The organism is Staphylococcus borealis (assembly GCF_001224225.1).
GTDB lineage: Bacteria > Bacillota > Bacilli > Staphylococcales > Staphylococcaceae > Staphylococcus > Staphylococcus borealis.
On sequence record NZ_CUEE01000013.1, the window covers coordinates 1 to 45,393 of the forward strand.

The 45,393-nt window shown below is 30.6% G+C and carries 38 protein-coding genes and 9 pseudogenes; 16 read left to right on the plus strand and 31 right to left on the minus strand.

The annotated features are described in order from the left end of the window. Positions 1-1,037: 1,037 nt before the first annotated feature. On the minus strand, positions 1,038-2,963 hold the full coding sequence (locus tag AK212_RS11705; protein WP_017175150.1) for a heavy metal translocating P-type ATPase: 1,926 nt from the start codon (positions 2,961-2,963) through the stop codon (positions 1,038-1,040). Positions 2,964-3,292: 329 nt separating this feature from the next. After that, positions 3,293-3,619: an ArsR/SmtB family transcription factor gene (locus tag AK212_RS11710; RefSeq protein WP_000391495.1), complete on the minus strand. Its 327-nt coding sequence runs from the start codon at positions 3,617-3,619 to the stop codon at positions 3,293-3,295. A gap of 206 nt (positions 3,620-3,825) precedes the next feature. Between AK212_RS11710 and AK212_RS11715 the strand changes: the two genes are divergently transcribed. Then, on the plus strand, positions 3,826-4,185 hold the full coding sequence (locus AK212_RS11715) for a ZIP family metal transporter (protein ID WP_001631039.1): 360 nt from the start codon (positions 3,826-3,828) through the stop codon (positions 4,183-4,185). A 111-nt stretch (positions 4,186-4,296) separates the two neighbouring features. Here AK212_RS11715 and AK212_RS11720 read toward each other — a convergent pair. Then, positions 4,297-4,635: pseudogene (locus tag AK212_RS11720) on the minus strand (cassette chromosome recombinase CcrA); the annotation flags it as partial. 8 nt (positions 4,636-4,643) lie between these two features. On the opposite strand from AK212_RS11720, the pseudogene AK212_RS11725 reads away from it, so the two are divergent. The 11 genes and pseudogenes from AK212_RS11725 to AK212_RS11775 form a co-directional block, all read left to right on the plus strand. Continuing rightward, positions 4,644-5,273 (plus strand): annotated as a pseudogene (locus AK212_RS11725) (cassette chromosome replicative helicase); the annotation flags it as partial. A 186-nt stretch (positions 5,274-5,459) separates the two neighbouring features. Continuing rightward, complete coding sequence (gene ccrA / locus AK212_RS11730; RefSeq protein WP_053031235.1) at positions 5,460-6,821, plus strand: cassette chromosome recombinase CcrA; 1,362 nt, start codon at positions 5,460-5,462, stop codon at positions 6,819-6,821. After that, complete coding sequence (ccrB, locus tag AK212_RS11735) at positions 6,818-8,449, plus strand: cassette chromosome recombinase CcrB (RefSeq protein ID WP_053031237.1); 1,632 nt, start codon at positions 6,818-6,820, stop codon at positions 8,447-8,449. The genes ccrA and ccrB overlap by 4 nt, the downstream gene beginning before the upstream one ends. Before the next feature lie 126 nt (positions 8,450-8,575). Further along, complete coding sequence (locus AK212_RS11740) at positions 8,576-9,088, plus strand: hypothetical protein (protein WP_053031239.1); 513 nt, start codon at positions 8,576-8,578, stop codon at positions 9,086-9,088. 34 nt (positions 9,089-9,122) lie between these two features. Beyond that, entirely contained in the window at positions 9,123-9,632 is a 510-nt protein-coding gene (locus AK212_RS11745; protein WP_053031241.1) for a hypothetical protein, read from the plus strand. Positions 9,633-9,679: 47 nt separating this feature from the next. Continuing rightward, entirely contained in the window at positions 9,680-10,330 is a 651-nt protein-coding gene (locus AK212_RS11750; protein WP_053031243.1) for a hypothetical protein, read from the plus strand. 529 nt (positions 10,331-10,859) lie between these two features. Beyond that, a complete protein-coding gene (locus AK212_RS11755; protein ID WP_053031246.1) occupies positions 10,860-11,210 on the plus strand; it encodes an SAUGI family uracil-DNA glycosylase inhibitor in 351 nt (116 codons plus the stop codon). Positions 11,211-11,296: 86 nt separating this feature from the next. Next, positions 11,297-11,608, plus strand: coding sequence for a DUF960 family protein (locus AK212_RS11760; RefSeq protein WP_053031248.1), 312 nt, complete (start codon positions 11,297-11,299; stop codon positions 11,606-11,608). Between the two features lie 17 nt (positions 11,609-11,625). Next, positions 11,626-12,129, plus strand: a complete 504-nt coding sequence (locus AK212_RS11765) for a DUF1643 domain-containing protein (protein WP_053031250.1) — start codon at positions 11,626-11,628, stop codon at positions 12,127-12,129. 14 nt (positions 12,130-12,143) lie between these two features. Next, a complete protein-coding gene (locus AK212_RS11770; protein ID WP_053031251.1) occupies positions 12,144-12,359 on the plus strand; it encodes a hypothetical protein in 216 nt (71 codons plus the stop codon). Positions 12,360-12,574: 215 nt separating this feature from the next. Then, on the plus strand, positions 12,575-15,109 hold the full coding sequence (locus AK212_RS11775; RefSeq protein WP_053031253.1) for a glycosyltransferase: 2,535 nt from the start codon (positions 12,575-12,577) through the stop codon (positions 15,107-15,109). A gap of 61 nt (positions 15,110-15,170) precedes the next feature. Here AK212_RS11775 and AK212_RS13880 read toward each other — a convergent pair. The 3 genes and pseudogenes from AK212_RS13880 to AK212_RS11785 all read right to left on the minus strand — a co-directional run. Next, positions 15,171-15,423 (minus strand): annotated as a pseudogene (locus AK212_RS13880) (hypothetical protein); the annotation flags it as partial. A 24-nt stretch (positions 15,424-15,447) separates the two neighbouring features. After that, a complete protein-coding gene (locus AK212_RS11780) occupies positions 15,448-16,668 on the minus strand; it encodes a hypothetical protein (protein ID WP_053031255.1) in 1,221 nt (406 codons plus the stop codon). Further along, positions 16,668-17,480 (minus strand): abortive infection system antitoxin AbiGi family protein, encoded by an 813-nt coding sequence (locus AK212_RS11785; RefSeq protein ID WP_053031257.1) that lies wholly within the window; start codon positions 17,478-17,480, stop codon positions 16,668-16,670. The genes AK212_RS11780 and AK212_RS11785 overlap by 1 nt, the downstream gene beginning before the upstream one ends. A gap of 193 nt (positions 17,481-17,673) precedes the next feature. Between AK212_RS11785 and AK212_RS11790 the strand changes: the two genes are divergently transcribed. From AK212_RS11790 to AK212_RS11800, 3 genes are read left to right on the plus strand one after another with little or no spacing between them, the layout of a single operon-like run. After that, complete coding sequence (locus tag AK212_RS11790) at positions 17,674-19,188, plus strand: class I SAM-dependent DNA methyltransferase (RefSeq protein WP_053031259.1); 1,515 nt, start codon at positions 17,674-17,676, stop codon at positions 19,186-19,188. After that, positions 19,178-20,449: a restriction endonuclease subunit S gene (locus AK212_RS11795; RefSeq protein ID WP_053031261.1), complete on the plus strand. Its 1,272-nt coding sequence runs from the start codon at positions 19,178-19,180 to the stop codon at positions 20,447-20,449. Before AK212_RS11790 ends, AK212_RS11795 begins: the two co-directional genes overlap by 11 nt. Beyond that, positions 20,433-23,552: a type I restriction endonuclease subunit R gene (locus AK212_RS11800; RefSeq protein WP_053031263.1), complete on the plus strand. Its 3,120-nt coding sequence runs from the start codon at positions 20,433-20,435 to the stop codon at positions 23,550-23,552. Before AK212_RS11795 ends, AK212_RS11800 begins: the two co-directional genes overlap by 17 nt. Positions 23,553-23,613: 61 nt before the next feature. Here the strand turns inward: AK212_RS11800 and AK212_RS11805 are convergent, their stop codons facing one another. The 25 genes and pseudogenes from AK212_RS11805 to AK212_RS11900 all read right to left on the minus strand — a co-directional run bounded on the left by AK212_RS11805 (position 23,614) and on the right by AK212_RS11900 (position 44,735). Further along, positions 23,614-24,945, minus strand: a complete 1,332-nt coding sequence (locus AK212_RS11805) for a 5-methylcytosine restriction system specificity protein McrC (RefSeq protein ID WP_053031265.1) — start codon at positions 24,943-24,945, stop codon at positions 23,614-23,616. Continuing rightward, the gene (locus AK212_RS13885; protein WP_231119758.1) at positions 24,932-25,084 is read right to left on the minus strand and encodes a hypothetical protein; all 153 of its coding nucleotides are present in this window, start codon (positions 25,082-25,084) and stop codon (positions 24,932-24,934) included. The genes AK212_RS11805 and AK212_RS13885 overlap by 14 nt, the downstream gene beginning before the upstream one ends. A 54-nt stretch (positions 25,085-25,138) precedes the next feature. Next, positions 25,139-25,990 carry an McrB family protein gene (locus AK212_RS13890; protein ID WP_231119759.1) on the minus strand — a complete coding sequence of 284 codons (852 nt, stop codon included), beginning with the start codon at positions 25,988-25,990 and terminating at the stop codon, positions 25,139-25,141. 212 nt (positions 25,991-26,202) lie between these two features. Beyond that, a complete protein-coding gene (locus AK212_RS13895; RefSeq protein WP_154392031.1) occupies positions 26,203-26,907 on the minus strand; it encodes an MrcB family domain-containing protein in 705 nt (234 codons plus the stop codon). 267 nt (positions 26,908-27,174) lie between these two features. Beyond that, positions 27,175-27,396 (minus strand): hypothetical protein, encoded by a 222-nt coding sequence (locus AK212_RS11815; protein ID WP_053031267.1) that lies wholly within the window; start codon positions 27,394-27,396, stop codon positions 27,175-27,177. A 13-nt stretch (positions 27,397-27,409) separates the two neighbouring features. After that, positions 27,410-27,913 (minus strand): DUF1643 domain-containing protein, encoded by a 504-nt coding sequence (locus tag AK212_RS11820; protein ID WP_053031269.1) that lies wholly within the window; start codon positions 27,911-27,913, stop codon positions 27,410-27,412. Between the two features lie 14 nt (positions 27,914-27,927). Continuing rightward, on the minus strand, positions 27,928-28,239 hold the full coding sequence (locus AK212_RS11825) for a DUF960 family protein (protein WP_053031271.1): 312 nt from the start codon (positions 28,237-28,239) through the stop codon (positions 27,928-27,930). Between the two features lie 93 nt (positions 28,240-28,332). After that, positions 28,333-28,671: an SAUGI family uracil-DNA glycosylase inhibitor gene (locus tag AK212_RS11830; RefSeq protein WP_053031273.1), complete on the minus strand. Its 339-nt coding sequence runs from the start codon at positions 28,669-28,671 to the stop codon at positions 28,333-28,335. A gap of 289 nt (positions 28,672-28,960) precedes the next feature. Further along, positions 28,961-30,277 (minus strand): ISL3 family transposase, encoded by a 1,317-nt coding sequence (locus tag AK212_RS11835; protein ID WP_053031275.1) that lies wholly within the window; start codon positions 30,275-30,277, stop codon positions 28,961-28,963. Between the two features lie 134 nt (positions 30,278-30,411). Further along, positions 30,412-30,603 (minus strand): annotated as a pseudogene (locus tag AK212_RS13900) (cassette chromosome recombinase CcrC); the annotation flags it as partial. 97 nt (positions 30,604-30,700) lie between these two features. Beyond that, positions 30,701-31,246 carry a hypothetical protein gene (locus tag AK212_RS11840; RefSeq protein WP_053031277.1) on the minus strand — a complete coding sequence of 182 codons (546 nt, stop codon included), beginning with the start codon at positions 31,244-31,246 and terminating at the stop codon, positions 30,701-30,703. A 438-nt stretch (positions 31,247-31,684) separates the two neighbouring features. Next, positions 31,685-31,816, minus strand: a pseudogene (locus AK212_RS13480) (SAUGI family uracil-DNA glycosylase inhibitor); the annotation flags it as partial. Positions 31,817-31,923: 107 nt separating this feature from the next. Continuing rightward, positions 31,924-33,600 (minus strand): cassette chromosome recombinase CcrC, encoded by a 1,677-nt coding sequence (gene ccrC / locus AK212_RS11845; RefSeq protein WP_053031279.1) that lies wholly within the window; start codon positions 33,598-33,600, stop codon positions 31,924-31,926. A gap of 226 nt (positions 33,601-33,826) precedes the next feature. Beyond that, positions 33,827-35,470: pseudogene (locus AK212_RS11850) on the minus strand (DUF5906 domain-containing protein). Further along, positions 35,470-35,838: a hypothetical protein gene (locus AK212_RS11855; RefSeq protein WP_031869694.1), complete on the minus strand. Its 369-nt coding sequence runs from the start codon at positions 35,836-35,838 to the stop codon at positions 35,470-35,472. Before AK212_RS11855 ends, AK212_RS11850 begins: the two are co-directional and overlap by 1 nt. Then, positions 35,831-36,931, minus strand: a complete 1,101-nt coding sequence (locus tag AK212_RS11860) for a DNA polymerase (RefSeq protein ID WP_053031281.1) — start codon at positions 36,929-36,931, stop codon at positions 35,831-35,833. Before AK212_RS11860 ends, AK212_RS11855 begins: the two co-directional genes overlap by 8 nt. A 226-nt stretch (positions 36,932-37,157) precedes the next feature. Further along, the gene (locus AK212_RS11865; RefSeq protein WP_031797406.1) at positions 37,158-38,633 is read right to left on the minus strand and encodes a DUF6038 family protein; all 1,476 of its coding nucleotides are present in this window, start codon (positions 38,631-38,633) and stop codon (positions 37,158-37,160) included. Positions 38,634-38,740: 107 nt separating this feature from the next. Next, positions 38,741-39,176, minus strand: a pseudogene (locus AK212_RS14025) (LEM-3-like GIY-YIG domain-containing protein); the annotation flags it as partial. Continuing rightward, a pseudogene (locus AK212_RS14030) lies at positions 39,174-39,488 on the minus strand (helix-turn-helix domain-containing protein); the annotation flags it as partial. The pseudogenes AK212_RS14030 and AK212_RS14025, both read right to left, overlap by 3 nt. Before the next feature lie 134 nt (positions 39,489-39,622). Continuing rightward, the gene (locus AK212_RS11875; protein ID WP_031797404.1) at positions 39,623-39,973 is read right to left on the minus strand and encodes a PTS glucitol/sorbitol transporter subunit IIA; all 351 of its coding nucleotides are present in this window, start codon (positions 39,971-39,973) and stop codon (positions 39,623-39,625) included. A 17-nt stretch (positions 39,974-39,990) separates the two neighbouring features. Then, positions 39,991-41,004 (minus strand): PTS glucitol/sorbitol transporter subunit IIB, encoded by a 1,014-nt coding sequence (srlE, locus tag AK212_RS11880; RefSeq protein ID WP_031797403.1) that lies wholly within the window; start codon positions 41,002-41,004, stop codon positions 39,991-39,993. 10 nt (positions 41,005-41,014) lie between these two features. Next, on the minus strand, positions 41,015-41,566 hold the full coding sequence (srlA, locus tag AK212_RS11885; protein ID WP_031797402.1) for a PTS glucitol/sorbitol transporter subunit IIC: 552 nt from the start codon (positions 41,564-41,566) through the stop codon (positions 41,015-41,017). Then, the gene (locus AK212_RS11890; protein WP_031797401.1) at positions 41,554-42,024 is read right to left on the minus strand and encodes a transcriptional regulator GutM; all 471 of its coding nucleotides are present in this window, start codon (positions 42,022-42,024) and stop codon (positions 41,554-41,556) included. The genes srlA and AK212_RS11890 overlap by 13 nt, the downstream gene beginning before the upstream one ends. A gap of 2 nt (positions 42,025-42,026) precedes the next feature. Then, complete coding sequence (locus AK212_RS11895) at positions 42,027-43,910, minus strand: BglG family transcription antiterminator (protein ID WP_031797400.1); 1,884 nt, start codon at positions 43,908-43,910, stop codon at positions 42,027-42,029. A 27-nt stretch (positions 43,911-43,937) separates the two neighbouring features. Beyond that, complete coding sequence (locus AK212_RS11900) at positions 43,938-44,735, minus strand: SDR family oxidoreductase (RefSeq protein ID WP_031797399.1); 798 nt, start codon at positions 44,733-44,735, stop codon at positions 43,938-43,940. 428 nt (positions 44,736-45,163) lie between these two features. On the opposite strand from AK212_RS11900, the pseudogene AK212_RS13235 reads away from it, so the two are divergent. After that, positions 45,164-45,393: pseudogene (locus tag AK212_RS13235) on the plus strand (IS6 family transposase); the annotation flags it as partial.

Genomic DNA, 45,393 nt, shown 5'->3' on the forward strand with positions numbered 1-45,393 from the left:
TTTTAAATTATACACAACCTAATTTTTAGTTTTATTTATGATAAGCTTCTGCGTATCGTTTTATACTGGGGTTTTTATAATAATAATGGTCCTTACATTTTCAAAGACTAAATTCACGTGTAGACATATTGAATGCGTCTTATTAGGATCTAATCTAATCAAACAAAAATTTAAGAGAGAAATCATATCTACAGGTTTTTTAACCAGAAGATTATTTTGATCTATTTCAAAAATTTTCAAACCGTTCTTAAAAGTGTATTTTTATAAAAGTATGATAAAAGAGAAATTTTAGTCGCTTACTTCGTTTCAAGATATTACTGATACAATAAGGTTAAAAAATCGGTACGTTTAACAGAACAAGTGTAGGTATTATAATAAACGTTTTTGATTTTGATGAAAAATAAGCTGTTCAATTTTTGATTGAACAGCTTTACCTAGTTATCCTTACTTTTATTCTTTTACCCTCAAAAGGCGGAGAGCATTCAGTATTACAATAATAGCAGCTCCTGTATCACTTAATACGGCCATTCATAGTGTAAGTATTCCCAAGAATATCAGAACAAATGCCGCCAACTTTATTGTGATGGAAAACCAGGTGCGGTTGGGAAAATCCCCTTCCTGCGATTACCGTTCACAAACGCCCAAAAAGAGCAACTGGCTCTTTTAGCTCTGGGACTGTCTTGGCATAGAGAAGGTAAAACCTTTCCCACTTAAAAGAACGGAAAAAGACGCTCTGTCCTGGCATTATCTTTGGCTCGACGCTTGCCCCCATACGGATATTAATCGTTTCGAAACTTTTAATACAGTCAATTTAACTTTTGAATGTAAACTGGCTGCCTTAAGTCACTGTTTATGATTTTATGCTTCCCATGCTCTTTAATTGCTTATTTGACCGCCCGTATGATAAAAACGGTATGCAAGGCATTGTTTTTACTCATAACATCTTTATTAGATTGCTCTGTTTTTTAGTGTCCAATGTTATGGGAACATTGTAGAATCCACACTTCAAAGTTCATTCATGTCAATCGATTCGTTCATTATTTAGATCTTAATAATCGAAGTCCATTTAGTATAACAACTAAAGTACTTCCTTCATGAACAATTACACTGATTGTAATATCAGTTAATCCTAACAAACTAACGACAACTAAAAAGGCAACAACTGCCATTGAAAAAATAATATTTTGCCTAATAACACGACCCATATTTGAGGAAATTTTATGAGACTGTACTAATTTAGATAAATTGTTCTGCATTAAAACCAAATCAGATACTTCTACTGCCACATCAGTACCGCCCCCCATAGCTATACCAACATCAGCATTAACAAGGGCCGGTGCATCGTTCACACCATCTCCAACCATGGCAGTAACTCCAAATTTTTCTTTTTGTTCTTCTATAATTCTGGATTTATCTTCAGGCATTACATTAGCGATAACTTCGTCTATTCCCAATTGTTCGCCTACAGCTTTTCCCGTCATTTCCGAATCACCAGTAATTAAAGTCGTGTGGATACCAAGTTTCTTAAAGTAATTAATTGTTTCTTTAGCATGCTCATTCGGAATATCCATTAGAGCTATAATCCCAATAACTTCTTCATTTTCTGCTACGTATACAACCGTCTTTCCTTCTGATGCCCAATCATGATTGAACTGGGTATACTCTTCAGAAGCACTTTCAAAAGAAGTAGGCTTACCAATACGATAATTTTTTCCATTATAATCTCCTGTCAGACCTTTTCCAATTTGATTAGTAACTTCGATGTCTATTTTATTTTTAACTTCAAATTTTTCTAAAATAGCATTAGCGAGTGGGTGATTGGATTCCTTTTCAAGGGCGACTATAATATCAATAATATTTTCTTCGTTCACAGAATGAGTGAAATAGTAATTTGTTACTTTAGGTTCTCCGTTCGTAAGGGTTCCTGTTTTATCGAAGGCAATTGCATCTATATCCGCTAATTGTGATAGGTAAGTACTTCCTTTTGAAAGCACGCCTTTTTTAGCTAGGTTAGATGTTGTAGACAATGTTACAGATACAGTAGCTGCTGCCAAAGCACACGGTGAAGCTGCGACTAAAATCACTAATCCCCTGTAAACACTTTGCGACCATGTCCAATCAAATAGAAAAGGAGCAAGTAACATTACTAATGGTATTGCGATTAAAACTATATTAACATATTTAGGCTCGAATTTTTGAATGATACTGGCAGCTTTTGTTTGATTATCTTGGTTTTGACTAACTAATTGTAAAATTTTAGAGAATACAGTATCCTTGTTTTCCTTAGTGACTTCCATAGTAAAAGTACCTGTTCCATTAATCGTACTTCCAAAAACTTCGTCACCCTTAGATTTCTCTTTCGGTATACTTTCTCCATTAATAGAAGATTCATCAATTGAGGTAGTACCGGATAAAATAATCCCATCAATTGGAACTTGATCACCGTTCAGTACTTGGAGTTGATCTCCAACTTTTAATTCACTGACATCAACAATTTTTGTGTTTCCATCAGGTAGGATTAATTTAGCTGTCGTTGGGTTCATTTCGAGTAGCTTAGTAATTTCTCTTTTACTTCTTCCTTCAGCGTAATCTTCAAGAAAATGAGCGCCGGAAAAAATAAGTATCAAAAGGGTTCCTTCCCAAAAACTCCCTATCAGAGAAGCCCCGATTGCAGCTAATCCCATTAGAATATGAGAATTAGGAGTGAATTTTCCCTTTAATTTAGTATTTTCAACTGTCTCTCCAATTCCTTCGAGAATAATTACATGGTAGCCGGCTGTGATTGTGGCAATTGAAAATAAGATGTTTTGTATTAATAAATTTGCATCACTTAAAAAAAGCCCAATTATAGCCAACACTAAGCCAATAAAATATGAAATAATTGGCATTTTTCCGTGATCATGATCATGACTATGATCGTGGCTATGACTTTCGTGTGCTTGTTGCTCTTGAATATTTTTCATTTCTATCACCTTTCTAAATAAATATGATATATCGGGTTCCAATATATTCGCAGTAAGCTTTACTAAACCAGGACGTTAATTGACCACATCCAAACTTTTTGTATCCAATAATACATCCTATGAATTTATCAACCGTATTCACTAACCCTCTCTGCTACACCCATCTCACTTTCCTTCGAGATATCATACAACGCTTTCCATTCTGTTTTTTTGTTTTCCATATCCATTGCAAAACCCCCTTTTCATATGCCTATAATATTTTTATATGATCATATAAAAATATTAATGACGTGAATTATTATTAACACTCATTACTGGTTTACGGAATACTAGTGATGACAGGCGTGATCGATCGCCTGTTTTAGCATATTCATAGTATGTTCATCATCATGGGAATAAAACAATGTTGTGCCTTCCCTTCGGAATTTTACTAACCGTAAATTTTTCAAGAACCGCAATTGATGGGAAACTGTTGATTGTCTAAGATGTAGCGTTTCAGCAATACCGTTTACCGAATACTCCTTATAAAAGAGCAAATGGAGAATCCGGATTCTCGTAGGATCACCTAACGCTTTAAATGTTTGCGATACGACAAATAATGTTTCATCATCTAAGTCCTTATTATTTACTTCCTCTAATTCCTTTTTTTCTTCCATTATCCTTCCCTCACTTTAGGTTTCAATTCAAAACCTTATATATAATAATCACTATTTATCTACATATATTAATATATGTTCATATATATGATATAACCATCTGAATAAAGAGTCAAATAATATTTAATATGAATTCATATATTTTGTTTTGATTTTTTAGAGTAAAATAAACAAAGCCTTTTTAAGAATAGTGGGATGAGTGCAGTATGGATGATCGGGCGTTAGCTTCCGCACTTGGAATTGGTGTTGGCGGTGGACTCGCTTGGATAATGGAAGGTTTTCAAAGTGGTCATGGCTTTATTTATTCATTATGTGCAGGCCTTATAATTGGCTTATTATTTTTTGAAATGATTCCGGAAAGTATTGAATTAGGCGGGTGGGTAATTTTACTCGGTGGAATAGCAATAGGCTTAGTATTATTCCAATCCATTCATCTATTAATGGATAAAATTACAATTATCACTAATAGTCATCAAAAAGATATTTTCGTTCGATCGGGGGTACTTTTAATTATCAGTATAGCAATTCATAATTTCCCTGTTGGCAATATTCCTTTATTTGTGTAATTTGACCATTAATACTAAATTTATCAATGTCTTGAGAAATTGTTGAAACTCTAACATAACATCCTACAGATTTTCTTTTCATTTCTTTCATATTTTTCATCCTTTCATTAATTAAGCAATCGATGATTGCGTAGCTTGGTTTACAATGTTTAGCGGTTCATTTTTGAAATAGATTCCCACAAGGCTTTTGTTTTTAGAAATATGAATTTCATCAATATATCGGTATAACATGCTTAACGTGAAGTGTTGTTGAATTACATTTTCAAAAGACCTTTGAATTTGTTGCTCATTTATTGATAGTGTTGGTTTTGATTGTTGAAGTAACGATTGAGATTGTTTTCTGAACGTTTCTGCATCGATGGCTCCTTTAGCTAATTTATCTATCAATTGTTCTTGTGTAAGTGTGCTCCTAGTTTCTAGGGCCTTTTGTTTTTTGATCCGTTTTTGAATTACATCATTGGTTTAAAGATAAATTGAAGGATGAAACAAATAATACTGGTATTCGTATGTTTAAGCGCTATGCGGCTATCACTACTTCGGCCAAGATTCTTAGTCATGTTTTATCTACAGATATTGATATCGCTAAAATAAGAGACTACTTTATTGATTATCATGCTCATACAGTCTCTGAACGATCACTGGCTGATAAAGCGATTGAAGTCATTACGCAATTTGTAGCACAAAACCGTGGTAAGTTTTCTGATGATACAGCATTAAAGAATATGATTGAGAACTATGGACTAATTGCCTTAAAAGATGATTATATCGAAGTTAAAATCATTGCATCTGTATTTAAGAATATGTTGATAGAGCATCATTTCCAAGATGTCAACAATGTTGTGAATGCACTAAGGGATAAAGGATTTATCGAATCTGACCGTGATCGAATAACTACGAAAAGAGCAGTTAAAGATGACTATGGCAAGAAACAGTCACTTGTCTTTTACCATTTAAAGCTAGATTCAAAATATGCGTCTATTTTTGGTCTAACTAAAGATGCTGAACCTATTAAAGCTGAAATTAACTTGGATAACAAAAAGATGCTTGAATCATGGAAAAAACAGAATGATGATTTAATTGATTTTTAATAACTTAAAGATAAAATCGTGCAGGAGTGAATAAAATGGATGAATTGATTGAATTACTAGCTGATTTAGTTGTTGAAGAGTTACAAAACGATAATTAATCATTGTGGTCCAACGTGCTTTTAACACGTTGGACCTTTCATTCTAATTCATTCATAAACATATATTATCTCTATGGAGGTGTATAACATGGAAGAAGCCATTGCTTACGTACGTCAAAGTACATTAAAACAACAAAGCTTAGCGACACAGAAATCACTTATTATGGATACTGCTAAACAATATGGATGGTCTCATGTGACGTTTTATGATGATAAAAAAACAGGTCGACATACAAAACGTTCGGGCTATCGAAAAATGGTAGAAATGATTACATCTGGAAAATGTAAAGTATTATGTTGCTATCGCTTGAACCGACTACATCGTAATTTGAAAAATGCCATACAATTCTTTGAAATTTGTAAAAAGCATCACGTCACAATCATCAGTGTTAACGATGGATATTTTGATTTGTCTAAAGAGTTTGATTGCTTTCGCTTGAACATACTTATGAGTCTAGCGGAAATGGAATCAAACAATATCAGTGAACAGACACGAAATGGGATAAGAGAAAAAGCCAAACAAGGTAAGCTAATCACAACTCATGCACCTTTTGGCTATCGTTATAGACAAGGTCATTTTGTTGTACATGAAGAAGAAGCGTATACAGTCAAAGCTGTCTATCGCTGGTACTTACAAGGTCTAGGCTACAAAAAAATTTCCCAACATTTAGATAACAATCCTAAGCTTACTCCACGTAAGCCCTATCAAGTTAGAAATATTCTCTTGAACCCTAACTATTGCGGTCGTGTCATTAATAAATATGGAACATTTAATGATATCGTTCCACCTATTATTGATATTGATACGTTTGAAGAAGCACAAGAGCGTCGTATTCATAAACAACACAATCGATCCAATTCTAGAAATAAGTTAAAGCGACGAATCAAATGTCCTTACTGTCAATCAACATTAACAAACTTAACGATAAAAAAAGAAAATTACTCTCTACGTTACTACGTTTGTCCTAAGAATATGAATGAAGCTTATCATACGTGTCCATTTAAAGGTATCAATGCACAAATGATTGAAACAGAGATCCTCAGCACTTGTAAAGCGTATTGTGACAATCAATCATTTCATGACAAATTAAATAAGACAGTACTAAAAGCTCTAAAACACCAACAAATGAAGCATAAAGAAACCCATCTAACACAAGCACAATTGATTGAAAAGCTAGCTCAAAATCAAATTGATATCGAAACATTTAAACGGTTATCTACTAGCTCTGAAAGTGAGGAGCGTTACTCTAATTATTCACATAAACAAATTACCGAAACAATCCGTCATATAATCAAAGATAAATTGACATTAGAAACTATAGCACCTTTGATTGATGACATTACGATAACTCAAACTAAACAATTACAAGGGATCTACTTTAAAAACAGTCCACTCAATATCGTTGAACAATCGCATTTAATAACTTCTGAAAGGAATGAAGTCATATGACACAACTCAAAAAGAAACACATTGGATTATATGCCCGTGTATCGACTGAAATCCAGACGAACGGCTATAGCATTCAAAGCCAGTTAAATCAACTTAAAGAGTATTGTCAATTTCAAGGATATGAAGTCGTTGATGAATATACCGATTGTGGTATATCGGGTAAAACCACGCAACGTCCTGAACTACAACGTATGTTAAAAGATGCAAACGACGGTAAGTTAGATTGTATTATGGTCTACAAAACCAATCGTTTAGCTAGAAATACCTCAGATTTATTAACTATTGTCGAAGAATTATATAAGATTAATGTCGAATTTTTTAGTCTAACTGAAAAAATAGAAATTGCCAGCTCTACAGGTAAATTGATGCTCCAAATTTTAGCTAGCTTCTCTGAATTTGAAAGAAATACAATTGTAGAAAATGTCTACAATGGCCAAAGACAACGGGCGATTGAAGGTTATTACCAAGGTAATTTACCTCTAGGCTATGATAAAGTGCCTGATAGTAAAAAAGAACTGATGATTAATCAACATGAAGCGAATATTGTTAAATATATTTTTGAGTCATACGCCAAAGGTCATGGTTATCGTAAAATTGCGAATGCATTAAATCACAAAGGTTACGTGACTAAGAAAGGGAAACCTTTTAGTATTTCATCCATTACCTATATCATCTCAAACCCTTTTTATATTGGAAAGATACAGTTTGCGAAGTACAGACACTGGAGCGATAAGAGACGAAAAGGACTCAATGAAGAACCGATTATTGCGGATGGTAAGCATGCGCCTATTATTGATAAAGCCTTATGGGATAAAGTACAGTTTAAACGCCAAGAGAGTCGTAAGAAACCACAAGTTCATGGTAAAGGGACCAATCTACTGACTGGGATTGTAAAATGTCCGAGTCCGAAATGTGGCGCAGCAATGGCCGCAAGTAATACAACTAATACTTTAAAAGATGGCACTAAGAAACGAATCAGATATTACTCATGTAGTAATTTTAGAAACAAAGGTTCTAAAGTATGTTCAGCCAATAGTGTTAGAGCAGATGTATTGGAAAAATATGTTATGGATCAAATATTGGAGATTATCAAAAGTAAAAAGGTATTGAAACAATTGGTTGAAAAAGTAAATGAAAGAAGTCAAATAGACGTCTCTTCTTTGAATCATGATATTGCCTATAAACAGTCACAATGTGAAGAACTAAAAATCAAAATGCATACACTAACGAAAACGATTGAAGACTCACCTGACTTAGATAGTATATTAAAACCAACAATACTTAACTATCAAGATGAATTGAATCAAATAAATAATCAAATCCATCAACTAGAACAAGATAAACAAGCGGAAGCTCCACATTATGATGCTGATATGATTGCCAACATACTACAAACAATATTCAAAGATATAGACAAATTAGAGAAATCTCAATTGAAATCACTATATCTAACAGTCATCGATCGCATTGACATCAGAAAAGATGAGCATCATAAGAAGCAATTTTATGTTACGCTTAAACTGAATAATGAAATTATCAAACAACTATTTAATAATCATCCACTTGACGAAGTGCTCCTTAGCACTTCGTCTTTATTTTTGTCCCAAACATTATATCTTACTATTTAATAAAAGAAATAAGTATAAATACCAAGTAAAATAATAAATAATTAAAAATATAGTAGATACAATTATAAAAATTAGATAAAATTAATTTGTTAAATTTTAAATATTACAAATAAAGGGGGAAAATAAATGAAAAAAATTATTCATATTCTATTAATTGCAATACTATCCATCATATTTATTGGTTTAATATTGTTTGCAGTAAATTTTGCTAGAGATATGTGGAGTGACAACGATACTAAAACTACTAATAAATCTCATCAAGATACTTCTAAAAATAACAGCTCTATAAATTCTAGTAAATTAAATCAAGATAATGATCCAAATCTAATTACTAATAATGAAAATCAATCAGTTGAAGCAAATAACACTCAACAACAGACATCTAGTAATGAGCAAGATATTACTACAAACGATAAGACAACTAACATAAATAACAACTACAATGAAAATACACATGAGAGACCAACTGATGAATTAGGACAAACTGGAGGAGCACCTACTCCTGATAATATGAAAATAACACTATCTGAATTAAGGGAAACTTTAAAAGATGTCTATGACAATCCTGAAGAATTAGATAAAAAAATGCAAGAAGCAAAAAAATCAGGTAGCTATATTGATGATGGAAGTGAAGACTAAAATTATGTAGGGAAGATGAAGGTGAGGAAGAACAATGAAAACTGCAATAAAGATATTAAGTGTATTAATTGTCTTAGCAATATTAGCTATTGCTGGTCTTTTTGGATATAGCAAAGTCAAAGAAATCGACGATTTGAAAAAACAACTTAATCAAAAACAAACGGAAAATACACATAAAGATACCACTTCAAATCAACAAATAAATCGATCTAATGAAAATACTATAGAAACTTCTACGGACGAAAATAATAATGATGTAGCAAGTAATGAAACAAATAACAATACATCTAATACTAAAGTGAATCGCAATAATGTATTTGACTATGTCATAAAAGGAATTAATGACAGTGGCGGTGATGCTTCATTAATAAGGTTTCAGGAGCCAACTTATGATGCTAGTAGTGATACTTGGTCTATCGTTGCCAATAACAAATCTGGGGCTGGCGCAACCTATAAAATAAATGTAACTAGTACTGGGCATGTAACAATGTATGAAGGTATAGATGATGATGTAGTAATCGATGATGATGTTTCTTTAAATTAATTATTTACTCAATCTATTATTTATCAAAATTATAAGGAGAAAAATGAATGAAAAAAATTATTAATATTCTATTAATTGCAATACTATCAATCATATTTATTGGTTTAGCACTATTTGTAGTAAATTTTGCTAAAGATACGTTCATCAATGACAACACAAAAGCTGATACTGTAAGTAAAAAACAAGATAAAGATAAGAAAGATGAGAATAAACCATCAAAATCTGATAAACAAAAAGATCTTGAATCTAATGAATCAAACCAAGATACTACTCAACAAACTACAAGTAACAACCAATCTCTAGAAACAAATTCACAAGAAGGTAATAATAAAAATGAATACACAAATGTAAATAACCAGAATAATAGTGAAGAAAGTAAGAAGAATGATGATCCAAATAATCTTCGCAGATTTGATAAAAATGGAGATGGGATTATATCTGAAAGCGAAATGACTCCTGAAGCTACAAGATTAGCTAATGAAGGAAAATTTCAGCCTGTTTCTGATAAAATGGCTGAATATGGTAGGCAAGAACTAGAAAAAAATAAAGATACTGGAATGACTCAAGAGGAATTAGATAATTTATCTGAAGATGAACAAGCATTCATAGGTTATAATCCAAACAATCCACGCGGAGATGTAGGTAGTCCTAAACCAGTATATTCAGATGATGATACCAATTCTAGTGAAGAAGATTAATAATACTAATTGTAATATTAACGAAGTGCCCTCAAGCACTTCGTTTTTTCTTTCTTTAAAGTTTCTAACTAAGTTTAAGAATTCTCTTTATCAATTTCAATAACACTTATCTAATGAAACAGTCATTGTCGTAATCATTTTCATAACTACACGAAGCTTATATTGAAATTGCTAAAGAACATCCCACGATGATTTTTTACCGGGAAAGGAATGGGATTTGCAGATTCAAAGAAGCAGAAGGATTGTGCAAGCACAATCCCAAAATCCCGTTATTTTTTATAAATAAATAATATATATAGGAAAGCAGAGAGATACATTCATCATTAATACGTATAAATAATGAGTTGATTGTTCGTCAAAATGAGTGGGATTCCGGGATTTCCTTGTTATACCAACGTTTATCACGGGTTTTTATATGGAATTTTCTCTTATTCCCACCGGGATCCGTAATAAATGACAAATCAAATATATATTATCCTAATGATGTATATGAATTACATCACTATCACACTATCTAGGAGGCAATGATATGGAAACAATCACTCAAGAACTCAAACAATATATAACTCGTCTATTCCAACTATCTAACAATGAAACATGGGAATGTGAAGCGTTAGAAGACGCAGCAGAAAATATACTTCCTACTCGCTTTTTAGAGCATTCTCCGCTTGCTCATCTTACACTTGAAACTTATACCTACTACAATGATGAGCTACATGAGCTAAGTATCTATCCATTTCTAATGTACGCCAATAATCAACTCATCAGCATTGGTTATCTCGATCATTTTGATATGGACTTTTTATACCTTACAGATACTAAAAATACGATTATTGATGAGCGTCATCTACTAAGAGAAGGAGGAACTCACCATGAATAATTGGATCAAAGTGGCACAAATATCTGTTACGATTATTAGCCAAGCAATTATCATCATGAAAGAAATTCAAGACGAGGTAAAATAACATGAAAATCAATCGCTACATCACAAGAGGCATTAGTGAACAACTATCTCTAGACCTTCAAATCTTACTTTGGAAGATGGTAAAAGAAAGAGATAATCAAGGCTATACAGATTACCTACACATTTTTAGACTGCAAGAAGATAATAATATACTCTCTATTACGCATGAACAAGAACAACCCGCATACAAATTGGAATATCACTATACAAACTATGTAAAAAATCAAAATGCATTACCTAAGAAAGTCTACGTCATTCGTGAAGATGACGTGGACGCTTTTTATTATGTGATGCTTTTACCAGAAGAATACTAAAGGAAGTGATTATATATATGAATACAATTAAAAATACGATATACACAGAAGCTATATTTAGCAAGGATGAAAAACACCGCTATTTACTCAAGAAAACATGGGATGAAAAGAAACCCGCTTGTACAGTGATAACGATGTACCCTCATTTAGATGGTGTATTATCACTCGATCTCACAACTGTTCTTATCCTCAATCAATTAGCGAATTCAGAACGATACGGTGCTGTATATCTTGTAAATCTATTCTCTAATATTAAAACACCAGAGAACCTTAAACATATTAAAGAACCTTATGATAAACACACAGACATCCACTTGATGAAAGCAATTAGCGAAAGTGACACAGTGATTCTAGCTTATGGTGCTTATGCGAAGCGGCCAGTTGTTGTAGAACGTGTCGAACAAGTGATGGAAATGTTGAAGCCTCATAAAAAGAAAGTCAAAAAGCTCATTAATCCAGCCACAAATGAAATCATGCATCCACTCAACCCTAAAGCACGTCAAAAATGGACATTGAAATAAAAGGAGGAGTATCTATGAACCATGACACTACACAATCAGATTGGCGAACAGTTGCTAGTTGCTTAGCATCGCAAAACTATATTTCAATTATAAAAGGACTAGTATATCATTTTACAGCGATTGAAGATGAAGAAATACTTGATAAAATCTATGACGATTTTATGAATGATGACTCTATAACCACGGTACTTAACAATGATTTTCAAGATATTATTAATCATTATATTTAGAAATGAATGTTGTTTCAATAAAAAACTAGAATTTCTTTCTAAGTAATAAAGAATTCTAGTTTTTTATTGATTAAAACTTAAAATTTATTTTTTTTATAAAAAATTATTCAAATATAACTTTAAATATTCAACTGAGCAATAGAAAATAGTTTTTTGATATGCTATTATATTCAAAGATTATTTTAATACGATATTGATACTTGGGAGGGGTAAAATTGTCTCTTAATTATGAAGATTTATCAATAAAAGGTAAATTAGTAGTACATACAGATCGAAAATTAAAATTTTTAATGGGACCTTTAAAGTCCTATTATGGTATGAATAATATTTCACTTATAATGGATTATGCAAAATACTATAAAAAGTTATCAGTTAAAGAGAATAGAATATTATATCAATCAAGAGATGGTAAAAATATGTCTGATTCTCCTTATGCAATTTTTAAGTATTTAATAAATAATTCTAAGTACAATAATTTTATACATGTATGGGCATGTGAATCTAATGAGATAAGAAAATATTACAAAAGAAAATATAGACATTTAGAAAATGTTAAGTTTGTAGTTATTCATGGTGATGAATATTTAAAAGAACTTTCACAATGTAAATATTTAATAAATAATTCGTCATTTTCAATTTATTTTTGTAGTAAACCTGAGCAAATTTATATAAATACTTGGCATGGGACACCATTAAAACATTTAGGATTAGACCTAGATAATAGCTTACTTGCCATACAAAACTTAACACGTAATTTTTTACATACATCATACTTACTTACACAAAACAGACATACAACTAATGTATTTGAAAAATCTTTTCAATTAAAGGGTTTATATACTGGTGAAATTATTGAAGATGGATATCCACGTACTGATTTAACAATTAATACACCATATAAAAATGTAAAAAAAGAACTCCTGAAGACCAATAAGAAAATAAAATTCAAAAAGCATAAAAATCTTTTATTTGCACCAACTTATAGAGGAGATTTTATGAATCCCTCAGATGACATTGACGAGTTATTAAAAAATGTAAAAGCTTTGGAAAACAATACTGAATACAATATATTATTAAAAGTTCACCCTTTTATATACCAAGATGTTGCTGAAGATAAAAGATTTAATAACTATTTAATACCAGATACAATGGATCCTAACGAGGTACTTTGCTTAGCAGATTTATTGGTCACCGACTATTCAAGTATTTTCTTCGACTTTTTAGTAACAAATAAACCTATCATTTTCTTCACTTCTGACTATGAAAAGTATAAACATGAACGTGGATTGTACATAGATGTAGAGTCTTTACCTGGACCAACTACTACAAATATTGAGGACTTAATTAAAACTATCAATAATTCTTTATATAATGAGCAAAAATATTTAGATTTATATAAATATTTTAAAAACCAATATGTTTCTCATGATGATGGCCAAGTTACGAAACGATTAATCGATAGACTATTTTCAAACAATAAAAAAGTTCTAAACAATATAAATAACAAAGAAAGATTATTAATTTATGCTGGGGGTTTAATGAATAATGGCATAACTAGTTCTTTATTAAATCTTTTAGAAAATATTGATTACAATAAATTCGAAGTTACAATCTTTATGCAAAGAAGAGTTAATAAAATTGCTTTAGATAACTTAAATAGAGTTAACAAAAATGTGAAAATACTTTTAAGAAGCGGCGGATTTTTTGCTACAATGAGTGAGAATTATAGAAATAATTATGTAAGAAATAGAGGTATTATTTCAAACAAAGAAGAGAAATTATACCCTGAAAAAGCCTATAAACGTGAATTTAGAAGACTTTTTGGGAATAGCAAATTTGATTATGTAATTGATTTTAGTGGATACTCAATGTTCTGGTCTAATTTATTACTTGCTACTACTTCCAAAAAGAAATTTGTATATTTACATAGTGATATGGTAGAAGATTTAGTTAAAGTTGTTGGAAATATCAGACCGCATATTATTAATTTAAAATCACTTATGTCAATATATCCTAAGTTCGATAAATTGATTAATGTTTCTGAAAATATTCATAAAATTAATAAGAAAAAATTGAAATACCTAAAAATTGATGAGAAATTTGTTACTGTTAATAATTTACTTGATTTAAACAGAATACATAATGATTCACTAAAAGAAGATAATATTATTCAAACTAATGAAGATAATATACAACTTATAGTCGGAAATTCTCCAACGGGTATAGAGATTATCAATTTTAACACTAATAACTTTAATATATTTGCTAGTGGACGGTTATCTCCAGAAAAGGGATTTGATAATTTAATAGAAGCGTTTTCTTATATTGCTAATGATTATCCTAATGCTATGTTATATATATTAGGTGAAGGTAAAGAACGTACTGCATTAGAGTCATTAATACATGGATATGGTTTATCAGAAAGAGTATATCTACTTGGACACCAATCCAACCCATTTAGCTTAATTAATAAAGCAGATCTTTTTGTTTTATCTTCACATTATGAAGGACAAGGTTTAGTTTTATTAGAAGCTATGGCTCTCGGAAAAAATGTTTTATCTACTGAATTAGAAGTAACCAGAGAAATCCTAGAAAATGGTAAATATGGAATGCTAAAAAATGATGATGCAAATTCATTATCAGAAGGTATGGAAATATTTTTAAAAAGAGAAAACCCTAATTATGCAAAATACGATATACAAAAATATAATTCTCTTGCTTTATCGCAATTTAATAATTTATTTAATTAAATGCTATAACATTAAAAGCCATCTATTAGATGGCTTTTAGTGTTATTAGAACAAAATATGTCTAATCTCTTTTTATATTAGTAAAAACCGCATCATTTATGATATGCTTCTCCCTACCAGTGAATTTACTAAAAATTTCTGTAGATATAACATTTCTAAATAAATGAAGAAAGACAATTTCTATTGATATAATATAGAAATTGTCTTTTTTTATAAATTTTTGTATTATTTTCAGCTTATTGAGCTGTTACCTTTCTTATATTCAGTGCTATTAATACGAAACCAAAGTATCTTTTAATTTTATTTATTTCACGAGTGAAACCCATCTTAAAGAGTATTTAATTTGATTTATAGTTACTAATAAAGGCATCTAAAGTTTCCGCTTCTTCAAAAGCAATATTTTCTAATCCGATAGGTTCGATTGTATTGAATGAAGCTTTTAAAATAATAGTAATTACATCTTCAGGATTAAATTTTAGTTTAAATTCATCATCTTGTAATTTTTCATAGGCTGAGGATTTTACTTGATAATAACACTGATATTGTGTGTAAGAGATTTTTTGAGTAAAAATAGTTTTTGTTACTTCTTCCTCTTGAATTAAGGTGAACTTTTTTCCTTTTATATCTTCTAAATCGAAGGAAGATGTTTTGATTAGTAAACTTTCTAAACGCTTTTCTTCCAATATTAGTTTTTGTTTATATAATAAAAAGTAGATTTTTACTCCTTCTATAATTTCTTTAGAGTTAAACGGGGTGGATATCTTAAATTCTTTATCTAACGAATTTTGAAATTCATGAATAATTTCAAATAATTTTAAATCTCTGTTTAAAGATTCTAAGATTTCTTTATTTTTACTTGCTGAATCATTATTAAATTTTATCTTATTTGTTGTATACATTTCGCCACTAGCTAGCGCTATTAACATTTTATAAGTATCAATTATATTAATTGTATTTACTTCCCCTATACTTTCATTAAAAAGATGATGAAATCCCCAACTAATATATTCTAAATTTTTTTCTATTAACATGGATATCTTTATATATCGGTCCTGATATAAATATTTCATTTCTTTTTTACTATCATGTGCTATTCTATAAAAATCTAATCCTTTAAAATTTCCATCAACTTTAATTGATATATTTAGTTTATCTTCTTCATTAAATTCTGAAGCTTTCATTATTATATATGTTTCTGTATCTTCATTATTCGCAATAGATTTATAAACATCACTATCTTCAAGAGGTATATCTTCAAAAAATTTCTGCATTTTATAATCATGTATTTCAATCATCTTTTGACTATTTTTTAAGTAAAATAAAAATTCGTTTGAATCTTGATAATCATTAAGTTTGAATTTTAGTTTACTCGTCAATTCATTTTTTAATACTGCAGAATTCTCATCAACTGCTTCATACTTCAATTCGTTAATTAACTCTTCTTTACTTGGGTATTGTTGTTTCAATTTATTCTGCAATTCTCTGTCTAATTCATTAACAATTAATGATGGCATTTTATCGCTGTTTAGAGTTTTTTTAATTTGTTTTTTACTAAGCATTACATAAAATCCTCTCTTAAGTGATTTAAGACACTTATTTTTGAAATGAGCAAGCTTTTTTCTTGGTCATCATAATTAGAGCAATTAATATCTTTTATTAGCTGAATAACGTCCTCTTCTTTTTCAACAATAATGTACCTAATATCATCGCAATTAAATTCTAATTTATTACTTGGTAATTTTGTTAAAGCTTCATTATAATAATTTCTTTTAGAGTCACTATTTTCATTGATATAAAAAGGATCTAAATCTTCATCAACTAATTTTATACTTCTCCATTCTTGTTCATCCATGAATATTTTCTCTTCTATTTTATCAGTTTTTTCACAATATTGACTTCCTTTAAAATGTTTTAAGAAAAATAATGAAGCGAATATAAATTCATATACTTTTTCATCAGTGTCTGGCTTATTAACTATATTATTAAACACTTCTTGATACATTCTAATATACTCACTAGTATTCGATACATAATGCAATGGCTGTAAGTTTTTGTTTACACCCCAAGACTTTTTCATACATATCGCATAGTCTCCATACCATTTATTATGATCTTTTAGCTGATTTAATGGTATATCACAAAAACATAACATTGGAAAGGTAATGTTTTTGATAGGAATTTTCTTTCCACTTATGTCTGTAGCATCTATATTTAAATAATCTACCTCTTCAGTTACATATCTATATTGGAAATAACCATTTATTATTATGTCTTTAAGCCAATTATATTTTTTAACACATTTAATAAATACATTTGCATTTTGAGCACTTAATGGAGTTTCTTTTGCTTTTTGAACTTTAAAATTTTTCATAATTCCACCTAATTACATTTTATAAGAGCAATAATATTACGACACCGCTCCATTTTTCGACTTTTATTTAATAATAATCTAATTAATATTTTTAGTCTATTTGTTATTTTTTATAAAATCAATTAAATCCTGTACATCAAAACTCAATATTTTGCTATATTTAAGCTAAGAATAATTTGAAAGGTGTTATTAAATGGCAACTATTGGATTTGAAGAAAAATTATGGCAAGCTGCTGATAAATTGAGGGGAAGTATGGATGCTGCTGAATATAAGAACGTAGCATTAGGTTTAATCTTTTTAAAATATGTATCAGATTCTTTTGAAGAAAAGTATGAAGAATTGAAGCAAGATCCTTATGCTGACGAAGAGGATCAAGATGAATATTTAGCAGAAAATATTTTCTGGGTGCCAAAAGAAGCAAGATGGCAATATATTAACGATAATGCTAAGAAACCTGAAATTGGACAAATGATTGATAAAGCCATGATTGCAATTGAAAATGAAAATGAATCACTCAAAGGTGTGTTACCTAAAGAATATGCGCGCCCTGCGTTAGATAAAGAAAAATTAGGTGATATTATTGATTTATTTACTTTTAGGGTAGGCGATACTGAAAGTCGTAAGCAAGATGTACTAGGCCGAGTGTACGAATATTTTATTGCTAAGTTTGCAAGTGCCGAAGGTAAAAATGCTGGAGAATTCTATACACCATCATCAATTGTAAAGTTATTAGTTGAGATGATTGAACCTTATAAAGGACGTATTTACGATCCATGCTGTGGTTCAGGTGGGATGTTTGTACAAAGTGAACGCTTTGTTGAAAAACATCAAGGACGATTAGACGATATTGCGATTTATGGGCAAGAATCTAATCCTACAACTTGGAAATTAGCCAAAATGAACTTAGCGATTCGTGGGATTGATAATGACTTAGGTGAACGAAATGCTGATACATTCCATAATGATTTACATAAAGGATTAAAAGCAGATTACATATTAGCCAATCCTCCTTTTAACGCAAGTGATTGGGGTCAAGAACGATTACTTGATGATTATCGTTGGCAATTTGGAATACCTCCAAAAGGTAATGCCAACTATGCATGGATTGAACATATGATTTCAAAATTAGCACCTAACGGTACAGCAGGATTTGTATTAGCTAATGGATCTATGTCTACCAGTGGTAAAGACGAATTAGAAATTCGTAAAAATCTAATTGAACAAGACTTAGTGGAATGCATTGTTACCTTACCAGGTCAACTCTTTTATTCAACACAAATACCTGTATGTCTTTGGTTCATTAGTAATAATAAAGGTCAAAATGGTAAAAAAGAGCGACAAAATGAAATTTTATTTATCGATGCCCGTGAAATCGGTCATATGGTAACTAGAACGTTAAAAGAATTTTCAGATGAAGATATTCAAAAAGTAGCACAAACATATCATGCTTGGAGAGGTACAAACGATACACCTTATGAAGATGTAGCTGGTTTTTGTAAAGTAGCTGATTTAGAAGAAGTTAAGAATAATGAATATATTTTGACACCTGGACGTTATGTTGGTTTAGCTGATGTTGAAGAAGAAGAAGAACCATTTGAACAAAAAATGGAACGCATTACTTCTGAATTAAGTGAACAATTTGCTAAATCTAAAGAGCTTGAAGACCAAATCCGTAAATCATTGGAGGGATTGGGTTATGGAGTATAAAATCAGTGATTTATGTGATATAAGAAGAGGCGCTTCTCCACGTCCTATTAAAAATTATATCGTAAATAGTTATGATAATAGTTTGCCTTGGGTGAAAATTGCCGATGCAACAAAAGATTCAAGTAGATATATTTATGATACTAAAGAGCGAGTTTCTCTTGAAGGAAGCAAAAAATCAGTAGAGGTTTTACCAGGAGACTTAATTTTATCTAACAGTGCTACACCAGGACTTCCTAAATTCATGAAAGTTAAAGCATGTATACATGATGGATGGTTACTACTAAGAAATTTCAAAAATGTTAGAAAAGAATTTTTATATTATATATTATTATTGAATAGACAAAAATTATTACAATTATCTAATGGTAGCGTTTTTAATAATTTAAAAACAGATATTGTAAAAAATTATATCGTAGATATACCTTCTATCAAGAAACAAGATAAAATATTAAAAATTATAGGTAATATAGAAGATAAATTGGATACTAATAATAAATTAATAGCAAACCTTGAAAAACTATCACAAACATTGTTTAAACATTGGTTTGTAGATTTTGAATTTCCAGATAAAAATGGTAATCCTTATAAATCTAGCGGTGGAGAAATGGTTGATAGTGAATTAGGCGAAATACCTAAAGGATGGAGGGTCGAAACTCTAGAAAAGTTAGGTTCAATAGTTGGTGGAGGAACACCCTCTAAAAAAAATAAGGAGTATTACACGAATAACGGTATTCCTTGGATTACCCCTAAAGATTTATCGAAAAATAGAAATATATACATATCCCATGGTGAAAATGATATTAGTGAATTAGGTTTAAATAAAAGTAGTGCAAAATTATTAGAAAAAAATTCGGTATTATTCAGTTCAAGAGCGCCCATAGGTTATATTGCAATAAATAATATACCTGTAACTACTAATCAAGGATTTAAGTCCATAGTACCTAATGAAGAAATGAACCCTTATTTTATTTATTTTATCCTTAAAAATATAACTCCTTTAATAGAACAAACTGCTAGTGGTTCAACTTTTAAAGAAATATCTGCTAAAGGTTTGAAATCTATTAAAATAGTATTTCCATCGATAGAACTAATAGAACATTATGGAAACATTGTTAAAAAATATTTTGAAGAAATTAATTTTTTAGAAAATCAAAATATAAAATTAATAGAACTTCGAGATACTCTACTCCCTAAACTAATGTCTGGTGAAATAGAAATACCTGATGATATTGAGGTGAATAACGATGAACTTTCAATTTAATGAAGATGATTTAGAACAAGTCGCATTAGAATGGCTACAATCACTAGGCTATGACTATAAAAAAGGAAATGAAATGAGTATTACAGGTCTAGCGCCAGAACGTAAAAGTGATAAAGATGTTGTCCTTCATGAACGTTTAGAGAAAGCATTAAGAAAAATCAACTCAGATATCCATCCTCGTTTTATTGAAAAAGCGATACATGAACTAACTTTAGAGAAGTCGCCCAATCTTTTAGAAAATAACCTTACCTTTCATGAAAATTTGATTAATGGTATTGAAATCGAAGACTATGATGACGATGGACAATCGGTAGTAGAAATTGTTAAAATCATTGATTTTGAACATCCACAAAACAATGATTTTTTAGCAGTCAATCAATTCACGGTCGTTAATGGAGACTATACAAAACGTCCCGATATTGTCCTCTTTATCAATGGCTTGCCTATCGTTGTGATTGAACTTAAAAATTCAACCAATGAAACCGTAGGCGTCGAAGATGGTTATCATCAATTAGAAACGTATAAGATGCGTATTCCACAATTATTTACATTTAATGAAGTGCTTGTTACAAGTGATGGTATTAATACTAAAGCCGGTTCACTAACTGCGAACTATGATCGTTTTATGACTTGGCGTTCTAAAGATGGAGAAACGGAATCTTCGTCAAGTTTAGCTAGCTTAGACGTACTGATTCATGGGATGTTAAATCCAGAAACCTTACTTGATTTAATTCGATATTTTGTATTATTCCAAGATGATGGTAAAGGACATATCAGTAAAATTCTAGCAGCGTATCATCAATACTATGCTGTTAATAAAGCTGTTAATAGAGCTTTATTAGCTTCATCTGGGTCGGGTGATGGTAAAGGCGGCGTTATTTGGCATACTCAAGGGTCTGGTAAAAGTTTAACCATGGTCTTTTTCTCTGGAAAATTAATTCAAATGCTTAATAATCCTACCTTAGTTGTCGTAACAGATCGTAATGATTTAGATAACCAACTATACAGTACGTTTGTTAAATCAAAAGGTCGCTCTGGTAAAGGTTTATTAAGACAAACACCAAAACAAGCTGAAACACGTAAAGAATTAAAATCGTTATTATCTGTTGAGTCGGGTGGTATTGTATTTACAACAATGCAAAAATTTGAACCTGAACAAAATGAAACGACCATGGCTGCCCTAACTGAACGTAAAAATGTGATTGTTATGGCAGATGAAGCACATCGTACACAATATGGCTTTAACGCAAAATACGATGATAAAGGTGAAGGCATTAAATATGGTTATGCCAAATATTTAAGAGATGCTTTACCGAATGCAACATTCGTAGGATTTACAGGCACACCCGTAGCTTCAACGGATAAAAATACACAAATGGTTTTCGGAAACTATATCGATGTTTATGACATGACACAAGCTGTAGCTGATGGAAGTACGGTTAAAATTTACTATGAAAGTCGTGTAATTCCATTAAATCTACCCCAAAATTTAGATTTAGATGAAGCATATAATGACATTACAGAAGACCAAGAAGAGGATGTAAAACAGCGTTTAAAATCAAAATGGTCCCGAATTGAAGCTTTAGCTGGCGCAAAACCTCGTGTTGAAGCTTTAGCCAAAGACATCATCCAACATTTTGAAACACGTCAGCAAGCGATGAAAGGTAAAGGGATGATTGTGACTATGAGCCGTCGAATTGCTGTTGATTTATATGATGAAATCATTCGTCTAAAACCGGAATGGCATTCAGATGATGATGATAAAGGGGTCATTAAAGTGGTAATGACGGGCTCCTCTAGTGACCCAGCTTCTTTCCAAAGACATATTGGTCCTAAAAAACGCCGTAATTTATTAGAAAAACGTATGAAAGATGTGAATGATGAATTACAACTCGTGATTGTTCGAGATATGTGGCTCACAGGATTTGATGTACCTTCCATGCATACCATGTATATCGATAAACCGATGAAAGGTCATAATTTAATGCAAGCGATTGCTCGTGTCAATCGAGTGTTTAAAGATAAACCAGGCGGATTAATTGTCGACTATGTGGGTATTGCTGAAAGCTTAAAAGAGGCCCTTAAAGAATATACAGAATCTGATCAAGCTCAAACAGCGATAGATACAGATAAAGCGGTTGAATTGATGTTATTGAAATATGATGTGATTCAAGATATGCTATATAATCTTGACTATTCTAAGTTTAATTCAGAGAAAAAGTCTGAACATTATTATGCGATTTCAGATACGATGGATTATGTGATTGGTTTAGGTGAAGATGAACGCCAGCGTTTTATTAAAACGGTCACAGAGTTAGGGAAAGCTTTTGCTCTTTGTGCGACTGAACCTACAGCCCAAGAACTCAATGATGAAATTGCCTTCTTTAAAGCGGTTAAAGCAGGACTTGTTAAATTATTACAACCACCAAAAGAAGGGAAAACACGTAAAACGCCTGCAGAAGTTGAAGCAGAGATTAATCAACTTGTGTCACAATCTGTTGTGACTGAAGATGTCATTGATGTTTATCAAACGCTAGGTCTTGAACAACCCGATTTATCAATCCTATCTGATGACTTTTTAAAAGATGTCGAAGGATTGAAACAAAAAAATGTTGCGGTAGAATTATTAAATCGATTACTCAAAGGGCAAGTTAAATCATTAATGAAAACGAACGCGACAGTATCTAAGCGTTTCTCTGAAATGTTAGGAAACTCGATTAATAAATATAATAGTCGTTCCATTGAAACATCTAAAGTGATTGAAGAACTCATTCAACTCGCTAAAGATATCAAACAAGAACAACAACGAGGAAATGAATTAGGCCTGAATTCAGATGAGATTGCGTTTTACGATGCTTTAGCTTCACATGAAACAGCAAAAGAAGCCATGGGAGATAAAGAACTACGTGCGATTGCTCATGAGCTAACTAAAACAGTGAAAGAAAACATGGGTGTTGATTGGTCTAAACGTGATAGCGCAAAAGCTAAAATGCGCGTAGCTGTGAGACGATTGCTTAAAAAATATGGCTATCCACCAGATTTACAAAAAATGGCTGTAGAGCAAGTCGTAGAACAAGCAGAGCTTATGGCGAGTAACCAATAAAAAAATAAACTAAAAGAGCATCCCTCACTATAAAAGTGAAGGATGCTCTAGTTTATTTATATTAGTTTAATTCACTCAGAAATATTTGTTCTTCTTGTTTCATTTTTTTTGTAAAATCTTCATAACTTTCATTATTTTTGGGGATATTAAGTCCTAATTTAATTAAGTTAACATTTCCACGTTTTCGTTCATTTTTTTCATAAGATAGACCTTCATTTAAAAACAATACTTGCTTTTGTATATGTTTACGATCTGGGTAGAAATAGTATCCCGTCTTAGAATTAAACCTAAACATATACGCTAAAACTTGAAAATAATCTTGATTACCAATATTTGTAATTGGTTTATATTTAGCATCACCAATAATTCTAAAACGCTCATTTCGACTAATGAAATCAGGATAAATTTTACCTGATTTTCTACCATCTTCTTTAGTGAATAAATTTTGCCCACCGTATTTTTCTTTATTTTGAGGATGATAATAATCTTCAGTTATTAATGTAGCAATATATTCTTCCCATAACCAGGCTCCATCAAATAAAATACCATGGATCTTTTTGATCTCATCACCAACATAATGTTTTTTTTGTTGTAAAATCATTAAACAAAGTCTTTGTAATTCTCTGTATTCTTTATAAAACGCATGACGAAGCGGTCTCTTTTCGTTTCTCATAATAATTTTATTTTTATCCAAACGATTGTAACAGCTTGTTGCTTCACGTATCATTTCAGATTCACGTTTAACACTACCTAGTAAATTCATTCCTATTTTCTTCGTTTGAATAAATTCTATTGTATGTCTAATTAACTGAGTGATGTAGTTATCATATGAAAATTCTCTTTGATTATATGCAATATTTCCTACAAAGGGGGTATTTAGTTTAATATGTCTTGGTATATCAATCGTCCCTTTTAAATTATCATCATTATATTTATTTCTAGTATATTGTTTAAATAGTCCTTTCCGCATAGCTTTTTTCAGATAATATGGGAACAGAAAGATAAGTAAATTTATAATATTATCTTCTTTATTTAAAAGCGTACTTAAGTCGATTACATGTGGCATTTTCAAAACATTTTCTAATAAATATTGAAAAAAATAATCTTTTTTGTCTTCTTTATCTGAAAAACGAGACTTAATAATTAAGTTCTCATCACCGTAACCCAAAAAACCCATAATATTTTTGGTGTAGTATGTTTCGTATTTACTCTGAAGAATTATTTGCTCTTCTGAAATACTATTCTCATTTTTTAAATTATCAGGAAATATAAAAACGCCTGTGTGTTCTAATTCTAATAGCGTCTTATCTAGTATACAATCAACAATATTCGGTAAATCATTAAATATTAAAGAAGAATAAGAAGTATTATCCTCTATTTCAAGTTTCTTCATTATCTTCACCTAATTCTGAAGAATTACCATAATATGCAGATTCAAATCTATTCATAATGTTTTCTTCGTTAAACATACCTCTAATATAATCAGCTAATAATGGCTGTAAATAATCTCTCCACAGTTCATCAAAAGTCATACTTCTTAACTTTAAGAAGTATGCAGCACCTATATGATAATTACTATTTAATTCTTAAACACTTGAAATAGCTTCATTGAGTCTTACCATTCGATCAATTGCTTCATCTTTTTTATCACCTAAAGTTTCCAACATTTGCGTATTTTCGTTTGCTTCAATTTTAATAAATCTAAATCTACGTCTCATTGCAAAATCAAAAGTATCTATTGAACGGTCAATATCGTTCATCGTTCCAATAATATAAACATTATTTGGAATATAAAATTTGTCTTCAGATTTCTCCATATTAGTATATTGCGTTTTTACTGATCCTTTTTTTCCTCTATAACTAGGATCTATTGAGAAAAATAATTCTCCAAATATTTTTGAAATTTCTCCTCTATTTATTTCATCTATAACAAATACAAATTTCTTATTTTCAGAATTATTAAGTGAACGTGCGGCCTTACTACAAAATTCTTTAAATATGCCGGATCTTAATTCGAAACCCATTTCCCCAGTTTGAGAAACGGTAGGTCGAATCCCTTCAACAAAATCAGTGTAATCGTAGCTAGGATGAAATTGAACAAATTCAAATTGATCTGAGTCTTCTAATTCTTCTATTGCTGTGCCAATTAGTTCTGAAGCTATTGCTTTACTTAAATAACTCTTTCCTGTTCCTGGAGATCCTCTTAAAATAATATTTTTTGATTTCATTAACTTTTTATTTAAATCTTTTACAAAGTCTTTTTCTCCCATTACATCACTCTCATTTTTATAACTTATATAATCATCATAAAATTGTTTGAAATAATCATTAGGCGAATTGCTAGAAAATAAATTCATATCTTTAAGGTTGTAATTACGTCCTGTTTTTTGGTCTACTTGTTTTAACTCATCCCATATTGTAATACTTACATTAATCATTTTATAATTTTCAAAAGTTGTTCTTATAGTTATCCATTTTTTATGAGAAGATTGATAGCATATATATGGTATTTTTCCACTTCCATTGCCATCTTTTCTTCCATATTGTCCACTATTAAACAGATGAACATGAAAATCATTGTTATCTATGCATATAGAATTATAGTCCTTGATTTTTTTAATTTCTACACTCTCAAGACCTTCTTCTGGTATTACATTACTTTTTTATCACTAATGATATTATTTTGGCTTTGCTTTACAAAGTTTTCAAATAAATTTTTAAATAGTTGGTATTTATTATATTTTGAACTTAATACATATCGATAGAATTGTTCAATATCATTACCGTTTTCTTTATATTTAGTAACTATTTGTTTATAGTCATTCAAAAGTTTTATGATATCTTTTTTTATTGCTATTGAAGATGGCATATCGTTAATGTCGTATTCAAAACCACTGATTGTAGTTTTTTCATAGCTCTTGCCTAATGGAGTAGTGGATTTTAAATCAATACTAATAGGTTCAGTTTCAGGAGAATCTATTAGTTCATAGATTAATCTTGAGATTTTTAATATCTCCTTTTCCTTTAAATTTTTGTTTTTAAAAAATGTAGAGCCTTGATTCAGAGTTAAATATACTTTGTTTCCATCACCACTAAATAAGAAAACAATGTCTATACCTTTTGTAGTTGAGCTTGTTATTTCTTTATTCATCATAGCAACCCAAGGTATAGAAGCAAATTGTCCATTACCGATACTTCCTTTAATTTTAAAATCTTTTAACTCTTCAATTTTTTTTAATTCTTGAACTAAATCATCTCTTACTAATTTTCCAACGGGTGCTTCCGTAAAATTACCTGATTTTTTCTCTTTTAAATATGTATTACCTATTTTTTGAATTATAGATGATAAATTCATTAGTAGTTACTCCTATTCATAAATAAATATTTATTACTAGTTACATTATATTATTATTTATAACAGAATTTTGAAATATATTTAATTTTTAAACTAACAATTAAGTGATGAAAAATTAAAATTATAAATATTTACTAGTAATACATTTAACCTTAAATAATTTTTATATTACTCTCGTATTGAGTAATCACTAAAAAAATAAACTAAAAGAGCATCCCTCACCGCAAAGTGAAGGATGCTCTGTTTTTATTGTAATTAGTATAGTCTTTATTTTGATAGATAATGGTTAATGATTGTCTGTAAATCATTGTTAAGTACCGTTGTTATAGAGTCATCATTCATAAAATCATCATAGATTTTATCAAGTATTTCTTCATCTTCAATCGCTGTGAAATGATGTACTAATCCTTTTACGATCGATATATAAATTTGCGATTCTAAACAATTAGCAACCGTTCGCCAATCTGATTGTTTAGTTTCATGGTTCATAGATAATCCTCCTTTATTTCAATGTCCATTTTTGACGCGCTTTAGGATTAAGCGGATGCATAATTTCATTCGTTGCTGGATTTATGAGCTTTTTTACTTTCTTTTTATGAGGTTTTAACATTTCCATCACTTGTTCAACGCGTTCAACAACAACGGGACGCTTCGCATAAGCTCCATAAGCTAGAATCACTGTGTCACTTTCACTTATCGCTTTCATCAAGTGAATGTTTGTGTGCTCATCGTATGGCTCTTTGATATGTTTAAGATTTTCGGGTGTTTTAATATTCGAAAATAGATTTACAAGATATACAGCACCGTATTGCTCTGAATTGGCTAACTGATTGAGAATGAGAACAGTAGTAAGATCGAGTGATAATACGCCATCTAGATGAGGGTACATGGTGATTACCGTACATGCAGGCTTCTTTTCATCCCACGTCTTTTTGAGTAAGTAGCGGTGTTGTTCATCGTCGCTAAAAATCGCTTCTGTGTATATCGTACTTTTGATTGTATTCATCATCGTCACTCCTTTTAATATTCTTCTGGTAAAAGCATCACATAATAAAAAACGTCTACATCATCTTCACGAATGACGTAGACTTTCTTAGGTAATGTGTTTTGATTTTTTACATAGTTTATATAGTTATATTCCAATTTATATGCGGGTTGTTCTTGTTCATATGTGATTGAGAGTATATTCTCATCTTCTTGTAGTCTAAAAATGTGTAGGTAATCTGTATGAGGTTGATTGTCCCGTTCTTTTACCATATTCCAAAGTAAGATTTGAAGGTCTAGTGGAATACTTTCATTAATTCCTCTTGTGATGTATCGATTGATGTTCATACTATTTTTCTCCATTCTGTTTTTCTTTCATGATCTCAATGACTTCATTGATAACTGTGACAGATAGTTGAGCGACCTTGATCCAATTCATAATTATTGGCCCCCTTTTTGTAACAAGTAGCGTTCATCAATAATAACTTGATGAGTGTCATTCAAAAATATAAAGTCTAAATCAAAATTATCTAAATAACCTATTGCTACTAATTCCTTATCTAGATAACATAAAAAAGGGTAAATGCTGATTTCATGTAATTCATCATTGTAATAGGTAAAAGTATTTAAAATTTTATTTTCAAGTGGACTATTTTTAATATATTTTTCAGGTAATACATCTTCAGCCACCGCATCTACGGTTTCACAAGCCCAAGTTTCTTGATAATTTAATTTAAATCGTTCAGTAATATACGTTTTAAGTTGTTTGCTTAGCGTCATTATAATGACCTCCTTAATTAATAATGTGTACTCCATAAATAAAATATATATTTATAAAATATTTCAAAATTCCTCCACTTTTGTCACTCTAAAAAAGTGGTAAAAGTGATAAATTTTCAATTCTATTTTCATTTGCGACATTTATCACAAAGTTAAATTTAGGCATAAAAAAAGACCCCCAATCTTTTTTCAAAGATTGAGGGATAAGACTTTCATCAATTTTATACCGTATGAGCTTCACTTTTTTAGGCTCTACGTCAAATCGGACTGATGAGTCCAAATATTGAGATTAAGCAACATTAGGTTGTTTAATCTCTTTCTTTGTTGTTGAGGCAAATAGTCGCGAAGTTATAATAATTCGATTACTCAAATTATCATAATTTCTATAACCAAAAGATACCCTTTTAATGAGTTTGATTTTATTATTAATTCCTTCTAACGGACCGTTGGTCAGGTTAGAATATGTCATAGTATTTTCAATGAAAGCTGCTAATCGTCTTAAAGTTCTAATGACTGGGCGTAATTTAGTACACACATCTGAAAGATGAATAGAAAAGAGTTTATGATTAAATTTCTCTATTTGATTTTCTTTTAATAATCTTCTTAGCTCATGAACGTAGTGATATGTATTAAATAATTCTATATCTACACCTAATAAGTAATTTATAATGCCTTTTTCGGTTTTCCACTCTTTAAATAAATGGACTTTATGATAATTAAATGCTTCTAGCGTTTCAAAAGGTTTAAGAAATAGTTTCCAATAACTTTTATATTTATTATAAAGCGGTCTATTAGAGATTCTATAACTATTCATTACATGAACTCTAGACATATTTAACGCTCGATTTAAAGATTGAACAATATGAAAACGATCAATAATAATCTTCGCGTTAGGAAATAATTGTTTGATTAGTGACATATATGGTTCATACATATCAATCGTTACTGTTTTGACTTTTTGTCTAAGTTTTAAAGAATAGCGATAAAAATGATCTTTAAGCGATTTTAACTTACGATCCGCTACCACATCTACGATGCGGTGCGATACAGCATCTGCATAAATAAAGCTCATTTTTCCGATAACATTTTTAACACTTTTAAATTCGTCCATCATTAAGTGTTCAGGTAGAGCATCAAAAGAAGACTGACCTACGTCGCTTGCCGCTTGATTAATCACTCTAGACACAGTCATTGATGATACTAAGCATGACTTAGCGATAGATTTTTGAGAGCGGTATTCTTGTGCTTTATCTAAAACTGCAAGTTTTGTTTTATTAGAAATAAAACAATGAGCGTCGACAATATTAGATTTAGCAGTAAAATGACTGTCACATGATTTACAATAAAATCTTTGTTTTTGAAGTTCTAAATAAGCGGGCATTTCCATAATTTTAAGTAAAGTAATCGTTGAGGTTTTCTTACCATTTTTTACTATTGAGAAATTTTCATTTTTAGTTGAACAATTTTCACAATGTGTAGGTTGATAAGTGAGCTCGGCATAGTAAAATAAGCTCATTCGTCCTTTATGTTTTTTCTCAATCACTTCATCTGAAAAATTTAGATTTTTATCTTTAATTCTTAATGTATTTAATATAGACTTACACATAGGCGCATTACCTTTCTTTTTTATTTTGTTTGGTAGCTAATAATTATAGAGGTAATTGCGCCATTTTTGTATTCAAACATAAAAATTGGACTGATGATTTTTAGTCATCAGTCCAATTTATTATAGAGCCCTGTTTTATCTGTAGTAATTTCAACAGAATCAATCAACAACTTCATAAGCTGATTTTTTGCTTCAGGATTTGCTTCTCTTAAATAAACACTAAAACGACTTATTATCAAATTTAGACGACTCTTCAACTTATCAAAGTCTGGTACTTTTGTTTCTTCTAGATTAGATTGTTGAGACGTTTTGATTTGTTCTTCAAGCTAATAAAATCAAGTCGGCATCCATAATATTTTTCATAAAGGGCATTTAGGATGTTTATCATCATTGATATTTTAAATAATTACTTTCCTTATTATTTTATTCTGATTCCTTAAGAGCATCAATGTTTCTTTGTTGTTGCTCCATGTCCATACCTACATCTCCACGTTCTTCTTCATCATCAATATTGTTAACTTCATTATCTGTTACTGGCTCATCATCTTTTTCACTTGCGTTTGGATCTTGATAATATATTTCACGAGAAGTTGGTTGGAACTTTCCTTGTCTGGTTAATTCCCATAATTCTGGTGTCATTTCATCTCTTGTTGCAACACCGTCACCATCTTTATCTGCTTTAGCAATTTCCGCATTTACATCTAGTTCTTTATTTTCCTCTACAGTTTGTTCTTCTATTGTTTGTTCTTGTGCTAATTCAGTTGATTCTTCAACATTCTGTTCTTCATTTTTTTGCTCTTTTTTTGCTTCTTTTTTAGACTCTTTTTCTTTATTTGATTTTACTTCCTCCCCGTTCTTATCTTCTTTACTATTATTAATATCTGTAAAACTCTTATATCCAAATACTCCTGCCGCTAAGATAACTGCTAATAAAGCTACTGATGCTAAGACCATTAATAAATTTTTCATTTTATCTCCCCTTATTATTTTAAATTAGTAACCCCAAACTACGACGATATAATAAATTGCTGCTAGACTTTTTAGAGGTCTACATATCTTCAATCAACCTGATACATATGACTTGCTGTATCTAATCCTACTGCTAATAAAATTACTAATAATATCACTAATGATATAATAAGCAATGCATTTACACTTCGTTTGTTATCATTATATATCAAATTTACAAAACTTCTCTATATTTATTTTGATAATAAAGACTTTTTTAAAATAACTAACTAATAAGAAAGTGTCATAAATTATTTATTTTCATTTCCTTTAATGATTTGATTGTCCATGCTTTTCTGGCAAAGAGATTCAACGGGTGCATCATCTCATTTGTTTGAGGATTTGTCAGTATACTAACCTTTTTATTGCTTGTTTCTAACATATCCAATACTTCTTTGACCCGAGTCTTACATATTGATCAGGTATGATATTATCAGCAACTTCATCAATTGCTTCACAGTCCCACACCTCGTCTTTGGGTAATTTGAATAGATTCGTAATATAGTTTTTGACTTGTTGTTCCAATGTCATAATTATGACCTCCTAGTGTATTTGATTGATGCACACATTTATCACATCATTTTTATAATATATATCTGATATTCAGTTCATTTCCCTCACTTCTATCACTAATATGATTAAGTGGTAAAAGTGGTAATTTGGTCGATGAAATAATAATTTTGACCATATATTTCAAATTGGAATTTGGGCATAAAAAAAGACCCCCAATCTTTTTTCAAAGATTGAGGGATAAGACTTTCATCAATTTTATACCTTACAAGTTTTACTTGTTTATCTGTCGTAATTTCAATTGAATCAATTAACATTTTCATAAGTTGATTTTTAGCTTCGGGTGTAGCCTTTCTTAAGTACACACTGAATCGTGTTATCATCAAAATGAGTCGTGCTTTTAACTTATCAAAATTGGGTATATCATCCTGTGATTGATTTGCTTGTTTTGCTTCTTTAATTTGTTGGTCTAATACTTCTAACTGTTGATTCATTTCACTTTGTTTAGCTTTTAACATTTCGCTATCCATTTCATCATCTAAGAACAATTCCAATAATCGTTCTTGTTGTGTTTTAACTTTTGCTTTTTGTTTTTCTAAACTATCAATATCATATTTTATTTCTGTTTGTTTACTATGCTTTTGTTTCAGTTCTTCTATCACACTTGACGCAATCTGCTTAATAACATTAGGTTGTGAAAGAATACGATTCAAATGAACATTGATTACGCGTTCGACGACTTCAGCATTAATCGCATTACTATGACAGGCAGAACTTCCTGAGCGGTTGAATAATGAACAAATGTAATAGCGTTTGATTGTCCGTTCTTTGGACTTTTTCGTTTTATAATACGTCCGTCGACATACCATATTATTTCCGCATTCTGGGCATTTAATAAGGCCACGTAAGTAGAAATCTCCACCAATAGGTCGACCCGGTTTAAAACTTTTAGAAGCTAGTTTCTCATGAACTTGATCAAATACATCTTCACTTATAATGGCTTCATGTTTACCTTTGACCAATATCACATCATTTTTATCACTTTTACCACTTCTTCGCTGAACAGCCCAATTTTGATGGTTATTGAATCTGACATAGCCTTTATAGACTGGATTATTCAAAATATATTTCACGCCAAACACTGAAAATGGTTTTTGATTAATGGTGCGATATCCTTTTTGATTTAGAATTGTCGTGATTGCTTTAAGTCCTTTATTGTGATTCAAATATAAATCAAAGATTTCCCGTACAATATGAGCTTCATTTTCATCAATAACTAAATCATTTTTCTGTGTCAATGGATTAAGTGATAATTTGTAGCCTAAAACACGACCTGTGATTGCCTCTCCACTCCTTGCCTTAGCATTCATAGAAAGTTTCACATTGGAAATCAAAGTCTGGCGTTCTATAGATCCTATTAGCCCAAACATTGTAACGAGTACTTCTCCAGAAGCATTGGATGTATCAATATTCTCAGAAATCGATTTATACCCTACGCCATGTTCTTTGAATTCATGAATAATATTGAACACGTCTCTCATTGAGCGAGAAATACGATTCAATTTCCAACTTAATACCATTTCGATTTTATTATCCTTAACATCTTGTAATAGACGTTTCATTGCCGGACGACCTTCAATATTTTTACCTGAAATGCCTGAGTCAGTATATGTCTCATAGTCATAACCTGGGAAATTTTTCACAACTTCTTTGATGAGTACTTGTTCCTGCTCTTTTTCAGAATAACCATGTTCTGACTGCTCAGACGTACTAACACGTGAATAAAGTGCAATTTTACCCTTCATATCATACCGTTCTCCTTTTATTAGATTATTGCTACAGACTATCGGTCTTATAACAACATATAGATAATATATATTTATAATTTCGTTTCATTTTTATCACTTTTACCACTTAATCATATGAGTACTACAGGCAACTGCCTGTAGTACGTAATTAGATTACTTACCTTTATTGATACGTTCTTCTATGATAGGCACAAGCACTTCTACAAATGCTTCGATTTGTTCATTATTCATCGTCAAAGTCCTCCCAATCAAAGTCCAAATTTTCTTCATCTAATGCCTCATCGTCTGTTATATTTTCATTTTTATCAAATGAAATAATATTATCTTTTTCTGAAATATCATGAATCTCTTTTTTATCGGCTTCTTTCCAACCTAAATCAATCCAATAATCGTAGCCATTGTATAATTTGGTTTGAGTATCAAAGTTTGCTTGAATTAACTTTTTAATAACCTGAGAACTCACCTTTATTTCTTCATTAATAACTTTATTTAACTCGGATACTTTGATTCGTGATCCTGGTTTGATTTCTATAAGTTTTCTGAGTAAATTAATACTCGCTTTCTGATGTGCAGTATTTGCTGATTTACTAGAAACAAATTCATATCCAAAATTTAACCAATCATGAGAAATTTAAGTAACACGATCATTTTGGAGGTACTCGATATCATTTTTTACAATTTGCTTATACACATACATCAAGTAAAGAAAGATTTCTTTCTTTTCATCCTGTAACTTTTCAATTAAGTCGGGGTCAGCTTTTTCAACATAATATTCACATGGAATAACAGCAATTCTACGCTCTAATGCTTTTGCGTGCTCAGATGGAAAGTTTAGTACAGCATTAGTATTAAAAATCAGTTTTAAATCTAATGTGACTTCTACTTGTGTCTGTCCCTTTCTATCAACATGGATAGGTTCAACTGAAAGTAACTTCTTAAAGTCATTTACTACCTTCTCATTGATTCTTGCCTCACCAATTTCATCACTTGCCATTAATCGTTTCCCAATTAAGCTTTCTTTATCAAAGCGTCCACCAAGTTCGTTTAGCGTTTTTGATATAACGTCATTTTGATGAAAGAATGATTTCAACAACTTTATATATACTGATTTTCCATTATTAGCAGCGCCATAGAGAATCAAACCTCTTCGTAGTTTGGTATTAGCAGTAAGCAGTATTGCTGTATGCTGTATCAGAAAGTGCTTTAAATCGGTATCAAAGTTAGCAAGCTCTAGCATGTATTTACTGAAGTGGTCAGGTATATTTTCATTTATAACATCACCTTTATCTATTTCTATATTCAAGCGTGTTTTAGGGAATATATCTATACAGTTTTTAACAACTTCAAATGTATTTAGATTAAACATGCTAGGACCGCAACCAATATACTGCTTATCCTCAATAAGCTCTTCTACATCTGTTGATTTTTGTAAGCCATTCACTATGTTTGTCAGAGTACTTAGTGAAGGTTTATAATCTATTAACAACACTTGTATCATTTTAGATATCAACCCTTGTAATTCATCTTCATTTACCTTTTGCCAACCTATATCTTTGAAAATAAACAACTCTGAATCAAAACGCTTGATATGAAAAATACTTATCATCATTTCCACTAATATTGTGTCATTTGGCTTTTTTTGAATGCCAAAATAACTGTATATGTTAGGTCTATAGTCGACATCTTTAGGAATGTTAAGCTGTAGCTTATCGATAAGCTCGTTATACATCGTTATAGCTTGTTCAGACTTGTCTATTTCATCATCATTTCCAACACTAATGGTTAGGATAGCAATCAGACCTTGACGGTCGATTGCCTCCTTAGCCACACTTAATAGCTTAGATAACATTTGTAATATATGATTCATTATAATAATCCTCCATCTTCATTTAATGATGCTACATCTTGTACATAGTAATTACCGTTAAAGCAACCTACATGGATTAAATGCTTTCTATCAATGTAAGGGTCATAATTCTCATGAGTGGAGCTATAATTACTGTGACGTTTAAGCCAATCATTGATTGACAACTGCTTAGCTGTCTTTTGTGTTGAGATATTACGATTCACATATACGATCTGATTATTCACTTCAATTTCATATGTGAATTGATGTTTCACATCACCTGAGAAATTTGTTTCTCTCACAGAATATAACGTAGCTACATATATATAATTTTCTTTGAGTGATGTACTACTTGGTATTTGTAAACTTTGTCCTCTATCATTATTCATGGCCCTCACCTCCCAGTTCTTCCACTGTCACATGTGCAAATTCATCATTGAACAACTGGTTAGCTGTACTTTTCATTAGCTGAGCAACATCACGTGCAGTTACTTTATCATCACATTCAATCATAATCGCATCGTGTATCGGCACTATAATCTTGAACGTCTTTTGTTCGCACTGTGCTTTGTACACTTCCAACAAAATGTGCTTGAAAATATAGCTCGCTACCGTTTGTACGTAAATTGCCATAATACTACTACCTTGAAATGCGCTCATATCATGTTCAATGCCGTAGGGCATCGGCATGGTTTTATGCTCTTCGATTTGTTTCTTAAGTTCAATGACTTTTGTAAATTGGCTGACCGCATCCAACCATTGCACTTCACTTACATATTGTTTCAACTTGAATTTAGGGCTATCGAAGTTGCCGCCAAATAGAAACGAACCAATAAATGCACGTTTAACAAATACTCGTAGCTCATATGATAAGCCTAATTCACTTAGCAATGCGTCATACAGTCCGTCTTTCTGATTTAAAAAGTCAATCAGTTTTGAATCTTGAGTCATGTACGCAACAACCGAAGGTTCAAATGAGTTGAAATCGATTGTATACACCTTCTTAAATTTTGAAGGTAAAATCGTATGTTGGACTGCTTTAGGTAAGCCTTGAAGATTAAAATTTTTAGTTGTAATTCGATGTGTTCGAGTACCAATCAACGATAATTGCGTATATAATCGATTCGAACCATTTAATGCCTGTTCTAACCTATCAAATAGGTTTTCGATCTTATCAGAATGTTCATCAGTCTTAGCTCTTTCAAGCATTGTTGCTTTGATATCGGGTAATTTATCGATATTAAGTTTAATGGATTCTGATTCAATCTCTTCCTTTAATGCTTCCAATCCTTGATGTACTTCCACGTATTGATCTAATTTAGCTTGTTCACCAGCTAAAAGTGCATTATATTTTTGATCTAACTGTTGGCTGAATTGTTGCTGCAATTGTTGAATGTCATCTTGGTTAGATGACTTGTCCATTAACCATTGCTGTGTTTTGTCACTTTGAGTCAATGACATCAGTTTGTCTCTTGTCTCCATATAAATCTGCTCCTTTATAGCAGAAAGTTGCGCGCTAACTTTTGCTTTAATTTTTTATTTGTCTTGGCCTCGACAATGTATAATTTATCAATATTATCCTAAGATGTAATTGAGTTATTAAAAAATCACCAAAAAAAATAAACCCAACAAACATTGATATAACAAGGTTTGTTGGGTTTATTTTTTTATTTAAATTTATTCTTATGTTTAACTCTAAAAAACAATCTTAATCTTTTTTAGAACCAAATCTACGATTTTTAATTGCTTTTTTAAAGTCTTCTACGAAAGGTCCTACCATGAAATTATCAAAGCTGTAGCCAGACTCTTCTACCTTTGACAGTGTATTCAATGCCTGGGTTACAAAGTAGCTTCCTTGTTCTGTTATTTCGTTTCTCACTACCATTTGGGCATTTGAATAGTTTAACTTCACTTTCTCGTTACTTATATATCTGTCAATTTTAATAATTGCATTATGTACATCTTCAATAGCATATCTTACGTAATCACTATTTATCTTATTAAAATATTTCGGATTAATGCTATATTTCATTAATTCACTTTCTAACCTCTCTAAATCAAACTTAGCTTGTAAAAAGAAATCTAAATAGCTCGGCTGTTTATTTGCACTCTTTATATTAGCTTCGATAATTTTTATTTTCTTAATAATATTACTTTGATTCATTGTATGTAACCTATTCTTTTTGTAATATAAAATTCCAAAATTTTGAGAGCTACGTCTTAATGTACTATTATTCCAAAATTGTTGATTTTTATAAAATTCTGCTACGTCCCACTTTCTATTATTTTTAACTAATTCATGATCAATCAACTTAGATATACTTTTAATGGAATCTTTATGAATATTTTTTCTCAATTTGTTTTTCTTCTCTAAACTTTCGATAAAATTACTATCAGCTCTTTGTGAACGTTTTAGCATATCTGCAATTAACCAATCAAGCTCAGTATACTCTGTTTCCTCATAGTCCCATACATCTTTAATTAAGCTATCTAATGGCATTTCATTTTTCTCGTATAATAGGTGGTTTAATTCGTAATCCTTTTTGGGATACTTACCTTCTTTTATTGCATTTGTGTATTCTTCTAATTCATTATTTTCTTTTATTTGGGTGTTTCTATGTTCTTTTGCCATAAATTGAAAAATCGTTTCATCTATAGATTTTAATACTTCATTTTGTAGCTCAATTCTTTTATGTATGGACAAAGGTGTCATATATTGGTATAATTCTTGTTCCTTTTTATTAATTGATTCACCAATGCTTAACCATACTTTAGTATTTTGATATACGTCTTTCGTATGTATGTCTGCAATTAATCTTTTGTATTTAATTTCATTGATAGATTTCATTAACTGATAAGTATATTCCATGTAACTAGATGAATTTATATTTTCAATCATCTCTTTTTTAGATTTTCCGTTTTGTTTAAAAGCTTTGGAATTTATATCCACTGGGTAATAGTCAATACTTTTTAGTAACACCTTTATTAATTCTTTTGCGACGCCATTAAATGTATATTGATTATTTTTATCTTGGCCTTTGTAATTGTGAAAAATTTTCATATCAATTTTAAAAAGCTTAGCAATAGTTTCCATTTTTTTATTAAACTTATGCGGAGTAAGTCCTAATTCTAATCGAATATCCTCTTTTGAGTATAGTTTTTTTACAATATCATTTGATGGCATAGCATTCTCTCCTTTAATTAACATCTAATTCTTTTAAGTTTTTCACTTATATATACGAGTATAAAATTTTCAAAGGCTAATTCAAGGAATTGGATGTTTTTATTCATTTAATCAACTTTCATTGTCCCATTATTTATATATGCTGTAGCGCTACCACTACCAAATCTTAAATCTGGTAGTGCTTTTTTGTATAAATTCAATTTTTTTAGAGTAGCATCTCTTTCTGAAAGCCCAATAAACGCATACCTCATTCTACCATTATTTGTTTCGATACTTTCCGCTTGTTCAAATGATACTTCATAAGCTGAGACAACTGCATTATTAGCACCTGTATTGATACCAATAATATATTTTATGTATTTTATCTTTTCCTATTATCCAATTACCTAATATTCGCGACTTCAAGTTATTTCTATCACGTTTACTTTCATTAATAGGATACTCTTTACTTTCATCCTTATCTAATAGAAATACATCTCTGATTTTGACTGCTAAAATTAATTCATTCGTATTTATGTTTTCAAGATTAATTGAATCGTAGCCAATAATGGTGTCAGGTGTCCAGCCATCGGCTACTTTTTCTCGAATATAAGCTGACTTATTTTCTGGAAGTACTATTCTATGTCTGCCACAATTTGATTTTCTTTGCCTATACTCTTGGTAATATTCCACTGCAGTTATACCTGTCTTAAGTGCATTTATTACGTTATAAATTGTCTGTCTTGATCGTTTCAATCTCTTTGCGATTTCGTTTACCGAAAGATTTTGATGATAATATGATTCTATGAACGTGAGTTCATCCGTGTTAACCTCTTTTATTTGAATAAATATAGAAAAACTTGATACAATATACATCCAAAATATAGTTTGCGCTAATTTTATCATATGTTTTAAAAAAAGCTGAATATAATTATAAAGTACAGTAAAGTTAAAAACCCCCTTAAAAGTTAAATTTAATTCATCTTTTAAGGGGGGATATCTTATAAAAACTATTTAATTTCTATTTTTGTGCCTTCTTCTATATTAGCAAGAGGCTTATCTTCTAAATATAATGTTCCAGATTGTTCAGCTTCTGTACTTCCATCAAACTTCAAAGTAATATGGCCTAAATCATTTAAATTTTTATTAACAGTAGAACCTACTTTTGTAATTTTATATTCGTTATCATCTAGAAACAACATTTGTGATTCAGTTATTTCTCCGTCTATTTCATTTATATCAATTATATAGCAATAATCGACTAACTCATCAGGTGCATTATCACCAAATAATATAACCATCTTTTCAGCTTCGAATGCTGTTGCATCTTTTCCTATACGTTTTATTTCTGTCTTGTACATTATCTATACACTCCTTCTTATTTATATAATCCAAAGCTTGCTAACCATGCTATAAATACACGCGGTACACCGTTTAAGAAACGTGAATACAATACAGATGGCACACCTACTTCTATTGTTTTCGTTTCTGCTTCTGCTAGTCCTAAACCTACTGGTATAAAATCAGCAGCATTTTGAGTATTGATTGCAAATAATGCTGGTAATGCTAAATTTGGTGGTATATTCCCTTTCCCAATTTCTACACCAATTAAGGTTCCTAATACTTGTCCAATTACACCGCCTGGACCTAATAATGGGCTTAAAAATGGTAGTGAGCATATGAATCCAATTATAAGTAGACCCCAAATGTTACCCGCTAATGGCGACATAACCTTAGCAAATAAATCTCCTATTCCAGAGCCTTGGATAATACCGATTAACAATGCTACAAATCCCATAAACGGTAAAATAGTGTGTAACATTGTATCCACCGCATCACGTGCCGCCTGATAAAAAGTATTAATCACTTTACCTGCTGCAAGACCGATTTTCGTTAAGAAGGATTTATTTTCTTGTTCTGCTCTTGTTTCCATGATTTTTTTATCTCTAGTATAAGAAGCAGTTGCATCTTCTTTAGTTTTCTCAGTCAAAGCAGTTAATTCCGCTCTTTCACTGGAATTGCTTTCATCCACTGCACTAACTTGATTTACATCCACATTTGATACATAGATATCTTCTGTAATATGTTGTCTCAATGGCCCACTTTTACCTGTTGCCATAATATTCACAGTAGGAATACCCTTTTGAGGATAAATACCACATCTCAATGTCCCACCGCAATCTATAACAGCAACCATAATTTCATCTTCAGGTACTGATGTTTCGAAACCATTTATAGGTGAGCCTCCAGTAATTTCACATATTTTATCTACTATTTCAGGTCTGTGGCCGCCTGTTACATACATAACTTTATCTTTCTTACCTTCTATTCCAATTTCTAAAGGACCTCCAAAGCCTCCTGAACCTTTAACAATTCTAGCCTTTTTACTCATACGCCTCACCTCATCCTTCTAATTTTACTTTTGTACTTAATTTTACTTTTTGTTGTTTTTCTACATAACTAGTTGTAAAGTCAGTAACCCATCCGCCTATAAAGTTCATTACTAAACCAACAAGTAAATATCTTACTGCTAAATCTGTCATTGGTAATCCTAATTGTTGAACCCCATTAGCGATACCTAAGAATATAAATAATTCCGCTGGATTAATGTGTGGGAATAAGCCGTTGCTTGTATGTGCGAATTGCGCTGCTGATGCAAAATAACTTGGCTTATATTTCTCAGGCATAAATCTTCCTAGAGAGTGAACCATGGGATTGGCTAACATAAATGATCCTAAAAATGGTAATACTAAATATCTTAATAATGGATTTTTAGATGATTTTTGTGCAATTATATTAATTCTTTTTTCACCTATTAATTGAATTAATGTGTTCATCGCAATTAATAACATCAATACTAAAGGTACAATTGTTGTCATCCAGTCTATAAATGTATCTGCACCTGTTTGAAATAGATTGATAAACCCTTCAGCTAACTTAACTATGAAGTCCATGTTGATTTACTCCCTTCTTTTTTAAACATTCTATTTATTTTTTTAACAGCTTTAATCATTGGTGAAGGTATTTTTTCAATTTCTCCTCCAGATTTAATAACATTAAATGTGTGTTGGGCGTCTAAGATAGCTTTTATTAATAATTTATTGTACTTTATTAAATCAGTATCTCTTAATTTATGAATTTTATAACCTTCTAAACCTTTTAATTTCTTGAATTTAGAAAATACTGTGACACCTTGCATATAACGAGCATCTTCTATTTCATTACGCTTATTAATTTGGAGTAGCACTAATGTTCCTGATTTAAAAATAGCTGGTCTTCTCCCTATAGCCACACGTCCATTTTCTCGTAATTCTGTATAATGTTTAGTGAAGTTTTTTATTTGAAGCCAACCTAACAAGTATTGAATTACAAATCCAACAGCTAATATGACAATTAACATGATAAAAAACATAGCTAAACCCTCATTTCATTATTTAGTATATGTGCAAGCGCAATGTAATCCGTATCTTTACATATTTGATTTATAATATAACTATTGGTCGTAATAGCTAAAATTTCTTCATATAACCGGATTAACACCGCTTCATTCACTTCTGCTTCTGGTGTCGCAACGAGCACAACTAGTTTTACCTTTTCACAATCTTGTAGTGGCTGATTAATAATTGCTAATTTCAGCCATATTCCATGAAAAAGGTGACTCGTATGTGGAAATCCTAAACATCCTGTTATCGTTGTTTTATGCTCTTCTCTCTCTAAAATTCTCGAAATAAAAGAATGATCAACTCTATTCTCACTAATCAACTCATTTGATAAACAAGCAATTACTTCTTCATATGTCATACTTTCATCAATATGAAAAACATCTTGTTCAGTTAGAAAATCCACTATAATACTTTGATTAAATAGCTTTTTATTTCTTACGTCTTTGTAAATCATAAATTGTTCGATTTTAAGTTTTAGTGCTTGTTCATCTAAAATGTTGTCTATATAAATAATTCTGTTAAACAATCGATTGATTTTAATAGTTGATACCGTTAAGTCATAATTGTCAATTTGAAAGTGATTTAACTCATTTTCGTTAATTGCATCTATCATTATTTGATTGCCAAATATTTTTTGTAATTGAATTTTCATTAATTTCACACTACTCAAACCTTGATCAGTAATAAATGCGATTGAATGAATTTCTTTAAATTTTTGTTCTAATTGCTGTAAATAAACACTGAAATAAACGGATAAGAATCCGAGTTCATTTAAAGGCACTTTAATGTTGATTTCTTTTTCAATATTAGTCGCTAACACTTTAGACAGTTCATATGCAAATGGATACTTATTCTCAACTTCATCGATAAAATCATTTTGTATACGAATATCGAATATCAGTCTATTGATAAGATATTTAATATGAAGTTGTATATCCGAACTAAACAATTCAACATCGATTTTGATATTGTAATAAAAATCAATATCATCTATCGTTTGTTGAATAATACGATTCAAAATAGATTGATCGTCTTCTGAAATAATTTCATCTAACAATGACGCTCTTCTACCAATAATTTGAAAAACCATTTGCAAAATTTCTAAATCCGGAAATGTTACGGAGTATTGATGACTTAAATATTCTCTAATTTCGCTTAAAGCTATAAAATCTTCAGACTCAAATACGCTTTCATCGATTTGTACTCTTTGTTGTATTTCATAACCATTTTTAATTCTAGACAAAACAACTTTAGTAGCGGTAATGAGACGGTTAAAAGTTGCATTATCTAAATTATATTGTGCTTTCGTATTATTGAGAACTGTGTATATAGCATCCGGCAAGGCGTAAGAACTATATTTTCTATTGAATAGTTCTATCAATACTTTTCTTACTTCCAATTCATTACCTTCTACACGTAAACCAACATTTTGTGTACCTCTAATATTCACTCTATATTCTTCTAATTCATTTTTAATTTCATTTATATAATTATTAACTACACTTTTGCTCAGAAATAAATCTTCTGCTATATCATCTATCGTACAAACTCCGTGGTAAAGCAAATAATGAAATATATTTTCTCTACGTTCCTCTATTTCATCTAAATTATTATAAATTTGAAACTCTAAATCTTTTATTAACTTAAAAAATTTTGTTTCATACGTTACTATCATTGAAAGAGTTTTATTTTGCTTAAATATACTAATAGCGCCTTCAAAATATGTTTGAAGTTGATTAATGTAATTCGTTAAAGTTCTTTGGGAGATAGAAAGTTTATGGGAAAGTTTATCAATTGAGATATTTTGTTTTTTAAGCGTTTCAATAATTAATAAATGCTTTTTATTTAATATCAATACCTTCCCTCCTTTCTCTATTTTAAGTTATCCTCGTGATTTACCACCTGATATATTAATTGTTGTACCAGTGATGTAACTCGATTTGTCCGAACTTAAATAACAAACTAAATCAGCTACTTCTGACAACTTACCAACTCTGCCTAGAGGAATAGATTTTGAATAATCACCATTTAATTTATCTACTGTCGTATTTCTACTATAAGCGAGTGCTTCTTCATATTGTTTAGTTCTTAGACCAGTTTCTTCTAAAATACCTGGTGCTATAGCAACAACTTTAATGTTATGTTTTCCTAATTCTTTAGCCCAACTTCTCGTAAATCCTATTAAAGCTGCTTTTGTAGCAGAATATATACTTTGTCCTTCTGATCCTTCTTGACCAGCTTCACTAGCAACATTCACGATGATACCTTTATTTTGTTTAATAAAATGTCTGCTCACTTCTTGGCTAAATAGAATTGGCCCTTTTAAGTTTACACCGAACATTAAATCTAAATCTTTCATATTAATTTCATACTCTGGTTTTTCACCTTTAACATCAACTAATAATCGAGGTAAGTTAATACCAGCATTATTAATTAATACATCTATACGAGATTGTTTTTCCACAATCGCATTCACTGCCTTTTCAACAGCTTCTTTACTAGTTACATCCGTCTCTATAAAATGATAATCTTTGTTATCAACTGGGTCATCCTTTAGGTCTATATTATAAACAACTGCATCATTTTCTAATAATGAAGTTACAATTTGTCTACCGATACCAGATGTGCCACCTGTTACAATAATTACTTTTCCATTTATTCCTAACCAATTTTCAACCATATCTTTGCCTCCTAATGAATATTGTTCCTTCATTATAAATTCAAACACCTTTATAATTAATTTTGACTTTTATGCACTATTAAGAAATTAAGAAAATAATACATAAAATTCATGGTGTTTTTTATACAGTATTATAATTGATAATAAAGTTTATAATCGCGATTTTTACACTATGAAGTATTATTTTTGGAAAAGATGGCAGAATATTACTAGTCAATCAAATCAAGTCGATGTAGTGAAATAAAATAGCAGGTGTATTCATGTCTGTTTTCTACTTTCTGAAATGCTACTTTAGTGTCAGTTGTTTCTATGTTTTTGCGGATATATTGAATACTGACTTTTTGTTATAACAAAATCATTTAAAAGGTTCTGTTGCAAAGTTGAATTTATAGTATAATTTTAATAAAAAGGAGTCTTTTGTATGAACTATTCTCAGATATAAACAATTCAGTAAAGATGTTATTACTGTAGCCGTTGGCTACTATCTAAGATATGCATTGAGTTATCGTGATATATCTGAAATATTAAGGGGACGTGGTGTAAATGTTCATCATTCAACGGTGTACCGTTGGGTTCAAGAATATGCCCCAATTTTATATCAAATTTGGAAGAAAAAGCATAAAAAAGCTTATTACAAATGGCGTATTGATGAGACGTA

What these genes read in the sequence shown, in the direction of transcription:
- ccrA (WP_053031235.1), top strand. Translation starts at nt 5,460, where the DNA reads ATGGAAGAAGCCATTGCTTACGTACGTCAAAGTACATTAAAACAACAA.
- AK212_RS11900 (WP_031797399.1), bottom strand. Translation starts at nt 44,735, where the DNA reads ATGGTTGAAAATTGGTTAGGAATAAATGGAAAAGTAATTATTGTAACA.
- AK212_RS11755 (WP_053031246.1), top strand. Translation starts at nt 10,860, where the DNA reads ATGGAAACAATCACTCAAGAACTCAAACAATATATAACTCGTCTATTC.
- srlA (WP_031797402.1), bottom strand. Translation starts at nt 41,566, where the DNA reads ATGGACTTCATAGTTAAGTTAGCTGAAGGGTTTATCAATCTATTTCAA.
- AK212_RS11750 (WP_053031243.1), top strand. Translation starts at nt 9,680, where the DNA reads ATGAAAAAAATTATTAATATTCTATTAATTGCAATACTATCAATCATA.
- AK212_RS11745 (WP_053031241.1), top strand. Translation starts at nt 9,123, where the DNA reads ATGAAAACTGCAATAAAGATATTAAGTGTATTAATTGTCTTAGCAATA.
- AK212_RS11790 (WP_053031259.1), top strand. Translation starts at nt 17,674, where the DNA reads ATGGCAACTATTGGATTTGAAGAAAAATTATGGCAAGCTGCTGATAAA.
- AK212_RS11710 (WP_000391495.1), bottom strand. Translation starts at nt 3,619, where the DNA reads ATGGAAGAAAAAAAGGAATTAGAGGAAGTAAATAATAAGGACTTAGAT.
- AK212_RS11815 (WP_053031267.1), bottom strand. Translation starts at nt 27,396, where the DNA reads ATGAACCATGAAACTAAACAATCAGATTGGCGAACGGTTGCTAATTGT.
- AK212_RS13885 (WP_231119758.1), bottom strand. Translation starts at nt 25,084, where the DNA reads ATGACTTTTGATGAACTGTGGAGAGATTATTTACAGCCATTATTAGCT.
- ccrC (WP_053031279.1), bottom strand. Translation starts at nt 33,600, where the DNA reads ATGAAGGGTAAAATTGCACTTTATTCACGTGTTAGTACGTCTGAGCAG.
- AK212_RS11835 (WP_053031275.1), bottom strand. Translation starts at nt 30,277, where the DNA reads ATGTGTAAGTCTATATTAAATACATTAAGAATTAAAGATAAAAATCTA.
- AK212_RS11820 (WP_053031269.1), bottom strand. Translation starts at nt 27,913, where the DNA reads ATGAATACAATCAAAAGTACGATATACACAGAAGCGATTTTTAGCGAC.
- AK212_RS11715 (WP_001631039.1), top strand. Translation starts at nt 3,826, where the DNA reads ATGGATGATCGGGCGTTAGCTTCCGCACTTGGAATTGGTGTTGGCGGT.
- AK212_RS13895 (WP_154392031.1), bottom strand. Translation starts at nt 26,907, where the DNA reads ATGAATTTATCATCTATAATTCAAAAAATAGGTAATACATATTTAAAA.
- AK212_RS11785 (WP_053031257.1), bottom strand. Translation starts at nt 17,480, where the DNA reads ATGAAAAATTTTAAAGTTCAAAAAGCAAAAGAAACTCCATTAAGTGCT.
- AK212_RS11825 (WP_053031271.1), bottom strand. Translation starts at nt 28,239, where the DNA reads ATGAACATCAATCGATACATCACAAGAGGAATTAATGAAAGTATTCCA.
- AK212_RS11855 (WP_031869694.1), bottom strand. Translation starts at nt 35,838, where the DNA reads ATGAATAATGATAGAGGACAAAGTTTACAAATACCAAGTAGTACATCA.
- srlE (WP_031797403.1), bottom strand. Translation starts at nt 41,004, where the DNA reads ATGAGTAAAAAGGCTAGAATTGTTAAAGGTTCAGGAGGCTTTGGAGGT.
- AK212_RS11760 (WP_053031248.1), top strand. Translation starts at nt 11,297, where the DNA reads ATGAAAATCAATCGCTACATCACAAGAGGCATTAGTGAACAACTATCT.
- AK212_RS11865 (WP_031797406.1), bottom strand. Translation starts at nt 38,633, where the DNA reads ATGCCATCAAATGATATTGTAAAAAAACTATACTCAAAAGAGGATATT.
- AK212_RS11875 (WP_031797404.1), bottom strand. Translation starts at nt 39,973, where the DNA reads ATGTACAAGACAGAAATAAAACGTATAGGAAAAGATGCAACAGCATTC.
- AK212_RS11830 (WP_053031273.1), bottom strand. Translation starts at nt 28,671, where the DNA reads ATGACGCTAAGCAAACAACTTAAAACGTATATTACTGAACGATTTAAA.
- AK212_RS11740 (WP_053031239.1), top strand. Translation starts at nt 8,576, where the DNA reads ATGAAAAAAATTATTCATATTCTATTAATTGCAATACTATCCATCATA.
- AK212_RS11795 (WP_053031261.1), top strand. Translation starts at nt 19,178, where the DNA reads ATGGAGTATAAAATCAGTGATTTATGTGATATAAGAAGAGGCGCTTCT.
- AK212_RS11805 (WP_053031265.1), bottom strand. Translation starts at nt 24,945, where the DNA reads ATGAAGAAACTTGAAATAGAGGATAATACTTCTTATTCTTCTTTAATA.
- AK212_RS11705 (WP_017175150.1), bottom strand. Translation starts at nt 2,963, where the DNA reads ATGAAAAATATTCAAGAGCAACAAGCACACGAAAGTCATAGCCACGAT.
- AK212_RS13890 (WP_231119759.1), bottom strand. Translation starts at nt 25,990, where the DNA reads ATGATTAATGTAAGTATTACAATATGGGATGAGTTAAAACAAGTAGAC.
- AK212_RS11840 (WP_053031277.1), bottom strand. Translation starts at nt 31,246, where the DNA reads ATGAAAAATTTATTAATGGTCTTAGCATCAGTAGCTTTATTAGCAGTT.
- AK212_RS11765 (WP_053031250.1), top strand. Translation starts at nt 11,626, where the DNA reads ATGAATACAATTAAAAATACGATATACACAGAAGCTATATTTAGCAAG.
- AK212_RS11890 (WP_031797401.1), bottom strand. Translation starts at nt 42,024, where the DNA reads ATGTTTTTTATCATGTTAATTGTCATATTAGCTGTTGGATTTGTAATT.
- AK212_RS11780 (WP_053031255.1), bottom strand. Translation starts at nt 16,668, where the DNA reads ATGCTTAGTAAAAAACAAATTAAAAAAACTCTAAACAGCGATAAAATG.
- AK212_RS11800 (WP_053031263.1), top strand. Translation starts at nt 20,433, where the DNA reads ATGAACTTTCAATTTAATGAAGATGATTTAGAACAAGTCGCATTAGAA.
- ccrB (WP_053031237.1), top strand. Translation starts at nt 6,818, where the DNA reads ATGACACAACTCAAAAAGAAACACATTGGATTATATGCCCGTGTATCG.
- AK212_RS11860 (WP_053031281.1), bottom strand. Translation starts at nt 36,931, where the DNA reads ATGGAGACAAGAGACAAACTGATGTCATTGACTCAAAGTGACAAAACA.
- AK212_RS11770 (WP_053031251.1), top strand. Translation starts at nt 12,144, where the DNA reads ATGAACCATGACACTACACAATCAGATTGGCGAACAGTTGCTAGTTGC.